This window comes from Arthrobacter bambusae, assembly GCF_030812595.1.
GTDB classification, from domain to species: Bacteria; Actinomycetota; Actinomycetes; order Actinomycetales; family Micrococcaceae; genus Arthrobacter; species Arthrobacter bambusae_B.
The window spans coordinates 1-51,212 of record NZ_JAUSSZ010000019.1 but is presented as its reverse complement, the minus strand read 5'-3'; the positions used below and the strand labels follow the sequence as shown (position 1 = coordinate 51,212).

47 protein-coding genes, 1 tRNA gene and 1 other RNA gene are annotated in these 51,212 nt (G+C 64.7%); 35 read left to right on the top strand and 14 right to left on the bottom strand.

Annotated features, from left to right (window positions below; genetic code table 11):
• Positions 1–124 precede the first annotated feature (124 nt).
• Positions 125–1,507 carry an MFS transporter gene (locus tag J2S96_RS18625; protein ID WP_306866849.1) on the bottom strand — a complete coding sequence of 461 codons (1,383 nt, stop codon included), beginning with the start codon at positions 1,505–1,507 and terminating at the stop codon, positions 125–127.
• Between the two features lie 305 nt (positions 1,508–1,812).
• Here J2S96_RS18625 and J2S96_RS18620 point away from each other — a divergent pair, with 305 nt between their 5' ends.
• From J2S96_RS18620 to J2S96_RS18595, 6 genes are read left to right on the top strand one after another with little or no spacing between them, the layout of a single operon-like run.
• Positions 1,813–2,481, top strand: a complete 669-nt coding sequence (locus J2S96_RS18620; RefSeq protein ID WP_306866846.1) for a response regulator transcription factor — start codon at positions 1,813–1,815, stop codon at positions 2,479–2,481.
• A complete protein-coding gene (locus J2S96_RS18615; RefSeq protein ID WP_306866842.1) occupies positions 2,478–3,902 on the top strand; it encodes a sensor histidine kinase in 1,425 nt (474 codons plus the stop codon). The genes J2S96_RS18620 and J2S96_RS18615 overlap by 4 nt, the downstream gene beginning before the upstream one ends.
• Positions 3,895–4,920: a TAXI family TRAP transporter solute-binding subunit gene (locus J2S96_RS18610; protein ID WP_306866839.1), complete on the top strand. Its 1,026-nt coding sequence runs from the start codon at positions 3,895–3,897 to the stop codon at positions 4,918–4,920. Before J2S96_RS18615 ends, J2S96_RS18610 begins: the two co-directional genes overlap by 8 nt.
• A 59-nt stretch (positions 4,921–4,979) precedes the next feature.
• A complete protein-coding gene (locus J2S96_RS18605) occupies positions 4,980–5,105 on the top strand; it encodes a hypothetical protein (RefSeq protein ID WP_306866837.1) in 126 nt (41 codons plus the stop codon).
• Positions 5,106–5,136: 31 nt separating this feature from the next.
• Positions 5,137–5,670 (top strand): DUF6036 family nucleotidyltransferase, encoded by a 534-nt coding sequence (locus J2S96_RS18600; RefSeq protein ID WP_306866835.1) that lies wholly within the window; start codon positions 5,137–5,139, stop codon positions 5,668–5,670.
• 47 nt (positions 5,671–5,717) lie between these two features.
• Entirely contained in the window at positions 5,718–6,311 is a 594-nt protein-coding gene (locus tag J2S96_RS18595; protein ID WP_306866834.1) for a dihydrofolate reductase family protein, read from the top strand.
• 30 nt (positions 6,312–6,341) lie between these two features.
• Here the strand turns inward: J2S96_RS18595 and J2S96_RS18590 are convergent, their stop codons facing one another.
• Positions 6,342–7,853 (bottom strand): XRE family transcriptional regulator, encoded by a 1,512-nt coding sequence (locus J2S96_RS18590; RefSeq protein WP_306866831.1) that lies wholly within the window; start codon positions 7,851–7,853, stop codon positions 6,342–6,344.
• A gap of 156 nt (positions 7,854–8,009) precedes the next feature.
• Here J2S96_RS18590 and aceA point away from each other — a divergent pair, with 156 nt between their 5' ends.
• Both aceA and aceB read left to right on the top strand, forming a co-directional pair.
• Positions 8,010–9,329: an isocitrate lyase gene (gene aceA / locus J2S96_RS18585; protein ID WP_306866828.1), complete on the top strand. Its 1,320-nt coding sequence runs from the start codon at positions 8,010–8,012 to the stop codon at positions 9,327–9,329.
• Between the two features lie 457 nt (positions 9,330–9,786).
• Positions 9,787–11,439, top strand: coding sequence for a malate synthase A (aceB, locus tag J2S96_RS18580; protein ID WP_306866827.1), 1,653 nt, complete (start codon positions 9,787–9,789; stop codon positions 11,437–11,439).
• 94 nt (positions 11,440–11,533) lie between these two features.
• Here the strand turns inward: aceB and J2S96_RS18575 are convergent, their stop codons facing one another.
• Both J2S96_RS18575 and J2S96_RS18570 read right to left on the bottom strand, forming a co-directional pair.
• On the bottom strand, positions 11,534–12,730 hold the full coding sequence (locus tag J2S96_RS18575) for an MFS transporter (RefSeq protein ID WP_306866824.1): 1,197 nt from the start codon (positions 12,728–12,730) through the stop codon (positions 11,534–11,536).
• Positions 12,731–12,813: 83 nt separating this feature from the next.
• On the bottom strand, positions 12,814–14,034 hold the full coding sequence (locus tag J2S96_RS18570; protein WP_306866821.1) for an ROK family transcriptional regulator: 1,221 nt from the start codon (positions 14,032–14,034) through the stop codon (positions 12,814–12,816).
• 178 nt (positions 14,035–14,212) lie between these two features.
• Here J2S96_RS18570 and J2S96_RS18565 point away from each other — a divergent pair, with 178 nt between their 5' ends.
• From J2S96_RS18565 to J2S96_RS18505, 13 genes are all read left to right on the top strand, one after another.
• Positions 14,213–15,349, top strand: coding sequence for a Gfo/Idh/MocA family protein (locus J2S96_RS18565; RefSeq protein WP_306866819.1), 1,137 nt, complete (start codon positions 14,213–14,215; stop codon positions 15,347–15,349).
• Positions 15,346–16,146 (top strand): hypothetical protein, encoded by an 801-nt coding sequence (locus tag J2S96_RS18560; protein WP_306866816.1) that lies wholly within the window; start codon positions 15,346–15,348, stop codon positions 16,144–16,146. The genes J2S96_RS18565 and J2S96_RS18560 overlap by 4 nt, the downstream gene beginning before the upstream one ends.
• Before the next feature lie 107 nt (positions 16,147–16,253).
• Entirely contained in the window at positions 16,254–17,570 is a 1,317-nt protein-coding gene (locus J2S96_RS18555; protein ID WP_306866814.1) for an ABC transporter substrate-binding protein, read from the top strand.
• 12 nt (positions 17,571–17,582) lie between these two features.
• Positions 17,583–18,563, top strand: coding sequence for a carbohydrate ABC transporter permease (locus J2S96_RS18550; RefSeq protein WP_306866810.1), 981 nt, complete (start codon positions 17,583–17,585; stop codon positions 18,561–18,563).
• Positions 18,563–19,456, top strand: coding sequence for a carbohydrate ABC transporter permease (locus J2S96_RS18545; protein WP_306866807.1), 894 nt, complete (start codon positions 18,563–18,565; stop codon positions 19,454–19,456). Before J2S96_RS18550 ends, J2S96_RS18545 begins: the two co-directional genes overlap by 1 nt.
• 51 nt (positions 19,457–19,507) lie before the next feature.
• Positions 19,508–20,251, top strand: coding sequence for a sugar phosphate isomerase/epimerase family protein (locus tag J2S96_RS18540; RefSeq protein ID WP_306866804.1), 744 nt, complete (start codon positions 19,508–19,510; stop codon positions 20,249–20,251).
• Positions 20,248–21,384: a Gfo/Idh/MocA family protein gene (locus J2S96_RS18535; RefSeq protein WP_306866801.1), complete on the top strand. Its 1,137-nt coding sequence runs from the start codon at positions 20,248–20,250 to the stop codon at positions 21,382–21,384. Before J2S96_RS18540 ends, J2S96_RS18535 begins: the two co-directional genes overlap by 4 nt.
• A 9-nt stretch (positions 21,385–21,393) precedes the next feature.
• Positions 21,394–22,593, top strand: a complete 1,200-nt coding sequence (locus J2S96_RS18530) for a Gfo/Idh/MocA family protein (RefSeq protein ID WP_306866797.1) — start codon at positions 21,394–21,396, stop codon at positions 22,591–22,593.
• 50 nt (positions 22,594–22,643) lie between these two features.
• Positions 22,644–23,642 (top strand): sugar phosphate isomerase/epimerase family protein, encoded by a 999-nt coding sequence (locus J2S96_RS18525; protein WP_306866794.1) that lies wholly within the window; start codon positions 22,644–22,646, stop codon positions 23,640–23,642.
• A 62-nt stretch (positions 23,643–23,704) separates the two neighbouring features.
• Positions 23,705–24,235, top strand: a complete 531-nt coding sequence (locus J2S96_RS18520) for a GNAT family N-acetyltransferase (protein WP_306866791.1) — start codon at positions 23,705–23,707, stop codon at positions 24,233–24,235.
• A gap of 179 nt (positions 24,236–24,414) precedes the next feature.
• Positions 24,415–25,113, top strand: a complete 699-nt coding sequence (locus J2S96_RS18515) for a DsbA family oxidoreductase (RefSeq protein ID WP_306866788.1) — start codon at positions 24,415–24,417, stop codon at positions 25,111–25,113.
• Between the two features lie 95 nt (positions 25,114–25,208).
• Complete coding sequence (locus J2S96_RS18510; protein ID WP_306866786.1) at positions 25,209–25,823, top strand: DUF2510 domain-containing protein; 615 nt, start codon at positions 25,209–25,211, stop codon at positions 25,821–25,823.
• Between the two features lie 71 nt (positions 25,824–25,894).
• Positions 25,895–26,527 (top strand): TetR/AcrR family transcriptional regulator, encoded by a 633-nt coding sequence (locus J2S96_RS18505; RefSeq protein ID WP_306866784.1) that lies wholly within the window; start codon positions 25,895–25,897, stop codon positions 26,525–26,527.
• A 64-nt stretch (positions 26,528–26,591) separates the two neighbouring features.
• Here J2S96_RS18505 and J2S96_RS18500 read toward each other — a convergent pair whose 3' ends face one another.
• Together J2S96_RS18500 and J2S96_RS18495 are read right to left on the bottom strand one after the other, a co-directional pair.
• Complete coding sequence (locus tag J2S96_RS18500) at positions 26,592–27,326, bottom strand: LytR C-terminal domain-containing protein (protein WP_306866781.1); 735 nt, start codon at positions 27,324–27,326, stop codon at positions 26,592–26,594.
• Positions 27,319–27,618 (bottom strand): type II toxin-antitoxin system VapB family antitoxin, encoded by a 300-nt coding sequence (locus tag J2S96_RS18495; protein ID WP_059388531.1) that lies wholly within the window; start codon positions 27,616–27,618, stop codon positions 27,319–27,321. The genes J2S96_RS18500 and J2S96_RS18495 overlap by 8 nt, the downstream gene beginning before the upstream one ends.
• 170 nt (positions 27,619–27,788) lie before the next feature.
• Between J2S96_RS18495 and J2S96_RS18490 the strand changes: the two genes are divergently transcribed.
• Both J2S96_RS18490 and J2S96_RS18485 read left to right on the top strand, forming a co-directional pair.
• Entirely contained in the window at positions 27,789–28,697 is a 909-nt protein-coding gene (locus J2S96_RS18490) for a hypothetical protein (RefSeq protein WP_306866776.1), read from the top strand.
• 53 nt (positions 28,698–28,750) lie between these two features.
• A complete protein-coding gene (locus J2S96_RS18485) occupies positions 28,751–30,334 on the top strand; it encodes a stealth family protein (RefSeq protein ID WP_306866774.1) in 1,584 nt (527 codons plus the stop codon).
• Between the two features lie 4 nt (positions 30,335–30,338).
• Here J2S96_RS18485 and J2S96_RS18480 read toward each other — a convergent pair whose 3' ends face one another.
• From J2S96_RS18480 to J2S96_RS18465, 4 genes are all read right to left on the bottom strand, one after another.
• Positions 30,339–31,280, bottom strand: a complete 942-nt coding sequence (locus J2S96_RS18480; RefSeq protein ID WP_306866770.1) for a metallophosphoesterase — start codon at positions 31,278–31,280, stop codon at positions 30,339–30,341.
• Between the two features lie 176 nt (positions 31,281–31,456).
• Entirely contained in the window at positions 31,457–31,942 is a 486-nt protein-coding gene (locus tag J2S96_RS18475) for a glutathione peroxidase (protein ID WP_306866768.1), read from the bottom strand.
• A gap of 96 nt (positions 31,943–32,038) precedes the next feature.
• Positions 32,039–33,484, bottom strand: coding sequence for a peptidoglycan DD-metalloendopeptidase family protein (locus J2S96_RS18470; RefSeq protein WP_306866765.1), 1,446 nt, complete (start codon positions 33,482–33,484; stop codon positions 32,039–32,041).
• Between the two features lie 132 nt (positions 33,485–33,616).
• Entirely contained in the window at positions 33,617–33,997 is a 381-nt protein-coding gene (locus J2S96_RS18465; RefSeq protein WP_306866762.1) for a MarR family winged helix-turn-helix transcriptional regulator, read from the bottom strand.
• A gap of 97 nt (positions 33,998–34,094) precedes the next feature.
• Here J2S96_RS18465 and J2S96_RS18460 point away from each other — a divergent pair, with 97 nt between their 5' ends.
• Positions 34,095–35,561 (top strand): MFS transporter, encoded by a 1,467-nt coding sequence (locus J2S96_RS18460; RefSeq protein ID WP_306866760.1) that lies wholly within the window; start codon positions 34,095–34,097, stop codon positions 35,559–35,561.
• A gap of 104 nt (positions 35,562–35,665) precedes the next feature.
• The gene (locus tag J2S96_RS18455) at positions 35,666–36,577 is read left to right on the top strand and encodes an oxygenase MpaB family protein (protein ID WP_306866852.1); all 912 of its coding nucleotides are present in this window, start codon (positions 35,666–35,668) and stop codon (positions 36,575–36,577) included.
• Positions 36,578–36,662: 85 nt separating this feature from the next.
• Here the strand turns inward: J2S96_RS18455 and J2S96_RS18450 are convergent, their stop codons facing one another.
• Positions 36,663–40,148 (bottom strand): bifunctional proline dehydrogenase/L-glutamate gamma-semialdehyde dehydrogenase, encoded by a 3,486-nt coding sequence (locus J2S96_RS18450; RefSeq protein ID WP_306866757.1) that lies wholly within the window; start codon positions 40,146–40,148, stop codon positions 36,663–36,665.
• 124 nt (positions 40,149–40,272) lie between these two features.
• On the opposite strand from J2S96_RS18450, the gene J2S96_RS18445 reads away from it, so the two are divergent.
• The gene (locus J2S96_RS18445; RefSeq protein ID WP_306866756.1) at positions 40,273–41,172 is read left to right on the top strand and encodes a LysR substrate-binding domain-containing protein; all 900 of its coding nucleotides are present in this window, start codon (positions 40,273–40,275) and stop codon (positions 41,170–41,172) included.
• A gap of 102 nt (positions 41,173–41,274) precedes the next feature.
• On the opposite strand, the gene J2S96_RS18440 is transcribed toward J2S96_RS18445, so the two are convergent.
• Positions 41,275–41,359: transfer RNA gene (locus tag J2S96_RS18440), tRNA-Ser, on the bottom strand.
• 311 nt (positions 41,360–41,670) lie between these two features.
• Here J2S96_RS18440 and J2S96_RS18435 point away from each other — a divergent pair.
• From J2S96_RS18435 to J2S96_RS18415, 5 genes are all read left to right on the top strand, one after another.
• Positions 41,671–41,994 (top strand): hypothetical protein, encoded by a 324-nt coding sequence (locus tag J2S96_RS18435; protein ID WP_306866753.1) that lies wholly within the window; start codon positions 41,671–41,673, stop codon positions 41,992–41,994.
• 189 nt (positions 41,995–42,183) lie between these two features.
• Positions 42,184–42,280: signal recognition particle sRNA small type (gene ffs, locus J2S96_RS18430), an RNA gene on the top strand.
• 33 nt (positions 42,281–42,313) lie between these two features.
• Positions 42,314–45,589, top strand: a complete 3,276-nt coding sequence (locus J2S96_RS18425) for a DNA polymerase III subunit gamma and tau (RefSeq protein WP_306866751.1) — start codon at positions 42,314–42,316, stop codon at positions 45,587–45,589.
• A gap of 163 nt (positions 45,590–45,752) precedes the next feature.
• Positions 45,753–46,352: a recombination mediator RecR gene (gene recR, locus J2S96_RS18420; protein WP_306866748.1), complete on the top strand. Its 600-nt coding sequence runs from the start codon at positions 45,753–45,755 to the stop codon at positions 46,350–46,352.
• A gap of 182 nt (positions 46,353–46,534) precedes the next feature.
• On the top strand, positions 46,535–47,881 hold the full coding sequence (locus J2S96_RS18415) for an aspartate kinase (RefSeq protein WP_306866745.1): 1,347 nt from the start codon (positions 46,535–46,537) through the stop codon (positions 47,879–47,881).
• Between the two features lie 111 nt (positions 47,882–47,992).
• Here J2S96_RS18415 and J2S96_RS18410 read toward each other — a convergent pair whose 3' ends face one another.
• Positions 47,993–48,172 (bottom strand): hypothetical protein, encoded by a 180-nt coding sequence (locus J2S96_RS18410; protein ID WP_306866744.1) that lies wholly within the window; start codon positions 48,170–48,172, stop codon positions 47,993–47,995.
• Positions 48,173–48,326: 154 nt separating this feature from the next.
• Entirely contained in the window at positions 48,327–48,536 is a 210-nt protein-coding gene (locus J2S96_RS18405; RefSeq protein ID WP_306866742.1) for a hypothetical protein, read from the bottom strand.
• Between the two features lie 124 nt (positions 48,537–48,660).
• Between J2S96_RS18405 and J2S96_RS18400 the strand changes: the two genes are divergently transcribed.
• Genes J2S96_RS18400 through J2S96_RS18385 form a run of 4 tightly spaced genes read left to right on the top strand, consistent with a single transcriptional unit; the run spans position 48,661 to position 51,054 of the window.
• Positions 48,661–49,164: a MarR family winged helix-turn-helix transcriptional regulator gene (locus J2S96_RS18400; RefSeq protein ID WP_306866740.1), complete on the top strand. Its 504-nt coding sequence runs from the start codon at positions 48,661–48,663 to the stop codon at positions 49,162–49,164.
• A 15-nt stretch (positions 49,165–49,179) separates the two neighbouring features.
• The gene (locus J2S96_RS18395) at positions 49,180–49,746 is read left to right on the top strand and encodes a serine protease inhibitor (protein ID WP_306866737.1); all 567 of its coding nucleotides are present in this window, start codon (positions 49,180–49,182) and stop codon (positions 49,744–49,746) included.
• Entirely contained in the window at positions 49,733–50,686 is a 954-nt protein-coding gene (locus tag J2S96_RS18390) for a 3-methyladenine DNA glycosylase (RefSeq protein WP_306866735.1), read from the top strand. The genes J2S96_RS18395 and J2S96_RS18390 overlap by 14 nt, the downstream gene beginning before the upstream one ends.
• Complete coding sequence (locus J2S96_RS18385) at positions 50,683–51,054, top strand: serine protease inhibitor (protein WP_306866734.1); 372 nt, start codon at positions 50,683–50,685, stop codon at positions 51,052–51,054. Before J2S96_RS18390 ends, J2S96_RS18385 begins: the two co-directional genes overlap by 4 nt.
• The last annotated feature ends 158 nt before the right edge of the window (positions 51,055–51,212 follow it).

Sequence of the window (51,212 nt, the reverse complement as noted above, 5' to 3'; positions counted from 1 at the left end):
GGGAAAACCCGCCACACCTGACCGGGCGTCCCGGGAAAACCCGCCATACCCGACCGGGCGTCCCGGGAAAACCCGCCACACCTGACCGGGCGTCCGACAGGGCACGATGGCGGGCACCCCGGTTTTACGCCCTCACGGAGTCCTTGTCCACGAGCGGAGAGCCGAAGGCGCTGCCTTGCTCGTCGTCGAGATGGGTAGGCTTCTTGTTCTTCAGGGCGAAGATGTACACCAAGAGCGAGATCCCGATGGCCACGCTCACATAGGTGAAGAAGACCTCCACTTGCCCGGCTTTCTGGAACGCGGCTCCCACCAGCGGAACGGTGCCACCGAACAGCGAGTTGGCCACCGCATAGCCCAGGCCGACGCCGAGCGCCCGGATGGATGAGGGGAAGAGCTCGGCCTTCACCAGGGCATTGATGGACGTGTAACCGCCCACGATCAAGAGCCCGCCCATCATGAGCAGGAAGGCCACGAACGGATCCTTGGTCGCGCTCAAGGCGGACAGCAGCGGCCACGTGCAGAGCACGCCCAGAATCCCGAACCACAGGAGCAAGGGCTTGCGGCCTACACGGTCCGAAACCATGCCATAGACCGGCTGCAGGCACATGAAGATCAACAGCGCCCAGAAGTTGATCTGGCTGCTGCTTTCCTTCGCTATGCCGCTGGTGTTCTGCATGAAGGACAGGATGAAGTTGGTGTACGTGTAGAACGCCACGGTCCCGCCGAGCGTTACCCCGATACAGATGAGCAGGGCCCGCCAATGCCTGGTGAGCAGCAGCTTCAGTGTGCCCGGCTGGGCTTCGCCCGCCGCGGGAGCATGCGCGGCTGCGGCGGTCTGTTCGGCGGAAATGGTCTCTTCCATGGAGCGGCGAAGCCACAGAACCACCAAGGCCGCCACACCGCCAATGAGGAACGGGATGCGCCAACCCCATTCACCCAGTGCCGTCTTGCCAAGCAGCTGCTCGAGGATCACCAGGACCAGCAATGCCAGCATCTGTCCGCCGATCAGCGTGACGTACTGGAAGGAGGAGAAGAAGCCGCGCCGCTTGGACGTCGCCGCCTCGGACATGTAGGTGGCGCTTGTTCCGTACTCGCCGCCAACGGAGAACCCCTGGATCAGCCGGATCAGGATCAGCAGTAACAGCGCCCATACCCCGATGACCTCTTTGGTGGGCAGGATCGCGATGGCGAAGGAACCGGCAGACATCATGGTCACGCTCAAGGTCAGTGCGGCTTTGCGGCCTTTGCGGTCTGCGAAGCGGCCGAAGAACCAGCTGCCAATCGGGCGCATCAGGAATGTCACGGCGAAGACCGCCATGGCCTCCAGGTTGCTTTGCAACGGGTCCTTGGAACTGAAGAAGTGGGATGCGAAATAGGCTGAGAACGCCGTGTAGATGTACACGTCGTACCACTCCACGAGGTTGCCCGCAGAGCCTTTCAAGATATTGCCTACTGCCTTGCGGGTCTGCGCGGCCTCGCTCCGGGGCGCTGCTTGTTGGGTGCTCATCAATGAACCTTCCTGGACGACGCCGCAATCGGCAGCCGTGACTGATGTGAGTCCTGCGCGTGGAGTCCCAGCCTGTGAAGTCCCTGCCATGGCGTCCTCGCTCATGGCCTTTCATTCGGGGCCGGCTGGGTCCTTTTGGTGCGAAGGACACAAGCCAAACTATTCGTGAGCCACGGCACATCCAAGGTGGACGGGCAATTCCTAACACTTCCTTAGGTTTTGGCAGGCATGGTAATGGGGGTACGCTCCAGAACGGGGCGCAACTGCCGGAAACTGCCGCCCCAAACACTGAAAAGGACTATGCAATGCGGGTGCTCATCGTCGAAGACGACGACTCCATGGCAGCTGCCCTCGGCGCGGCAGTAGTCTCCGCCGGCCACCAATCGAGCAGGGTCTCGCGCGGCTCGGACGCCTTGCTGGTCCATCGCGATTTCGAGGTTGTCCTGCTGGACCTGGGGCTCCCGGACCTGGACGGGCTGGAGGTCCTGCGGAAGCTTCGCCAGGTAACGCACGTTCCAATCCTGATCCTCACTGCCCGGGACGATGAGCGAAGCGTGGTCCTCGGCCTGCGGTCCGGGGCGGACGACTACCTCGTCAAACCCGTGAAATTAGTGGAATTGCTCGCGCGAATCGAAGCTGTCACCAGGCGCTCGGCCCGCCCCGGCGCGGGCAAGCCGCACAGCATCACCTTGGGAGATCTCGACGTCGACCTCGACCGTCGGGTGGCAGCCGTGGGTTCCCGTGTGCTCCCCCTGACGGCCACCGAGTTCGAGTTGCTCGCGCTCCTCGCACGGCATGCGGGTTCGGTGGTCACCCGGGAACAAATCCTGGATGCGCTATGGGGTGATGCCTTCCTCGCGTCGTCCCGGTCCCTTGACGTGCACCTGACGGGGCTGAGGGCAAAACTTAAGCTGCCTGGCTTCATCATCAATGTCCGGGGTATCGGCTACCGGGTTGAGGCTGATCCGGCGTGAAATTGCGCGTCCTGGGTGTCTTGAGCATGCTGGCCATCTTCATCGTGATCGGAGTTTCCTCGATCATCTTGGCGTCGGCCAGCAGGGAGCTCACCCAGGAGGTCCAAATCAACCGGGTCGCAGCCCTGAACCGGTTTGCGCAGGTGGCTTACGACGCGGCCCTGGACAACGACTCCACGCAATTGCAGCGGGAAATGGACGGGTACTCCGCCCTGTACGGCGAAGGCATCCTGGTTCGCCTACAGCAGGGCACACTGCGCTCCGGCGGCCTGGGCGAGGACCGGGCGGACGTCCAGGACGCCCTGTCCAAGGCAAGCCTGAACCTCAGCGACACCACGATCCCCGCCCTTCAACCGTTCGGAACCGATTCCAAGGTGATCGCCAAGTCCTTCGGTACCGGGAGCCAAGTGCTCGGCGAAGCCGTCCTGGAAGTCGACCTGAACGCGGCGCGACAGAAACTGCGGGACCGCTGGCTCGTGGTCGGGCTTGCGGCATTCGCGCTCGGGGCCCTGCTGATCCTGGCCGCCGAACGCGTGACCGGCTGGGTTTTGCGTCCGGTGCACCGGCTGAACGCAGCGGTCATGGAACTCGAAGCCACAGGCAGGACCAGCCAGCTCCCGGAAGACGGCCCACCCGAGCTACGGCAACTAAGCCGTTCCTTCAGCGCCATGGCGCAGACGGTCAGCGAAAGCATGGACTCCCAACGCCAACTCATCGCGGACACGTCGCACGAGTTGCGAAATCCCGTTGGTGCGCTGCGCTTGCGGATCGACTTGCTGCAGTTGGAGCTTCAAACCGGCGCGGAGAAAGCGGCGGCCGCGGGCGTCGTGGCCGAGCTGGAGCGCGTGGAACAGATCCTGGAAGGAGTGTTGAAGCTGGCGTCGGCAGAGCACAAGGCTTTCGAAGGCTCAGCCCGCGGAACGGGTGGGCCTGCCCCCGCCGCACTGGAGCTTATCGACCCATTCCCGGTGCTCCATGGAGAGGTAGAGCGTGCCGGACCCGCTGCGCTGCGCACGGGAGCATCGCTGATCTTGGATGCGCCGCCGGATCCCCCGGCGCAACTCGCCTGCAACGCCGACGAATTGGCCCACATGATGGGCGAACTCCTCACCAATGCGGTCAAGTACGCCCCCGGCGCCCACATCGAGGTTGCCATCCGGTCCGGCGCGGGCACCGTGGCGATCAAGGTGTCCGACGACGGTCCCGGACTTTCGGCCGACGAAAGGGCTTCATCCACAACCAGGTTCTGGAGGGCTCCCCAACACAAGCACATTCGCGGCAACGGCCTGGGCATGACCATCGTGGATCGGCTTGCGGAGGCCAACGGAGCACGGCTGGTGCTTGAGGAACGTTCACCCCACGGGCTAGTGGCCAGCATCGTCTTTCCGTCTCCGGCCGGAGGGGAGGCCACGCATGGCTGATGCTCCAAACGTTCCAGCCCTCCCAAGCGCCGTACGCAAAGGCTGGACATGTCCCCCGCGGCGATCAGTGATGAAGGCCGGGTTGGCGATGGGATTGGCCGGCCTCTTCCTGCCGCTCACCTCCTGCATGGCCTACGAACGTCCGAGTTCCCTGACGGTGGCCGGCGGCGAGTCCGGCGGCTTCTACCTGGAGTTCTCGACCCTCCTCGCGGACCTGCTCCAGCACGAAGGAATAGCCGAGAAGGCGCAGCCCCTGACAACTGGCGGCAGCCTCGACAATATCCGGCGGCTCCTCGACGGTGAGGCGAGTTTCGCCGTCGCACTTGCCGATACGGCGGCACAGCAGGCGTCCACGAACGCCGGCAGGATTGTGGCCCTGGGGAAGGTGTACGAAAACTATGTCCACTGCATCGTCCGGCAGGACAGCGGCATCCGCAGTTTCGGCGAGCTCGCCGGAAAGACCGCGGCCGTCGGGGAAGCCGGCTCCGGGACATCGCTGACCGCCCACCGCATCATCGCGGCCGCGGGGCTCTCCGCGGACGCCCCAACGTCCGCGGGACAAACGCTCAAGGAAGTGAACCTGGGCCTGAACCAGGGACTCGCAGCCCTCCGTGGCGGATCCGTGGACGCGCTGTTCTGGTCTGGTGGCGTCCCGACGTCCGCCGTCACGGCCATGAACAAAGACGCCAGGCTCAGCTTGATCGATCTTTCCGGCCAGATCCCGGCGACGCGGTCACGTTTCGGCGCCTTCTACGATCGCGTCCTGGTTCCGCGGAACAGCTACCAAGACATTCCAGCCGTGTGGACGGTCGGGGTCGCCAACCTGCTCCTCTGCCGGGACGACCTGCCCGGTCCTGTCGTAAAGAAGACCGTGGAGTTGTTGGTGGGCCATGCCCAGGACCTCATTCCCAAAACCAGCATGGGCGTCCAGTTCCTCAGCCCGGAGACGCTTATCAGCACGGTAGGCGTGCCGCTGCATCCGGCCGCCGCGGCGGCCTACCGTGAGTTGCACGGCTAGGTACGCTGAGAGCACGACGACGGCGGGCCGGGGCCGCCGAGTCTGGAAGGGGCGGGCGCATGCCAGGGCACTTTGACACCGCGAATGACTACATCGCGTCGCAACCCGGCGAGGTGAAGGAGATCCTGCGGAAGCTCCGCCGTCGGGCTCTGGCTGAGCGTGAGCGGCGGCGGGGCGGCTACTGACAATCGGCCTGTCCGGGGGTACGGTACAGCCATGCGCCGCGATGAGCTTGAGCACGCCATCCGGGCCGCTACGGACATCATCCACGGCGACCGCGTGATCATAATCGGCAGCCAGTCAATTCTGGGATCATTCACGGAGGACCAACTACCGGCGGCGATCACCACGTCCGACGCGGTCGACATTGCCCCGTTTTCCGACGACGACGCCGGCACGCTTGCGGACAGCATCGATTCCGCTCTCGGTGAGTGGTCACCGTTCCACAAAGAGTTCGGGTTCTATGTCCAGGCGGCCGAAAGGGAGACCGCGGTGCTCCCGGAGGACTGGGAGTACCGCCTCGTCGGCGTACGGAGTGAGCGGACCCGGAACAGCACGGGGCTTTGCCTGGATCCTTACGATCTCTGCGCGGCGAAGCTCATTGCGGCACGACCCAAGGACCATGCGTTCGTTCTGGCGCTCATCGAGTCATCCCTCATCGAGCGCGTGCGGCTCGTGGATAGAATCCGGCTGATAGACCCGTCCGAGCCCCGCCGCGGTGCCGCTTTGTCTTGGGCAATGTCCGTTTGACCTGGCCCCGGCCGGCCAAACCGGGCCGAAACTGAAGGAGCAAGGTAATGACCAAGGTAGTTGCACTCATGTCGATGTCCCTCGACGGCTACGTGGCGGATCTCGAGGACGGGGTCGACGAAGTCTTCGACTGGTACTTTTCAGGCGACGTCGACGTCCCGACATCCGATCCTAACTTCACGTTCCACGTTTCCCCGGCGAGCGCCGAGTACCTTCGCGCTTTGAAGAACGACGTCGGCGCGATGCTCACGGGGCGTCGCACCTCGGATCGAGCCGGAGCGTGGGGCGGGCACCATCCGTTCGGTGGGCCGGCCTTTGTTCTGACCCACGAGGAACCCGAGGTGCCACTTCCCGCCGATTCCACGGTGTATTTCGTCACCGACGGGCTGGAAAGCGCGGTCGCGCAGGCAAAGGCAGCCGCGGGAGACAAGTTCGTGGGCATGCACGGGGCGGACACCATTCGGCAGTGCCTCGAAGCCGGGCTGCTCGACGAGATCCGCGTTGACCTGGTTCCGCTACTGCTCGGATCCGGTATCCGGCTATTTGATCGCCTTGAGAGCGCGCCGCTCACTTTAGGCAACCCGACCGTCGTCGAGGGTGTGGGCGTCACCCACTTGAGCTACCCGGTCCTCAAGGGGTAGTCCGGCGCCCCTGAGCAACACCCAAGCAAGCTACCGCGAGTGCGCCTCCAGGAACGCGTACACCTCGGTCTCGTCGACGCCGGGGAAGGCGCCCGGCGGCATGGCGGCCAGGACGTGCGAGTGGGCGCGGGCGGACGGCCAGGCGTTGCCTGCCCAGGAAGAAGCCAACGACGCCGGCGGGCGCTTGCAGCAGTTCGGGTCCGGACAGCTCGAGGTAGCCCGCGCCGTCGTTTCCCGCCCGCGGAACCACTTCACGTGCTGGTACGGCACCCCGATGCTGAGCGAGAACTCCCCCGCCGCTGAGCGCTCGGTTCGGGCCGTGCACCAGTAGGTTCCGGAGACAGTGTCGGTGTATTGGCTGTAGGCGCTGAACTTGTCCGGAACGTCGAACACGGCACGCGAAGTCCACGCTTTGCATGCCGGCTGGCCCTCGATGGCGCCGGTGTGGTCCTGGGGGAAGGCAATGCCGTCGTTTTCGTAGGCCTTGTAGATGATGCCGCTCTGGTGGGTCTTCTGGAAGTGGGTGGTGATGCCAAGGTGCTTCGTCGCCAGGTTGGTGAAGCGGTGCGCCGCGGTTTCGTAGGAAACGGCAAAGGCGTCCCGGATATCCTCCACCGCGATCTCCTTGGCGGCTTTCGCCTTCTGCAGGAATTCCAGGGTGGCCTGTTCGGGCAACAGGAGCGCCGCGGCGAAATAGTTCGTGGCGACGCGTTGCGCCAGGAAATCCCCGTAGCTGCGGGGCGTCTCGTGGCCAAGAACGTAGTGTCCGAGTGCTTGGAGAAGGACCGAACGCGGATCATGGTCCTGCCGCTGGCTCTGCGTGAGATAAATTCGGTGATTCTTCAGATCGGTCACCGAACGGGTGGAATGGGGCAGGTCGCCCACGTGGTGCAGCGTGAAACCGAGGTGGTCCGCGATATCCGCAATGACGTGCTGGCTCAAGGGACCGGCCGTGTACCCGACGCCCTTGAGCACCTTCTGCGCCTCGGCCTCGTACTCCGGAAAATAGTTGCCGCGCTCGCGCATCATGGCACGCAGCTCGCCGTTCGCGCGGCGGGCTTCTTCCGGCGTCGCGACCTGCTCGTTGAGCTTTCGTTCAAGCTCCTGCAGGAGGCCCACTTGCGACTCGAGGACATCGAGCGGAAGCCGCGAGCTGACACGGATTTTCGGCAGGTTCAGCGACTCGTACAGGGGTCCGCGCTGGTACCGTTCCAGCTCGATTTCCAGGGCCGCGCGGCGGCTGGGCGGTTCCGCACCGAGCAGCTGCTCGATACCCACGTCCAGGGCCGCCGCGAGCTGCTTGAGCAGGCCCAGCTTGGGTTCCCGCTTGCCGTTCTCAATGAGGCTCAGCTGGCTGGGGGCGGTCCCGACGGCGGAACTCAGGTCGTCGAGGGTCAGCCCGGCTTGCTTGCGCAGGTACCGCACGCGGCGGCCCAGGCTGATGACGTCCAGTTCGGCGGAAGAAGCAGACGACGACGGCGGCGGTACTTCGCGGTTCCAGCTCACAGGTGACATTTCTTGAGAATACGCGAAGAAGTGCACTTCTTTCCATGGTTTCTATCTAGAAAGCCGTTTGGAAGTGCTGAAAAGTAATAACTACAGAAGCCCCGGCCGATCGGAAATGCAAAGGCGCAGCGAAGACCGGCCGGGGCGACATTTTCAGCAACACGCCAAAGTAGCGTCAAAGGAGACAGAACAATGACCGCAGCATTTGAACCAGGGCAGCCCACCTCAGCACAGCAGCAGGCCGCCGCACTGGAACTCGAATGGGCTGCCAACCCGCGATGGGAAGGCGTCACCCGCGATTACTCGGCCACCGACGTCGTCCGCCTCCGCGGCCGCGTCTCCGAAGAACACACCCTCGCCAAGCGCGGTTCCGAGAAGCTGTGGAAGCAGCTCACCGAAGAAGCGACCACAGGCGGATACACCAACGCCCTTGGCGCGCTGACCGGCAACCAGGCCGTGCAGCAGGTCAAGGCCGGCCTGCGGGCCATCTATCTTTCCGGCTGGCAGGTCGCCGCGGATGCGAACAACTCCGGCCACACCTACCCGGACCAGTCCCTGTACCCGGCCAACTCGGTTCCCACGGTGGTCCGCCGGATCAACAACGCGCTGCTCCGGGCCGACCAGATCGAATACTCCGAGGGCGTGCAGAGCGTTGAGGACTGGCTGGTCCCGATCGTCGCCGACGCCGAGGCCGGTTTCGGTGGCCCACTGAACGCCTACGAGCTTATGAAATCCATGATCCAGGCCGGCGCCTCGGGCGTGCACTGGGAAGACCAGCTCGCCTCGGAGAAGAAGTGCGGGCACCTCGGCGGCAAGGTCCTGATCCCCACCCAGCAGCACATCCGCACCCTGAACGCCGCCCGCCTGGCAGCCGACGTCGCCGGCGCCCCGACCGTCGTCATCGCCCGCACCGACGCCGAAGCGGCAACCCTGATCACCTCCGACGTGGACGAGCGCGACCAGCAGTTCATCACCGGCGAACGCACCGCCGAGGGTTTCTACAAGGTCCGCAACGGCATCGAACCCTGCATCGCCCGCGCCAAGGCCTACGCCCCGTACTCAGACCTGATCTGGATGGAAACCGGCACCCCGGACCTCGAGCTGGCCCGCAAGTTCGCCGAAGCCGTCAAGTCCGAATTCCCGGACCAGATGCTCTCCTACAACTGCTCGCCGTCGTTCAACTGGAAGAAGCACCTCGACGACGCCACTATCGCGAAGTTCCAGCGCGAACTCGGCGCCATGGGCTTCACGTTCCAGTTCATCACCCTGGCCGGCTTCCACGCCCTGAACTACTCGATGTTCGACCTCGCCCACGGCTACGCCCGCGAAGGCATGAGCGCCTACGTCGAACTCCAGGAAAAGGAATTCGCCTCCGAGTCCCGCGGCTACACCGCAACCAAGCACCAGCGCGAAGTCGGCACCGGCTACTTCGACGACATTGCGACTGCGCTCAACCCGAACGCATCCACCCTGGCCCTGGTGGGATCCACCGAAGAAGGCCAGTTCCACTAACCAACTCCCGTCGACGGTGGGCTCGCCTCACCACCGGCCTGCGGACCGGCAATGCGATCGCGCTGGTTGTGTGCCAGCCAGTGGTCACCACCGGCCTACGGACCGGCAATGCGATCGCGCTGGTTGGGTGCCGGGCAAGGCAATCCTCCGCGTGCTATCCCCATCCCCGTCCAAGGGCCTCGCAAAGCTCGTCCGAGGACGGGGACAGGGCCCCTTTACGCACGCTTCCGGATCACCTTGCCCGGCTGCCTTCCGGCACCTTGGGCACAAGGCCGAAGGAGCCGGTGTCGCGGCAGCCTGCGTAAAAGGGGTCCTGCGTCCCGGTCCGTCCTCGCTCAGCGAGGTCGAAACCGGGACGTGGGGAATAGCAGGCAGAGCGATGCCGGTCCGAAGGCCGAACCCAACCACAGCCGCCCAGCCCGCCGTCGAACTTCCTTCTTGCTTTAGGAGTTTTCAAATGAACAGCTTCACCGACAATTACACCCTCAACGGGATCACCCTGACCGCGCAGCCCATTGCCCGGCAAAACGAGGTTCTTACTCCGGATGCTTTGGAGTTCGTTGCGAAGCTGCAGCGTGCGACGGCGGAGCGGCGCCAGGAACTCATGCAGGCCCGCCACGGACGCCGCAACCAGATCGCGGGTGGCCAGGACCCGCGGTTCCTCCCGGAGACCGCGGACATCCGCAACGACCCGAACTGGCGCGTCGCTCCCCCAGCCCCCGGGCTGGAGGACCGCCGCGTCGAAATCACCGGACCCGTGGACCGCAAGATGACCATCAACGCCCTGAACTCCGGCGCCAAAGTGTGGTTGGCGGACATGGAAGACTCCTCCACCCCGACCTGGCGCAACGTCATCCAAGGCCAGCTCAACCTCACCGATGCGCTGGAACGCAGGATCGACTTCACCACTCCCGAAGGTAAGGAGTACAAGCTCCGTGCTGCCGAGGAACTGCCCACCATCGTGGTCCGGCCCCGAGGCTGGCACCTGCCGGAGAAGCACATGCTCATCGATGGCAAGCCCGTTGCCGGCGGCGTGGTGGACTTCGGCCTGTATTTCTTCCACAATGCCCGCCGCTTGCTGGCGCAGGGCAAGGGCCCGTACTTCTACCTGCCCAAGATAGAGAACCACCTCGAGGCCCGCCTCTGGAATGACATCTTCGTCCTGGCCCAGGACTTGCTGGGCATTCCCCAGGGCACGATCCGCGCCACGGTGTTGATCGAGACCATCACCGCGGCGTTCGAAATGGAAGAAATCCTCTATGAGCTGCGCGATCACGCCTCGGGCCTGAACGCCGGCCGCTGGGACTACATCTTCTCCGTCATCAAGAACTTCCGCACCCGCGGCCCGCGGTTCGTTTTGCCGGACCGCGCCCAGGTGTCCATGACCCAGCCGTTCATGCGCTCCTACACCGAGCAACTGGTCCGGGCGTGCCACCGCCGTGGGGCTATGGCGATCGGCGGCATGGCCGCGGCCGTTCCCAACCGCAAGGATGAGGCCGCAAACACCGCAGCGTTCGAGAAGGTCCGCGCGGACAAGACCCGCGAAGCGGGCGACGGTTTCGACGGTTCCTGGGTTGCGCACCCGGATCTGGTTCGGGTGTGCCGCGAAGTGTTCGACGGCGTACTCGGCGATCGTCCGAACCAACTGGACCGCTCCCGCGAGGATGTCATTCCGGACGACCGTGCGCTCATCGACGTCGCTTCCACCGAGGGGACGATCACCGAGACCGGCATCCGGAACAACATCGAGGTGGGCATCCGCTACATCGAGTCCTGGTTGCGCGGAAACGGTGCCGTGGCCATCCACAACCTCATGGAGGACGCGGCAACGGCGGAGATCTCCCGTTCGCAGCTTTGGCAGTGGATCTACTCCCGCGCCATCACGGACACCGGTGAAGTGGTCACCCGAGAATGGATCAACGACCTGCTGGATGAGGAGTTCGCACGCCTCGAACGTTTCGACGACGACCGCTTCAACGATGCCCGCAGCATCTTCGAAGAGGTAACCCTCGCCGAGGAATTCCCCACCTTCCTGACCATCCCGGCCTACGCCCGCTACCTCACGGAAGCCCGCGAGGAAGCCACGAAGGAAGAACTCGTAGCCGCGTAAAGGGCTGCCTGCTTTGCACGCGAACTGGCAGCAGATGACCGCAAAACTGTGCGGAATGGGCATCTGCTGCCAGTTCGCCGCTGTTAAAGGGACCCTACCGTTGCCGGGCCACCCAGCGCACGGAAAGGGTGGTGCAGACGCAGAACGCGGCGACCGAGCCAAGGAGCACCAGCAGCGGCACGGTCCAGCTGCCGGAAACGCCGTGTACATAGCCGATGATGGTGGGGGCCAAGGCCGCGAAACAGTAGCCAACCCCTTGCACGATGGCGGACATCTTGCCCGCCGAGGCCTGGTCGCGGGCGAACTTGATGATGGCGATGAAGATGACTGTGATGCCACCGCCCTGCGCGACTCCACCCAGGGAAGACCACAGCCACCACCAGCCCGGGGCCAGCAACAAGCCCAAGGGCACCGTGAGCCACAAGGCACTCAAGGTGGCCGCCACCGCCGTCGTACTGGCGAAACGGGCGAGCAGCGGCACGCCGAGGCCGCCCGCAATAGCGAAAATCTGGAAGAGCGATGACCCCGCGCCTGCCTGGGCAGTGCCCATGCCCAGCTCGTCGGCCAGGAAGCTCGGGAGCCACGCGGTCACGCCGTAGTAGGAGAATGCCTGGCCGCCGAACCCGAGCGTCAGCCCAACGGTCAGCCAGCCAACGCCGGTGGGCTTGCCGGCCCGCGATCCCTCGGCGGCGGGCACCGGAGCCGGAACGAACGCGCTGCGGGCACCGACGGTGGGGATCCAGAACAGGATGGCCGCCAGGGCCAGCAGGGCGCTCGCCGCGAGGGCAAGGCGCCAGCCCACAAGTTCTGCGAGCGGTGCCGTGGCTACGGAGGTCAGGAAGGATCCGATGTTCAGCGCCGCCGTGTACACACCCATCGCGGTCGCCTGGCGGCGCGGCGCGAAGTCGCGGCGGATGATGAGTGGCACTGCGATGTTCCCGATGGTGATGGCGAGGCCAATGATGACCGTACCCACCATGACCGGAACACCGCCGCCGCTGGAGCGAATCACGACGCCGGCAAGTACCCCCGCAAGCGTCAGCATCACTGCGAATTCGGCGCCGAACCTGCGCCCGGCCATTGAGGCCAACGGCGCGGCGAGCGAGAAGCAGAGCACGGGTATGCCCGTCAGCAGCCCGAGTTCCACGGGTGAGAATCCAAGATCCCGTTTCAGGGAATCCACCACCGGCGCCACCGCGACGAAGGGGCCCCGCATGTTGAGGGCGATGAGGCCGATGCATGCCAGGATCAGCCAGCCGCGTGGGACCTTGGCGAGGAATTGGCCGCTCATGCGGCGCACGGAGGGGCGGGGACAGTAGGCATCACCTTCATTGCTATCACGGCATGCCGCGGCGGGCCGCTATAAGTCGCCGCTCACCCCGCTGCTTGGAGCGTGGCTTCAATCACTGCCGGAGACAAAACGTGCTGGGTGACCATCTGGCTCGCACCGAGGATCGCGGCTTGGTCGCCCGCCATCGAGATGCCGATGCGCAGATCCGACGTAGCCAACGGAAGCGAGCGCCGATAGACAACTTCGCGGATGCCGGCCACCAGGTGCTCACCGGCATCCCCCATACTGCCGCCGATGACGATCATGGAGGGATTCAGCAGATTGACGACGGTTGCCAGGACATCGCCCACATCGCGTCCGGCTTGCCTGAGGGCCTGAATGGCTTGGAGGTTTCCGTCCGCTGCGAGATGCAGCACGTCGCCGCCGTTGGTGGCCGCGATTCCTTGGGCCTGCAACTGGCGGGCGACGGCGGGTCCCGAAGCGAGCGCCTCGAGGCAGCCGTGGTTTCCGCAACGGCAGAGGACGTCGTCGCCGCGGGGGACGCGGACGTGGCCGAGGTCCCCGGCCGTACCGTTGGCGCCACGCTGCAGCTCGCCGCTGCTGATGATGCCGGCGCCGATGCCCGTGGCGATTTTGATGAAGAGCAGATTGTCGTGGTCGGGCCAATATGCTGTGCGTTCGCCCAAGGCCATGATGTTGACATCGTTGTCCACCAGGACGGGAACCGGCAGCGAGCGCTGCATATAACGGACCACGTCGAACCCGTCCCACCCTGGCATGATCGGTGGTTTGATCGGCCTGCCGGTCTTGTGTTCCACGGGGCCGGGCAGCCCGATGCCGACCCCGGCAAGGTCTTCCAGGGAGCGCCCGGCTTCGGCCAAGAGTTCCCGCCCTGCCGCCACCACCTTGTCGAGGACCGCGTCGGGACCGTCAGCGACTTCCTGCGCGAGCCGGCGCTCGGCGACGACTGTTCCGCCGAGGTCGGTGACAGCGACGATCACGTGCGTCGCTCCGACGTCGACCGCCAAAACGACGCGGGCTGCCGGGTTGAAGGCAAAGCGCGACGGCGGCCTGCCGCCACTGGAGCTCGCCTCTCCGGCGGGGCCCACGAGTCCTGAGTTCATGAGGGCATCGATCCGCGAGGCGACCGTGGAGCGGGCCAGTCCGGTAGTGAGGGCGAGTTCGGCCCGGGTTCGCGCCTGGCCATCGCGAAGAAGCTGAAACAGATCTCCTGCACGCGAAAGGCTTCCGGCGTCCTGTGCGGGGGCGTCCCTGCCGGGCTCTTTCCCGGGTGCTGAGGTCATGGATCAGTGATAGCACGTTTGCTTATAGGTGTCACGCAGCAAAAGGTTGTCGATTTTATTTCGACTTTTGCTTGCTCATCGTCAAAAGTCGTCGTAGCTTGTGTTGTGAGAAGGATCACGTAGCCCACGAAGCAGCGCTGAAACTCCCGAGACTCCGTTTACGAAGAGGTAACTGATCTTGTCCAGCCCCTCGAAGGCAGCACCGTTAGGATCCCCACAGCCCCTCGGCGTCGGCATCCTTGGCGCCGGCCCGGTCACCCAAGCAATCCATCTGCCTTCCCTCGCCCGGCTCCGGAACATCCTGGAAGTCCGCCACATCATGGACGTCGACGCCGCGATCGCCGAATCGGTCGCGGCCCGCGTCGGCGCGAACCACAGCACCAGCGTGGACGCCCTCCTGGGTGATCCCGACGTCGACATAGTCGCCATCTGCAGCCCGCACCAATTCCACGCGGACCAAGTCATCGCGGCTTGCCGTGCGGGAAAGAAAGCCGTTCTCTGTGAAAAGCCGTTCGCCATGAGTGGCGAGGAAGCGGCCCGGATTTCGACGGTCAGCGAGGAAACCGGCGTTCCGATCATTGTGGGGGCAATGCACACCTTCGATCCCGGTTGGCTCGCAGCAGAGGCCAATTGGGGCGATCTCCCGGAGAACGTCCACACCATCCGCTCCTCCATCATCCTCCCGCCGAACGCCCGGTTCGAAGACTTCGCTTCCGAAATCATCACCCGGCCGGCCAGCGGCACTCCCGATTACAGCAACGTCGAGGTCATCAAGGACGCCCTCCGGGGCGGCATCATGGGACTGGCCATCCACGACCTCCCGCTCGTCCGCCGCTTCACCCCGGATTTCGAAGACCTCGAAGTGCTCCAGGCACGTCATGTCCGCCCCTTCGGTTACGTGATATCCCTTCGTTCCGGAAAACAGGGCCCACGTGAGCGGATCATCGAACTCAGGGCCGCCATGAACAAGACCTGGAAGCCGGAATGGGTCTTCGAAGCGATCTCGGACGATGCAGCCCTTCGCGTGGATTTCACCCCTTCCTACGTTCAGGCGGGCTCGGCAATCGCGACCATCACCCGCCGTGCAGGCAACCAAAATACCGGGAGCACCACTTTCGGACCGTTCGAGCACAACGGCTATGAGGGCGAATGGCGCGAACTGGCCCAATTGGCCCTCGGAACCAAGCAACCGCCGTCTGCTGAAAGCCTCATCAACGACCTCACCTTCGCGATTGCCATTGCCGATGCCACAGTGGATGAGGCCGCAGCCGAGCACGCCCAGCACTCAAACAGCCATGCAGGAGCCCGCTCATGAGCGCCCAGTACACGGTCAGCGCGACCGCCCAAGCCGAAGACAGCGGATCTGTAGCACTTGCGGTCGCTTCGCTTCCGGCGAGCTTCGGGCCCGTCGCGGCAGGAGAGCCCGCGCGGGTCTGCGCCCTCGACGGCGCCCCGGGCTGGACCAACGAGGCAATCAAAGCGATCGACGGCGGAGCCTTGGGCATCGTCGTCGTCAACCCGGTCCCGGAAAACACCGCCACCCTCTCCGACGCCGCTGAAGCAGGCCGGGTCGCGGTGGTCCTGGACCAGCGCTGGGCGTCCAACGCGGGCCTCGTTCCGGCCGAAGACGCCGTCCGTTCCGTAGCCGGTCGTGCTGCAATGCTTGACACCGTTGCCACAGCCGCGGCAGGCACGGACCCGGAACGCCTGCTCACCGAACACCTAGCCGCCGTCGTCCGCGTTACAGGAGAACTGAACGCCCTCCGCGCGGTGCGCCGCGGGCCGCACGGCTACACCCTATGCGCCCGGCTCGCGAACGGCGCCCCGGTTTCGCTCCAGGGTGTGCTGAGCGATGCCCGGCCTGCCGGCGTCGACTTCCGTCTCTACACCGACGACGGCGGCGTTAGCATCGCCGTTCCCGAACCGCTTGCCGCCTGGCCGGCAGAAATCCGGGCAACAGGGCCGCAAGGAGAACTCCTCCTGCCCACACTGTACGAATCAGCCCACCGCACCACGTGGCGTCGACTCAAGGAACACCTCGACGCCGGCACGTTTCCCTCCGATCTGGCCGGTTTTGCGCGGCTGACGGAATCCATCGCGCACCTCTCCTGAACCCGCACCTCTCCTCAACCCGCACCAATGCAGTCATTCACCTTCTCGACGACGAGCCGGACCGCAGAAACCGCGCAGCCAGCGCAGCGGTCCCGAAAGGAACCATCATGAATGTTCAGTCCGAAACCAGCCGTCACTTCTCCCGCCGCGGCTTCCTGGGCCTCACGGCGGCGGCCGCGGCTGTCCCCCTGCTCGCAGCTTGTGGCGGCGGTTCCGCCTCAAGCTCTGGCAGCAGTGGCACCATCAAGTTCTGGGACATGCCGTGGGGAACTCCGGCATACAACGATGCCGCGAAGAAGCTCGTGGAGGGCTTCTCGGGCGCCAACAGCAAGGCCAGCTACCAGATCATCCAGTGGAACAACTTCTACCAGACGTTCTCCTCGGCCATCGCGTCCAAGACCGGTCCTGCAGTCTCCACGGGTGGTGGTTTCCAGGCGTTCCAGTTCGAGCAGCAAGGCCAGATCGCCTATGCGGACAAGGTCATCGACGCGCTGAAGAAGAACGGCCAGTTCGACGACTTCCTGCCGGGTGTGCTGGACCCGTTCAAGTCGGACAAGGGCTACGTGGCTGTGCCGTGGCAGCTGGACATGCGCCCGCTGTGGTACCGCAAGTCCCTCTTCGACAAGGCGGGCGCCTCTGTCCCCACGGACTGGCCGAGCTTGCTCGAGGCAGGCAAGAAGCTCAAGAGCATCGGGGCCGTTGGCTTCGCAACGGGTTCCGGTGCGGGCAACAACATCGGCAACCACTTGATGATCATGATGATGATCAACAACGGTGGCGGCGTGTGGACCAAGGACGGCCAGCTCGATGTCATGAACGACCGCAACGTCGAAGCCGTTGAGTTCCTGCTGGAGCTGGTGTCGAACGGCGTCATTGACCCCGCCGCGGTCAGCTACACAACGGACAACCTCGACGCCCAGTGGAAGAAGGACGGGAAGGCGGCTTTCGGCATGTACGTCCTCGGCCTCGACAAGCGGGTCGGCGACACGTCCGGAGACCTCCTCGTGGCGAGCCCGATGGCTGGCCCGCACGGCGACAAGGCAACCCTCGTGTTCCCGAACAACATCATGATGTACAAGAACACTCCGTCCCAGGACGCTTCCGAGGCATTCCTGACCTATTACATGGGCCAGATCAAGGAGCTGTGGCGCCAGAAGCTCATGAACGGGCTGCCGGTCTTCAAGTCCATCACCGAACTGCCCGAGTTCGCCGGCGATCCCAACAACGTCAAGATCGTCAAGGAATACCAGCCGATCGCGAAGACCTTCGCCGCGCAGGGCACCTCCCTGAACGCCAACCTCGCAGTGCTCGACGGCGGCCAGGCCCTGAACCAGTTCACGCAAACAATCCTCACAGGGAAGACCGACGCCAAGACGGCGCTCGCGGCCTTCCAGTCCGGGCTCCAGTCCGTCATCAAGAAGTAAGCGGTCCCAGCCATGTCATCAACCACCGCGCAATCGGGCTTGGCCCGAGCCCGCCGGGGGCTTGCTCCGGGCGGCTCCGGGGGCGGTCACCGCATCCCGAACGATGGCCTGAACCGTAAGAGCAAGCTGTCGGGGCAGACCAAGCGGACGTTCTTCTGGCTCTTGCTGCCCTCGATCGTCCTGCTGATCCTGATCAACGGCTACCCGCTGATCTACGCCGGCGTGCAGGCCACCCACGACGGCTCACTCATCGACACCGGCAACTTTGTAGGCGTCGACAACTTCGCCACCGTCCTCTCCTCGGCCGCCTTCTGGAAGGCCGCACAGTTCACCCTGTGGTTCACTATCGTGGGTGTCTTCGGCTCCTGGCTGGTCGGCCTCGGCCTGGCCCTGCTCCTGCGCACCAAGATCCCGGCGGGCGGCACCTTCAAGGTCCTCCTCCTGCTGCCCTGGGTGGTGCCGATTGTGGTGTCCTCCACCGCGTGGAACTGGCTCGTCGCCACCCCGGACAGCCTCATCCCCTCCATCTTCCGCAACCTGGGACTCGGCACGCCGCTGTTCCTGGCCGACCCCCACCTCGCCGCCGTCATGGTCATGGTCTTCAAGGTCTGGGTCAGCTTCCCCTTCATGATGATGATGATCTCCGCCGCCCTGGCCTCCGTGGACACCACTGTCTACGAAGCGGCCAGCATGGACGGGGCCAGCAAGTGGCAGCAGTTCACCCAGATCACCCTGCCGATGATCGCCCGCTCCACCTACATCAGCTGGATCCTGATGACGATCTTCTGCGTCAATGACTTCCCCACCATCTACCTGCTCACCGGCGGCGGCCCTGTCGACGCCACCACTTCCCTCGTGGTGCTGGCCTACCGCAGCGTCTTCCAGGACTTCCAGACCGGTCCCGGCGTCGCTATCGCCTTCCTCATGACCGTCACCCTCGTCGTCGTGTCGGTCTTCCTGTACCGACAGATCCGAAAGTCGAGCGTCGAATAATGAGCGCAGTACTCCACGCCCACCCCGAATCCGGACCGGCGCTCGGCGTCGCGGGACCCAAGAAGACCCACCGGGTACTCTCCGAAGCCGGCCTACGCGGACGCTGGTGGCGGTTCGTCCTGATCCTTGCCATCACCGCGATCGTCCTGGTTCCGATCATGGTCACGGTGGTCCTGGCCCTCACCCCGGGTCCGAACAGCACCGCCACCGGCCTGACCCTGGAAAACATCACCGGCGTCTTCTCCAAGACCCTCGCCGGCACCTGGTTGACAAACAGCCTCATCACCACTCTTTCCACCGTGATCGTCTCGGTCGCCGTGGCCGCACCCGCCGGCTACGTTCTGTCCCGCGGCCGCTCAAAAGCGGTCTCCGGCTACTCCCTGCTGCTGTTCGTCATGCAGTCCCTGCCCATCATCACTTCGGTGGTGCCCCTGTTCATCCTTTTTGCGGGGATGGGGCTCGTGGACAACCTGCTCGGCCTGATCATCATCTACGTCGGCTCGACAATGACCGTGGCCACGTGGATGATGGCGGCATACTTCGATTCCATTCCGGTCAGCCTTGAGGAGGCCTCGTGGATCGACGGATGCTCCGTGTTCGGGTCCTTCACGAAGGTGGTGCTGCGCAATTCCCTGCCCGGCATCCTCTCCACGGCCATCTTCGCCTTCCTGCTGGCTTGGAACGACTACCTCGTCGCCATCGTGTTCCTGCGCTCCAACGAGATCTTCACCCTGCCGGTGGGCGTGCAGTCCTTCTTCCAGCAAAACCTCACCGACTGGTCCGGCGTCATGGCCCTCGCCGTCGTCATGATGCTTCCGCCCATCATCGTCTTCGCCACCCTGAACAAGTATTTCAGCGTCGGTGGCATCGGCGGATCCCTCGCCGGCCGCTAGCGGCCGCTATACGCCTCGTATCCCACGCAACTGACAACGCAAAGGAAAACCATGCCTTATTCCATCCAGCTTTACACCCTGCGCAACGCCATGCAGGAAGACCTGCCGGGCACCATCAGACGCGTTGCCGAGATCGGTTTCACGCAGGTCGAACCCTATAATTTCGTCGCCACAGCCAAGGAGCTGGGCGCTGCGCTGAAGGAGAACGGGCTCAGCGCACCGTCCGGGCACGCGCCGCTGCTGAGCCAGGACCAGGATGAGATTTTCGCCGCTGCGAAGGAACTGGGCATTGCCACGGTCATCGACCCGTACCTGCCGGCAGAGCACTGGCAGAACGCCGAGGACATCCAGGCCACAGCGGCCAAGCTCAACGCCGCGGCCAAGAAGGGTGCCGACTACGGAGTCCGCGTGGGCTACCACAACCACGCCTGGGAGCTTGAGTCCAGCATCGAGGGCAAGACCGCCCTGGAGTACTTCGAAGGCCTCCTCGACCCGGAACTGGTCCTGGAAGTGGACACGTACTGGGCAGCGGTCGGCGGCCAGAACCCGGTGGACCTGCTCGCCCGCCTGGGTGACCGGGTGAAGTTCATCCACATCAAGGACGGCCCCGGCACCACGGACACGAAAGCCCAGGTGCCGGCGGGCCAGGGCATCATCCCGGTGCTCGACGTCGTTGCTGCCGCCAAGTCCCTGGAAGTGGGCGTCGTGGAGTTCGACGACTACGCCGGAGACATCTTCGAAGGCATTGCCCAGAGCCTCGCATTCCTCCACTCAGCACAGGATGTGAACGCATGAGCACCGCAACCCACCAGAACACGCCGTCCGAGCGCCGCGGACCGGTTGGCGTCGCCGTCATTGGCGCCGGCAACATCAGCAAGCAGTACCTGGACAACCTCACGGTCTTCCCGGACCTGAAGGTCCATGTCATCGCGGACTTGTTCGAGGAAGCCGCGGAAGCGCGTGCCAAGGAGTACGGCATTGAAAAGTGGGGCGGCCCGGAACTGGCACTGAACCACCCCGACGTCGAGATCATCGTCAACCTGACCATCCCGGCAGCGCACGTCGAGGTCGCTACCGCGGCCGTGAACGCGGGCAAGCATGTCTGGACCGAGAAGCCGTTCTCCCTGGACCGCGAATCGGGCCTGGCGCTGTTGAAGACGGCCGACGCCGCGGGCATCCGCCTGGGCTGCGCCCCCGACACCTTCCTGGGCGCGGGCCTGCAGACCGCCCGCCGGGTCATCGAACGCGGAGACATCGGCACCCCGCTGACCGCCCTGACGATGTTCCAGACCCCCGGTCCGGAGTCCTGGCACCCGAACCCGGCGTTCCTCTTCGCCCGCGGTGCAGGTCCGCTTTTCGACATGGGCCCGTACTACGTGACAGCCCTGGTCCAGGCCTTCGGCTCGGTCCGCCGGGTTGCCGCCGTCGGTTCCAAAGCCAAGGATGTCCGCGTGGTAGGTTCAGGTCCCAAGGCCGGCGAGGAATTCCCTGTGGAGGTTCCCACCCACGTGTCCGCCATGCTGCAGTTCGAGTCCGGCGCGTCCTCGCACAGCGTCTACAGCTTCGAATCCCCGCGCCTTCGCATGGGCTTCGTGGAAATCTCGGGCACCGAAGGCATGCTCGAAGTGCCGGATCCGAACTACTTCGACGGCGACCTCAAGCTTTGGCGACCAGGCGCCACGGAAGCGGAAATCATCCCCGCCACCGGCCCGGCGAACGGCCGCGGCATGGGCGTGCTGGACATGGCCCGCTCGCTGCGGGCCGGTGTTCCGCACCGCGCCCAGGGCGCCCTCGCGTACCACGTTGTGGACACCCTGGTCTCCATCGCCGAGTCCGCCGAAACCGGCACCTTCGTTGGCGTCGACAGCTCCGCCGTCGTTTCCCCCGCCCTCCCCGAGGACTGGGACCCGATGGCCGCCACCCTCTAGGAATCACTCATGACTAGCTCCTCCCCTAGCCCCCAGTTTCGGGACGTCACCAGCCCGAAGGGTACCAACGCTGGGAACACGCCCCTCGGTGTCGCCGCCATCGGTTACGCATTCATGGGCAAGGCCCATTCGAACGCGTGGCGGAATGTGGCCAGCTTCTTCGATGTTCCGGCCTTCGAGCAGAAAGTGCTCGTGGGCCGGGACGCGGAACAGGTTGCCGAGGCAGCGGTTAAGTACGGGTGGAGTGAGTCCGCCACGGACTGGCGTACCGTCCTGGAGCGCGATGACATCCACATCGTGGATATCTGCGCCCCGGGATGGATGCACGCCGAAATCGCCACTGCGGCGCTGGAAGCGGGCAAGCACGTCCTCGTGGAGAAGCCCCTTGCCAATACCCTGGCAGAGGCCGAAGCCATGGCGGATGCCGCGCGTGCCGCCCGCGCGCGCGGCGTCCAGTCCATGATCGGATTCAACTATCGCCGCGTCCCCGCCCTCGCCCTCGCAAAGGAACTCATCGCCGAGGGACGGCTGGGCACAGTCCGGCACGTCCGTGCCGCCTACCTCCAGGACTGGCTCGTGGACGCCGACTCGCCCATGACATGGCGGCTCAACAAGGAAACCGCCGGGTCCGGGGCACTGGGCGACATCGCCTCCCACACCATCGACCAGGTGCTCTTCCTGCTCGGGGACACGGTCACTGAGGTCTCCGGCCGGCTGCACACCTTCGTGGACAGCCGCCCCGGCGCGGACGGCCCGGAAAGAGTAACGGTCGACGACGCCGCCTGGGCCACGCTGATCCTGGCCTCCGGAGCGGTCGCCTCGGTGGAAGTCTCCCGCATGGCAACCGGGCAAAAGAACTCCCTGAAAATGGAGATCTACGGCGACAAGGGTTCCATCCTCTTCGATCTGGAGTCCATCAACGAGCTGGGCTTCCTGGACGCCACGGCACCCGTCCGGGAGCAAGGATTCCGCCGGATCCTGGTCAACGAACCCGAGCACCCCTATATGGACGCCTGGTGGCCGCAGGGCCACGTGATCGGCTGGGAGCACACCTTCACCCACGAAATCCGCGACTTCCTCAGGGCCATCGACGCCGGGACCCCGCCGTCGCCCTCGTTCGAGGACGGGCTCGCCGTCCAGCGGGTCCTGGCCGCGATCGAAGAATCCTCCGACGCCAAGTCCGCCATCATCCAGGTGTCCACTCGCTGAGAACCCGGACTTCCGGCCTTCCACCCCCGAACCTCTTGCAAGGAGAACCCATGCCCCGCCCGTATACCCTGTTCACCGGCCAGTGGGCCGACCTGCCCTTCGAAGAAGTCGCCAAGCTCGCCTCCGGCTGGGGCTACGACGGCCTGGAAATCGCCGTGTCCGGCGACCACCTGGACGCCTGGCGCTGGGACGAACCCGGCTACGTCGACTCCAAACTCGCCGTCCTGGACAAGTACAACCTCAAGGTCTGGGCCATCTCCAACCACCTCAAGGGCCAGGCCGTGTGCGATGACCCCATCGACTTCCGCCACGAAGCCATCGTCGGCGCCAAGGTCTGGGGCGACGGGGACCCCGAAGGCGTCCGGGAACGCGCCGCCGAGGAAATGAAACACACCGCCCGCCTCGCCCGCGCCCTGGGCGTGGACACCGTCGTCGGATTCACCGGCTCCTCCATCTGGCAATACGTGGCCATGTTCCCGCCCGTCCCCGAAAAGGTCATCGACGCCGGCTACCAGGACTTCGCCGACCGCTGGAACCCCATCCTGGACGTTTTCGACGAAAACGGGGTCCGCTTCGCCCACGAAGTCCACCCCTCCGAAATCGCGTACGACTACTGGACCACCGTCAGGGCCCTGGAAGCGATCGGACACCGCGAAGCGTTCGGCCTGAACTGGGACCCCTCCCACTTCATGTGGCAAGGCATCGACCCCGTCTCCTTCATCTGGGACTTCAAAGACCGGATCTACCACGTGGACTGCAAAGACACCAAGCTGCGCCCCACCGGCCGCAACACCGTCCTGGGCTCCCACCTGCCCTGGGGCGACCCCCGCCGCGGCTGGGACTTCGTCTCCGCCGGACGCGGCGACGTGCCCTGGGAATCCTCCTTCCGCGCCCTCACCGCGATCGGCTACACCGGGCCCATCTCGATCGAATGGGAAGACGCCGGCATGGACCGCCTCCACGGCGCCCCCGAAGCCCTCGCCAACCTCAAAAAATACGACTTCCCCGCCTCCCAAACCAGCTTCGACGCCGCCTTCAGCCAGGACTAGGAAAGGGCCCTTAAGATCAATCTTGAGGGCCGGTTGTGCGCCCGATTGCCAGAGAGGACCGTATGAGCCAGACAATCCGTGAAGCAACAGCGGACGACGCCGGACGGCTGGCCGAGTTGGCGGCCGTCACCTTTCCGCTCGCCTGCCCGCCGGGATCCTCGCCTGAGGACATTGCGGCGCACCTGCGCAGGACGCTCAGCGCGGAGAAGTTCACCCAGTACCTTGCCGATCCGGCCATCACCATCCTGGCCATCGACGCCGCCGGGGAACTCCGCGGCTACAGCATGCTCGTTGCCCGTCCCACGACTGATGCCGACGTCGCTTCGGCCTTGGCGCTCAACCCCTCCACCGAACTGAGCAAGTGCTATGTGCATCCGGAACACCATGGCCTGGGTGCTGCCGCGGAGCTCATGAAGGCCACCTTGGACCGCGCTGCCGGCTCGGGGGCCGCCGGCGTGTGGCTGGGGGTCAACAGCCAGAATGCCAAGGCCATCCGGTTCTATGAGAAGAGCGGGTTCAGGAAGGTCGGCACCAAGTCGTTCCGCCTCGGCGAAACTGTGGAGCACGATTTCGTGATGGAACGGGCGCTCTAGGAACGCCGGGGATGCGTCAGTGACGCGCAAATGGACGGGCGACGCGCAAAGAGACCCATGCGGCTGGTATACGCGTAGCGTCAGCCCGTTTGCGCGTCGAAAACCGCTCTGCGTGTCATGTGACCAGTCCAACAGGCCATTGTGGGAATGCCCGGGCCCGGCTTCCCGTTGTCGCCGTCATGAAGATTGAGATCTGGTCAGACGTCGCTTGCCCGTGGTGCTACATCGGAAAGCGCAGGTTCGAAAAGGCCCTCGCCGAATTCCCGCACCGCGATACGGTCGAGATCCAGTGGCGCAGCTACCAGTTGGATCCGAGCATCCCGGAACACTACGACGGCACGGAACTCGATTACCTGAGCAAGCGCAAGGGCATGGACCCGGCCCAAGTCAGCCAGATGTTCGAGCACGTGGCATTGCAGGCGATGGGCGAGGGCCTCAACTACCGCTTTGACGACGTCGTGGTGGCCAACAGCTTCACGGCACACCGACTCATCCACCTGGCTGCGGCCCACGGCAAGCAGGACGAAGCCAAGGAACTGCTCCTGAGCGGCCATTTTGAACACGGCCGAGACATCGGCAACCCCGAATACCTGTCCAAGCTGGGCACTGAGTTGGGCCTGCCGGAAGCCGAAATCGCGGAGTTGTTCAGCACCGACAAGTACGCAGGGGACGTCCGCAGCGACATCTCCGAAGCCCGGATGCTTGGCGTTACCGGCGTTCCGTTCTTTGTCATCGACCGCAAGTACGGACTCTCCGGTGCGCAGCCGTCCGAGGTCTTCACCCAGGCCCTGACGCAGGCATGGCAGGAAGCGAACCCGTTGGTCGCCGTCGGGAGTTCCGACGCAGAAGCCTGCGGCCCGGACGGCTGCGCGATCTAGGACGTGCGCACGCGCGTGCGTCGGAAACAGCCCACAGTGGGGTATACAGAAGGGAGTCCCGGAGGGGCTCGACTTCCACCCACATGAGGAGCACGATGACAGAGCGCCCGATGGACCAATCACGTCCTGCACCCGGCTGGTATCCGGACCCGGCCGGATCAGGCAGGTCCCTGTGGTGGGACGGCACCGCTTGGTCGGGGTATCTGCCGGCAGCGCAGCCTGTGGCTGCTCCCGGCAGGTGGCGCCCTTTGATCAGCCCGCAGACCCCCGTCTACAACGCCCTCATTTGGCTCATCGTCGCCGCCCCTCTCGTGGTCGTTGTGCTGCAGGCCGCCGTGTGGAACCCCGTTCCACGCTTTGTCTACGTGCGGGGCGTCAGGACACTTGACCCATCCTCGATCATTACGCCCGGGTACTTCGTGGTCGCCGCAGCCGGCGTCCTCGCATACGCGGCGACGATCGTCGCGGCCTATTTCGACTGGAAAGGGCTTCGCCGGGCCGGCGTCGTGCGGCCCTTTCACTGGGCGTGGGCGTTCCTCAACCTCGCGGTCTACGTGATCGGCAGGTCCGTGGTGGTGCGGAAGGTCGCGCCCGGCAGGGGGTTGGCGCCGATATGGGCCTTCATCGGCGTGTATGTGGTGACCATCGTGATCAGCCTCGCCCATGCCTCGTCCATGATCCACCTCTTCTCCGGCCCGTACGGGTACTAGTTTCGGGCCTGTCTCCCCAGAGTCAGCTCCCCACACGCAATTTTGCTGACAGATCCCTGTAAAGTGTCTGTATGCCTAGGATTACGGCCGCCAGCAATGCGGCGCAACGCGCTGAAACACGACGCCGGGTCCTGACGGCTTTCGGCGAACTGCTTTTCACCCATGGCCTGCCCGGTCTGACGATGACCGACGTCGCGCGGCACGCCGGGGTCGGCCGGACCGCGGTGTACAACTACTACGCCGACATGGAACAGCTCCTCATCGCGTACGCCCTGGACGAGACCGAACGGTTCCTGGGCGACCTGCGCGAGTCCCTTACGGCACTGCAGAACCCGGTGGACCGTTTGGCCCTTTACGTGCGCGCCCAAGTGGAAGACCTGAGCCGCCGGCACCTCCCGCCGGGGCCTGCCATGGCGGCGGTCCTCTCGCCCGCCTCGTTCTCGAAATTGGCAGATCACGTGGGCGAACTCAACCTGCTGCTCCAGGACATCCTGAGTGACGGCATCGCCTCCGGTTACCTCCCGGCCACCGACGTCGGCCAGCTCGCCAGGCTCATCCACGGAACGCTTTCCTCGAGCGCGGCACGCGGCAACGCGGCGAACGGATCGGAGCTTGAGGAGCGCCTCGTCCAGACCGTGCGGTTCATCCAGTTGGGCGCGGGAGCAAGGTTCGACGACGACGGGCGGCCCGCGCGCTTGGCATGACCCGCGCGCTTGGCATGACCCGGCTGCGGGGCCAGGGCCGGCCGGGGGGGCCAGGGCCGCGGGGCTAAGGCGTCGGAAGCAGCGGCAGCTTCGCGTTGTCCGCGATCCGCTGCTCCAGGCGGGGACAACTGAGCTTGCCGGGGGTATTGTCCACGAGTTCCGGTGGTACCAATGCCGAGAAGCCGGAGGCCAGGATGAGGTCCACTGAAGCGTCCGTGCGTTGGTCCTGGAAGTAGTCGGTGCCCGCGATGTTCCTCTGGATGTTGAACGCCGCTGCTTGGCCGCTGGATCCCGAAACTACCATTGCCGTGCCGGTGTAGCTGGTGGTGGTGTTGTCGACTGTGCCAACCTTGTATCCGCGGGCCTTCAACTGGTCCGCTACGCCCTTGGCAAGGCCGGCCCTGCCAGCGGCGTTGTAGACGTTTACGCTGATTTTGTTATTCGGCATGTAGTCGAAAACAGCGGTGGGACACACGACTGCCGGAGCCGGGCTTGCGGCGGCGGAGGGAAAGCGGATCACGCCGTTCATGACCGCCCAGGCGCCCACGAGTCCGGCAACCACCACACCGACGAGCAGCGCGAGGACGATCCCGTGCAAGAGCCGCCGGCTGAACCATCCGGCATGGCTCTCAGGCCCGGGAGTATCGGCAAAAGTCGCACGGAGTTCCGGACCGGTGACAACCCGATGCCCGTGCAGGATCGTCGGGTCCTTCTGACGACCGGGACGCTTGCGGTTCTTCCTCGGATCCGCGTTCTCGGGCACTGCTACCTGCTCTTCCGGGATTGTTTCGTTAACCATCTATCACGAGCACCCGGGCGTGGATGGCCGTTCGCTGGTGGAGGGCGGTGCGGACAGCACGGTGGAGGCCGTCTTCGAGATAGAGCAGTCCTTGGTACTGCACAACGTGCGGGAAAAGGTCGCCGAAGAAGGTAGAGTCCTCGGCCAAAAGAGCTTCAAGGTCAAGGGTGCGCTTGGTGGTGACAAGCTCGTCGAGCCGGACAGGACGGGGCGGGAGCGAGGCCCAGTCCTTGGGCGTGGAGAAACCATGGTCAGGGTACGGGCGTCCCTCGCCCACGGCTTTGAAGATCACCTTGCAAGCCTAAAGAAGTAAGGCGCCCAAGGGAACTTGTGAGAAGTCGGCCACCAAGGTTGTGGCCAAAAGGTAATCGTTGACGGACCAAACGGGCTGAACGGGCGCCGCCTCCCGCCGTCGGCCGTCACACCGCTGCCGCCATCACGCCGGACTGACAGAATGGGTTCATGACTGCTTCAATGCCAGGCACACACCCGGCTGCTCCCGCCCTCGCACTCCTCCTCGACGTCGATGGCCCCGTCGCGAGTCCCGTGACGCGCGACGTGAAGCCCGGAATCATTGCTGACCTTGTGGGCCTGGCATCCGCAGGGATCCCCGTCATTTTCAACACCGGCCGTTCGGACGCTTTCATCCGCGAGCAGGTCATGGCACCCATGATCGCCGCCGGAATGCCCGAGGGAACCGTGGTCCACGCGATCTGCGAAAAGGGTGCGGTGTGGTTCAGCTACACCGCTGGCGGCGCGGGACCCATCCACGTGGACCATGATCTGGCCGTTCCGAAGGCCTACGGCGACGACGTGCGCCGCATGGTGGCAGAGGACTACGCCACCCACATGTTCTTCGATGAGACAAAGCGCGCCATGGTGTCTGTCGAGCAGCACCTGGACGTTTCAAGCGATGACTACCTGGCCGAGCAGAAGCTCTTCGACGCCGATGCCTTGGAGCTCATGGGCAGGCACGGGCTCTCCGCAGCGCTCTTGGATCACCACGCGCCGGAATCCGACGACACCGCTGACTACCGGCTTGATCCCACCATCATCTCCACGGACATCGAGTCCGTCCGGCTCGGCAAGGATCTCGGCGCGAGCCGCGCCGTGGAGCTCCTCGCCGCCCAGGGAATCACCCCGCAGGCCTGGCGGACAGTGGGCGATTCGCGCACGGACTACGCCATGGCGGACTGGCTCCACCACAATGACCACAGCGTCAAACACGTCGATGTCCGGCCGGCGGACGGCGTCCCCAACAAGCCCTACGATGTTCTTACGGCCACGGATCTCGGCCTGGGCGAGGACGTCATCCACGACGACGCCGGAGGCGCATTCCTGCGCAGTTGGCGTGAAGCCTTCGGGAGCTAAGGCCACCAAGTCCGCCTCAACCACAACCTTTTCGGAGAAAAGCCATCACAGACATGGACCAGCAAGCAATCTACTTCGGTAGCCCCGCATCCGACGACGATGCGGTCGTTCCCGAACCGACGTCGCCCGCAGTCGACGCGCGCCTGAAGCACCGCGCCGACGTCGTTCGCCAACGCGGCCGTTATAGCTTGCTGAACCAGAACCGCACTCCGCAGCAGGCGATGGTCGAAGACCTTCTCGTCATCCGGGCTGCACTGGAGTCGGCCGGGCTGGATTTCATCCTGGTCCGCGGCAACGACCACCGGCCCGTGATCGCCGTCGACTGGAAACTCCGGAAGAAACTGCGCCAGGCTTTGGTCTCCGCTTTCCGGAACGAGCCGTTCTATTCCATGACCGTGGATGCCAGGAAGAAATCCACCTTGCTGGTGGCCGACGGCGAGCTGTCCAACAACCGGAAGGCCCGGATCTTCCGGCTCTTCCGTCCGCGCGTCGAACCCGGAGGCGGGCTGACATACGGCCCCTCGCTCGGCGTTCAACTGGAGTTGTGGGAGTTCGCCGGTGACCAGCTCGTCTTGCCGGTTGAAAACTCCTTGACCCGGCGAACCATGCTGCGCCAGGACGCTGTCCGGGGCACGGTGGAACGCCACGGGCTAAGTTGGCCGACCATCGAGAACATGTTCGCGGATCACGCGAGCGACATCTCGTTCGACGTCGACATCGTCTTTTCATGGGTGGACGGCAATGACCCCGCCTACATTGCGGCGCGTCGGGAGCAGATGAAAGACGCAGTCGTTGGCGAGGGCGACGCCCACGAGGCCCGCTTCCGGCAAATCAACGAGCTCAAATATGCCCTGCGCTCCGTCTACATGTATGCACCCTGGATACGCCGGATCTATATCGCCACGGACTCTCCCGCGCCGGAATGGCTTGCCGAGCACCCGAGCGTCAAGATCGTACGCAGCGAGGAGTTCTTCAAGGACCCCACAGTGCTGCCCACCCACAATTCCCAAGCCGTGGAATCCCAGCTGCACCACATTGAGGGTCTTTCCGAGCACTTCCTGTATTCCAATGACGACATGTTCTTCGGCCGGCCCGTAGCACCGGACATGTTCTTCACTCCCGGCGGAATCACGAAGTTCATCGAAGCCTCCACCCGGATCGGGCTGGGAGAGAACGACGCCGAGCGCAGCGGCTTCGAAAACGCGGCCCGCGTCAACAGGAAGCTCCTCCGGGAGCGCTTCGGGCGGATCACCACACGCCATCTGGAGCACACCGCCGCGCCTCTTCGACGCAGCGTGATCGCAGAGATGGAGCGCGAGTTTCCGAACGAGTTCGCCAAGACGGCGGCCAGCAGGTTCCGTGCGGCGGACAACATCTCCGTGACCAACTCGTTCTACCACTATTACTCATTGCTCACCGGGCGGGCAGTGACGCAGACGTCGGCAAAAGTCAGGTATGTGGATACCACCCTGTGGTCCGGGCTCCACTATCTGCCCACGTTGCTCGCCAAACGCAACGTGGACTTCTTCTGCCTCAACGACGGCAGCTTCCCCGAAGTGGCGGCCGATGAACGGGCCGGACTCGTGACGGACTTCATGGAGAAGTACTTCCCCGTCAAGGCCCCGTGGGAGAAGTAGTCCGCTAGCGGCGGGTCATTTCCGGGTGCTTGGCGTCGGCCCTGGAACCGCGTTCGTGCGTAGGACGCTGCGGAATCCTGATGCCGGCTTCGGCCAGCCGACGCCGGGTTGCTTCCGGGCTGACGTACTCGCCGACAGTCGGCGACTTGCCCAACGGCACCACCGAATGCACGATCGTCTGCTCGTAGACGTGCACCAGGTTGAATGCCTGGGCGCCATCCCGGCCGCGGGTGCCGCCCTGCGGAACGTTGAGGTCCTGCGTGTAGCAGCTCGCGGAAGCCACCGACACCGGAACACCCGCGAACATGGCTGTGGTGGAGTAGTGCAGGTGACCGCCCAGGATCGTACGGACGTCCGAGTTGCGCACGACGTCGGCCAGGGCCGCTTGGCCGCGAAGCTCCACGAGGATGGAGAGATCCAGGACGCTCGGGACCGGTGGGTGGTGAAGTGCAAGGATGGTGCCGTCCGGGGCAGGTGTTGCGAGCTCCGATCCCAACCAGTCCAGCTGGCTCTGGCTCAGCTCACCATGATGGAAGCCAGGCACGGAGGTATCCAGCGTGATGATCCGCAGCCCGTTGACGAAGTAGCTGTGATCCACCGGGGCGTCATTGTCGCTCTGGTCGAACAGGCCTGCACGGAAATTGGCACGGTCATCATGGTTTCCCATCGCCCAGATCACCCGTGCGCCCATCTCGCGACAGGCAGGCTCGACGATTGAGCGGAGTTTGGCGTAGGCACCGGGCTCACCCTGATCGGCGAGGTCGCCCGTGAAAATCACGGCGTCGGGCCGGACCTTCGACGCGTGCACTTCCGAAAAGAGCTGCCGAAGGTGGGCTTCGCTGTCGACCGAACCGTAAAGGGGTTCCGACCCTCCCAACAAATGGGAGTCGCTAAGGTGCAGAAGTATGTGTCCTGGCCGCGGGTGCTCGGCCTCGATGAGCTCCATTACTACCTTCGGGTCGGTAGGAGACGGCGCCTCCAGTTTCAGTCCCAATAAAGCCAATCCAACCAGACAAAAGGCTAACGTAGGGTAACTTACCGTCGGAATGTTGGAAAATTACTCGTACTCCCCCGTGATCCCCGCCCACAGGATCGAGCACCTCGGGGCGCACTCCTGCTGGCTTAGGCGAGCGCTTCTTCGAGTGCCTCGATGAGCTTTTCGGAATCGGGCTCGACGGCGGACGGGAACCGGGCGAGCACCTCGCCTTCGCGGCTCACCAGGAACTTTTCGAAGTTCCACTTCACCTTCTGCGGTTTGGAGCCGTCGGCCGTACGGGTCAGCTCGGCATACAGGGGATGCTGTTGCTTGCCCCGGACCTTGGTCTTGCTCGCGAGCGGGAACGAGACTCCGAAGTTGCGCTGGCAGAACTCCGCGATCTCGGCATCGGAACCCCTTTCCTGGCCGGCAAACTGGTTGCATGGCACACCAAGGATCTCGAATCCCCGGTCACGGTATCTGCGGTAGAGCTCTTCCAGTCCCGAGTACTGGCGCGTGAAACCACACTTCGAAGCCACGTTGACAACCAGTACGGCTTTGCCCTCGAAACGCCCAAAGTCGGCCTGGGAGCCGTCATTGAACGTCAAGGGGATGTTGTAGAGGGGGGACATTGAATTGCTTCCTTACGATGCGGAACCTCGGCAAACCGCCGCATTCGAGTCTACGCTCGGCGGGCGGTTGGGCGGGTTCCAAAGGAATGCGACGGCTTAAGGCTTGGGAACGGTCGGTTTGGTGGTGGACGTGGCCGACGGCGTGGCGCTGGTGGGCGCGGACGGCGTAGGTCCGGCGGGAGCGGGCGTCCCGGGCGGGACTGACTGGGTGTGAGTCCCGGTCGGAACTGGAGCGGGAAGGCCCGACGTCGGCGCCGCCGTGGGCGGTGCGGTCACCACCGGCGCCTGGGTCACGACGGGAGCCTGCGTCACGACCGGAGCCTGGGTCACCACCGGCGCTCGCGTCGGAGGTTGGCTCGGGGTGCTGCTCTGGGTCTTGCTTGGGGTCGGCGACGGCGTGTGCGTCCCAGTAGGCGTAGGCGTCGGGGTCCCGGCCGGCGTTCCTGTCCCGGGCTTCGTACCTGTCGGTGTCGGAGTGGATGTCGGGGTCGGGGTCGGAGTAGGCGTCCGTGTCGGCGACGGCGTCGCCGTCGGGCTGGGGGTCTTCGGACTACCGGTGGGTGCCGTCGTCGGCGTCTGCATGGACGCAGCGGACGGGCTCGGCGCCACGACCTTGGTTTCCTGCACCCCGCCGGTCACTGCCTGTCCGGAGGGCACGGCACCCGGGTCAGTCGGCACCGCTCCGGGGATGGACCAGACAGACCCTGCCGAGGTCGCTGTGGCTGAGCCCGGCTGGTAGCTGACCATCGGGATATCTCCAAGGGGATCCACCTGCTTGGTGAGCAGGAACGTCCATTTCATCGGGTCGGTGTAGACGCCGTTGAGAATCGTCTCGAAGTGCAAGTGGCAACCAGTCGAGGAACCCGTGGTTCCCACCCTGGCGATGACCTCGCCCACCCGCACCGATTGTCCCTTGACGACGGCGATTCCCTGCAGGTGGTTGTACGTGGTGACCAGGCCATTGCCGTGATCAATTTCCACGCGGTTTCCGCCGCCCCACGGGTGCCATCCCACGGCCCGGACGACGCCCGAGTCGGCTGCGTAGACGAGGGTGCCGCAAGCCGCCGCGAAGTCCTGGCCCCAGTGGAATTCGTCCGGCAATCCGGTGATGGGATCGATCCTCAACCCGAAGGGAGAGCTCGGAACCAGAACTTCCAGCGGCGCGTACAGTTTCCCGGCGGGGGGACGGTCGAGGGAACTCGACGCGACATTCAGAGTGCCCACGCCGTTCTTGTCGAGGGTTTGGACCGGGGATCGTTCAAAAGACACCACGGCTCTGTCCCCTGCCGCGACCGGGGCCGATGACGGGCCCCGCGGCACGATCCCCTGCGCGCTGGCTGCGGCACCGTCCGTGGGTAGCATGCCAGGCTCAACCTGGCCCGCGGCAGACGATCCGTCGCTTGCCGGTTCAGCCACGCGCGGGCCCTGGAAACCAAAGGCCAGCATCACCACGACAGCAAGGAAGCAAGCCGAGAGGACCCGGCCGAATTTTCTTGTGAGTACCAGATCGACAATCTGGCCAGACTCATGATGCTTTCCCACAGCGGCTCCTGAGACAGGCGCTCATCCCCAAGTACGGGCGCGCTTGTCCCATTGTGGCCGCTATGAAATCGAATGGGAACACTCGACTTTTTACTTGGCCCGCCCGCTAACCACTCATCGGAAAGAGGCGGGCTACTCGCCCAGGTTCTCTTTCAGCAGCGCACGGTGCTCGACGGCGGCATCCGAATGCAGCGCGCGGCCGGCGTCGGTCAGCTCGAGGTACAGCGATCGGCGGTCGTCCGCGCAGGTCATGCGGGATACGAGCCCGGCTTTCTCCAGGCGGTCAACCACCTTGGAGACGGCGCTCTGGGTCATGGGTGTCCGCTCCCCGAGGGCCTTCATGCGGCAGGCGGAGTCAACGCTTTCGGCAACGAGATCGAGGATTTCGAATTCATTCAAGCCGATGTCGAACTTGGCTTCCAGTGCGCGGTCAATGGCCGCCGCGGTGCGGAAGTACGAGTTCTGGATGCTGCGCCATTGCTCAACCAGCTGGCGATCCTGCGTTGTTGCCATTCCCAGATTCTAGTCGAAACCGTAAATAAAGTCCACGTCATAAAATTCCCCATCATATTCCTTGTCATTGAATGACGCGTCATATAGATTGATTTGCATGACTTCACCAAGCACCCTCGTCAGACCCGCCGAGCAGCTCCATGCACCCGTGAGCTGGACCCGCGCCCAATGGCTGCTCCTCATGGTGGTGTGCACAGTCCTGGCCCTCGACGGCCTCGATGTGTCCATGGTTGGAGTAGCCCTTCCCTCCATCGGCCATGAACTCCACCTCGGAACCGATTCCCTGCAGTGGATCGTTTCCGCCTATGTCCTGGGCTACGGGAGCCTGCTGCTCCTTGGCGGCCGGCTCGCGGACCTGCTGGGCCGGCGTCGGATCTTCCTGATCGCTTTGACCGTGTTCGCCGCGGCGTCGCTCCTCGGCGGCCTCGTGAACGATCCCACCCTGTTGATCGCCACGCGCTTCATCAAAGGCCTGGCGGCGGCGTTCACGGCCCCTACCGGGTTCTCCATCATCACTACCAACTTCGCTGAAGGCCGCGAGCGCAACAAGGCGCTGTCCATCTTCACCACTTTCGGCGCGAGCGGCTTTTCGCTGGGACTGGTTGTCGGCGGGCTCATGACCAGCTTGAGCTGGCGCTGGACCTTCCTGGTATCGGTACCGATCGCCGTCGCCGTCGTGCTTCTCGGCATGCTGTTCATTCCCAAGGACAAGCCGTCCACGGAAGAAAGCGGCCACGACGTTTGGGGAGCAGTCACCCTCGCGCTCGGCATGCTCGGCCTCGTGTACACCTTGGTTTCAGCTCCGGAGAAGGGCTGGGGATCTGTGGCAACAATCGCCGGATTCGCCATCTCTGCTGCCGTCCTGGCAACCTTCGCCGTCATTGAAAACCGCGTCAAGCACCCCCTCATCCGCTTTGGCATCCTTCGCGAAGGCTGGGTCGCCCGCGCCAACCTGAGTGCTATCGGATTGTTCGGTTCCTACCTGAGCTTCCAGTTCATCCTCACCATGTACTTGCAGTCGGTGCTCGGCTGGTCTCCCCTGGGCATGGCTCTTGCCTTGCTTCCCACAGGGCTTCTGGTGGCAACGAGCGCGCCCTTCGCGGACAGGTTCATCGAGAAATTCGGCGCCCCGAAGCTTATCCTCACCGGCTTGACCGCCATGGGGCTGGGCTACCTCTTGTTCCTCCGGGTGGGAACCTCACCCAACTACGCGCTGGACATCCTTCCCTCGGTCATCCTGCTGGGTATCGGATTTGCGTTGGCTTTCCCGTCCATCAATGTCCAGGCCACCGCCGGGATCCGGGATTCGGAGCAGGGGCTGGCCGCCGGACTCATCCAGACAAGCACGCAGGTTGGCGCCGCTTTGGTCCTCGCCGTGACCACTGCCCTGGTCAGCGGCCACGGACAAGGCGACGGCACAAGCAGCACCGCCAGCGCTGCAGCCATGCTCGATCAGTACAGGCCCGGTTTGGTCCTGAGCGCTGCCGTGGCAATCGCGGCCCTGCTGGTGGCGGCGTCCCCGGCCCGCCGCCATCGGGCTCTCGCCGAGCAACACGCAGGCTAAGCGGATTCGCGTGAAAGGTGCCGGCCCGCTGTCCCGCAGCGGACCGGCACCTGAGTAAGCAAGGCCGCGGCTTGCGCCAAGCAAAAGCTGCGCAACAATGGACCATGGTCAACTTCCTGAAGAAGTGGCAATCGGAACTGCGGATGACTTTTACGGGCCATCCGCAGTCCACTCCTGACTGGGTGTTGCGGCTTGCTGACGGAAACGACCCCGGATACCACCTCCCCGGCTCGGCCGTCTGGGCCGTCCACGGATCAATGTCCACGATCGTCGCCGGAATCCGGGTGCTGCTCATGCAGTCCCTGCACCCCGGTGCCTTGGCCGGGGTGTACGACCATTCAGGCTTCAAAAGGGATCCCCTCGGGCGGCTAGCAAACACGATCCGGTGGATATTCACGGTGAGCTACGGCTCCATGGACGCCGCCCAGACGGCAACCCATTTCGTGCGAAGGGTCCACGACTCCGTCAAGGGCAGCTACGTCGACGCCCAGGGACAGACCCGCCAGTATTCAGCCAATGATCCCGAGCTTCTCCGCTGGGTCCACGTTGCGTACGCGGATTCCTTCGTGGCGGCGCACCGGATCTGGGGTGGGGCGGTCCCCGGCGGCGCCGACGCCTACGTCCGCGAGTGGGCCCAAGCGGGCCGCCTGATGGGTGTCGAGGACCCTCCCCTGAGCCTCGCCGAAGTGGCGTCGGAAATGGACCAGTGGTACGCCTCCGGCCATCTCCGCGCGGACGAGCGGCTCATGGAAACCATCGATTTCATCCGGCATCCCCCGTTGAAAGCGTCGCTGCAACCCGGTTACCGGATTTTGTTCGCCGCAGCCGTGGCCAGCCTGGAGCCCCGGTATCGGAAACTGCTGGGGCTGGAAAAGGCCCGTTTTGGACCCATCCCGCTGCCGTCGATTCTCGCCGCGCGGGTGGTCCTCGCCATCGTGCGACTGACTTTGGGCCGCAGCGGCCCAAGCGAGCAGGCCGCCCGGCAACGGCTGCGCCGCCTGGGGTACCAGGCATAGGCGCAAAGAAGCCCGGCGAAACGGCTTGTGGCCGTTCCGCCGGGCTTCTCGGCAGAATGCTGGGTTCGGCGGATTCGGCGGATCGCTAGATCAGCGCGTCCGACAGGTGGTTCGGAGTGCCGAAGCGGTGCGCGGTGATGCTGATGGCCTGCTCGTGCAGGAACGGCAGCATCTCGATGCGTCCGGCCGGGGTGACCGTGCCGTGGTAGATCGCGACGTCGGGACGGCCACCGGTCGCTGCGCTCAACGCGCTGCTGTCGCCGCCGATCAGGCGGATGCGGCCACCGTTGATGCCGGCCGCAGAAGCCAGCCATTCGGCGTCGTTCTGGATGCGGGTGCTCACGCTGAGGCCAGCGAACGCAGCGACGACAGCTTCGGGAAGCTCGACGGCGGAGGACACCGTGAGTGCCGAACCCGCCACTGCCCCCGCTGCCACGACGCGAAGCAAGTCCACGAGCTTCCCGCCCTCGGACAGGCGGATCGTCACAGGGACTGCCCTGTACCGGAACACGTTGCGCTCGGCGCTCAGGCCGGAAACGTCCTTGCGGGTGCCGAACTCCGTGGCCCATGCCTCGGCGTCGCTGAAGAGCGCCTTCTGCAGGGCCTCCGCGTCGCTCGAGTCAACGCCCGAAGCGTTCGCTGCCGCGAGGATCGATGCGGCAGCACCCTTGAGCGTGGCACCGCGCTTGGCGCCGGGCTCGGCCGGGAGCCAGCTGCCCAGTCCGACCAGGTAGTTGGGTCCACCGGCCTTGGTGCCCGCGCCCACGGCCGATTTCTTCCAGCCGCCGAACGGCTGCCGCTGGACGATGGCGCCCGTGATGCCGCGGTTCACGTAAAGGTTGCCGGCTTGGATGGTCTCCAGCCAGACGCCCATTTCATCGGAATCGAGCGAGTGCAGTCCGGCAGTGAGGCCGTATTCGATCTCGTTCTGGATGGCGATGGCTTCTTCCAAGGTGGACGCGGTCATAACACCGAGGACCGGGCCGAAGAACTCGGTCAGGTGGAAGTAGGAGCCGCGCTTGACGCCGAACCGGATGCCCGGGGACCACAAGCGGCCGGTCTCGTCCAGCTTCTCCGGCTTCACGGCCCAGCTCTCACCGTCGCCGAGGGTCGTCAACGCGTTGAGGAGCTTGCCGTTGGCCGGTTCGATGATCGGACCCATCTGGGTGGTGGCCTCTTCCGGGTAGCCCACCTTGAGCGAGCGGGCTGCATCCACGAGTTGGTTGTGGAAGCGCTCGGAGGTGGCAACGGAACCGACCAGGATCACCAGAGAAGCGGCTGAGCACTTCTGTCCGGCGTGCCCGAAGGCCGAGTACACAACGTCCTTGGCGGCAAGATCGAGGTCCGCATGCGGGGTGACGATGATGGCGTTCTTGCCCGAGGTCTCCGCAAGAAGCGGGAGGTCCTGCCGGAAGGAGCGGAAGAGCTCAGCGGTCTCGTAACCGCCTGTGAGGATCACGCGGTCCACGCTGGGGTGCGAAACGAGCTGGGTGCCCAGCTCGCGTTCTTCGAGCTGCACAAGCGCCAGCACTTCGCGCGGCACGCCGGCTTCCCACAGTGCGTCCACCATGACGGAACCGGAGCGGCGGGCCTGCTTTGCCGGCTTGATCACGACGGCGGATCCAGCCGCGAGTGCCGCCAGCGTAGAGCCCGCGGGGATTGCCACCGGGAAGTTCCACGGCGGGGTCACCACGGTGAGGTTGGCCGGGACGAACGTGGCGCCGTCGACCTTTTCCAGGTCCTTGGCGCGTTCGGCGTAGTAGTGCGCGAAGTCGATTGCTTCGCTGACCTCGGGGTCGCCCTGTTCGATCGTCTTGCCGGTCTCGGAGGCCATGACCTCAAGGAGTTCGGCGCGGCGGGATTCCAGGATGTCGCCTGCGCGGTGCAGGATGGCTGCGCGCTCGGCCGCGGGAAGGGCGCCCCAGGCTTTGCCGTGTTCGACGGCGGCGGCAATGATGCGTTCCAGTTCCTGGGGGTCGCTGACCTTGCTGTCTTCTACGATGTCGTTGCCGGCGGTGGAGCCCGGCACGCGGTCCAGGATGGCGCGGCCCCAGGCACGGTTGGCGGGGAGTGCGGGGTCCGTGTCAGGAGTGTTGGCGAAATGGTCCGTCGGCGCCGGCGCCGCTGGCTTATTGCGGTCCTGCGTGCGGTTGGGAAGCGGAACGGAGTCATCCAAGGCTGCGAGGGATGCCAGGAAGCGGTTCTTCTCGCGCTCGAAGAGCCCTTCGTTATCGCTGAGCTCGAACACAGCAGACATGAAGTTGTCCTGGCTGGCGCCTTCTTCGAGGCGGCGGATCAGGTAGGCGATGGCGACGTCGAACTCGCCTGGGTGCACTACCGGCGTGTACAACAGGAGGCTGCCGACATCCTTGCGGACGGCCGTGGCCTGGCCCGTTGCCATGCCAAGGAGCATCTCGAACTCGATGGCCTTCGTGACGTTCCGTTCCTTGGCCAGGAGCCACGCGAAGGCAACGTCGAAGAGGTTGTGGCCGGCGACGCCGATACGGACAGCATCGGTGCGCTCGGGGGTGAGGGCATAGTTCAGGACGCGCTTGTAGTTGGTGTCCGAATCCTGCTTGGTGCCCCACGTGGCGAGCGGCCAGCCCTGGATGGAGGCCTGGACCTGTTCCATGGGCAGGTTGGCGCCCTTGACGACGCGCACCTTGATGGGAGCGCCGCCGTTTGCCCGGCGGGCCGCAGCCCACTCCTGCAGGTCCTGCATTGCCGAGAGCGCGTCCGGGAGGTAGGCCTGCAGCACGATGCCGGCCTCGAGGTTCTTGAATTCCGGCTTGTCCAGGATGCGCTTGAACACGGCCATGGTGAGGCTGAGGTCCTTGTATTCCTCCATGTCCAGGTTGATGAACTTGGGCTTGGGGAAGGACGCGGCAAGCCGGTAGAGCGGCATGAGCTTTTCGACGACGTGGTCCACGGCTTCGTCGAAGGCCCACAGGGAATGCGGGGCCACGGTGGAGGATTCCTTGATGGAGACGTAGTCGACGTCGTCACGGGCCAGGAGCTTGAGGGTTCCCTCGAGGCGGCGGCTGGCTTCGCGTTCACCAAGGACGGCCTCGCCCAGCAGGTTCACGTTCAGGTGGACGCCGTTCTGCTTGATCTTGGCGATGGCCGGCCCGAGCTTTGCATCCGTGGCGTCCACGATCAGGTGGCCCACCATGTCGCGGAGGACTTTGCGGGCGATCGGGATGACCACCTGCGGCAGGACCGTGGCCATGACGCCTCCAGTGCGTACGGCCGCGCGCATGTACCAGGGCAGGAAGGCCGGGACCTTCGGGGCAAGCTTGGCCAGGTTGCGGCCCGCGACGGTCAGGTCCTCGGGGCGGATGACGCCGTCGACGAATCCCACCGTGAAGTCCAGGCCATTCGGGTCCTTAAGGACGCCGGCGAGGCGTTGCGCGGAAACGTCAACGGGCACCTTTGCGGCTTCGGTGAGCCAGTGTCGAACCAGTCGGATGGCCTCGTGGGCCAACTCTTCGTGGGGAAGTTCCTGATGCTCGGAGTCCGGGGTGGACGGTGTCCTGGCTTCGATGCTCGGATCCCGGGTTGGTGTGCTCATGCGCTTCGTTCCTTTGGTGCGGAGAGTGCTTTGTTTCCATCAGTATGGATCTACAATCAGATTAGGAAAAGCGATCTTTTCTGAAGAATATTCATTAGCTTTCACGACCCTTTTGGAGAGCCGAATGCTGGATGTCCGCAGGCTGCGCTTGCTGCACGAATTAAAGATCCGCGGAACGCTCGCAGAGGTGGCTGACGCGATGAAGTACAGTCCGTCGTCGGTGTCCCAACAGCTGACTTTGCTGGAGAAAGAAGCCGGCGTGAAACTGTTGAGAAAATCCGGCCGACGGGTACAGCTCACACCGCAGGCCGAGATCCTTGTGGAGCACGCGGCGTCCTTGCTGGCAACCCTCGAGCGGGCGGAGACGGATCTAGCCGCGTCGCTCTCCACCGTGACCGGCACGGTCCGGCTGGCCGTGTTCCAAACCGCCGCCTTGGCGCTCATGCCGGACTTCCTCACCATCATGAAGGGCGAGTATCCCGAAGTGCGCGTCGAAATGATCCAACGCGAACCCGAAACTGCGCTCTATGAAACCTGGGCCCGCGACTTCGACATCGTGGTGGCTGAGCAATACCCGGGGCACGCGGCCCCACACCATCCCGGCCTGGACCGGGCCACCCTGACCAGCGATGCCATCAGGCTGGCCACTCCCCCGATTGGCTTGGGGGGCGAATCGATTTCCTCACTCGCGGACACCGCTGCACTGCCGTGGGTCATGGAACCGCGCGGTGCGGCGTCCCGCCACTGGGCGGAGCAAGCATGCCGTTCCGCCGGCTTCGAGCCCGACGTCCGTTACGAAACCGCCGACCTCCAAGCACAAATCCGGCTTATCGAGTCGGGCAATGCCGTGGCCCTCATGCCGGACCTCGTCTGGACCGGGAGGACCACGCCAGTCCAACTACTGGACCTTCCCGGGCATGCCAAGCGGACGGTCTTCACCTCGACGCGAACCGCGGGCCGGATCCACCCGGCGATCCTTGCGTGCCGGGAAGTTCTGGAACGCGTGGCCGCGGAACGGGCGTAGGGGTTGCGGGGTTGTGGGGTTGCGGGGTGGCCGAGCTGCCGAGGGTCAGCACACTATCCGGGAACGCAAAAGGCCCCGGTCAAAGGGACCGGGGCCAAAACGCGGAGAATGGGGGATTTGAACCCCCGAGGGCGTTAACCCAACACGCGTTCCAGGCGTGCGCCATAGGCCGCTAGGCGAATTCTCCATTGCTTCTGAATCAAAAGCAGACTCCACTGTACCCGAGAATTTCGGCATCGCCCAATCGGGGCCGTCATGGTGCCAAGGGGGCCGCCCGTGCGCTTAAACGTAAAAATGGACGCCCCCAATGCGTCCATTCCTCCGGCACACCGTTGAGCTGCTGGGTCCAGCCCCTGAAACCAGGCCCTGCACCTCACAACCTTGAGATTGCCCCAATCGGTGTACATACCCATAGTCCGCCGCGTTCAGCCGTTTGGCAATGGAGATTAAAAACCGTCCCTTGACCTGTTTCTAAGCGACCACTGGGACGATGGTGCCATGAGCCAACTCAACGCCCTTGTTGTCTACGTCCCGGCATCCCACAGTAAAAGCTTGCTGGCTGCGATCGGCGATGCCGGGGCTGGCAGAATCGGCGACTATTCGCACTGCTCCTTCACCACTCCGGGCACCGGGCGATTCACCCCGTTGCCCGGAGCGCAGCCGTTTATCGGAACGGTGGGGCAAGGCGAAACAGTGGCGGAAATACGGGTCGAGTGCGTGGTTGAGGCGCACGTGCTCGATGCCGTAGTGCAAGCTCTGCGCTCGGCCCACCCTTATGAGGAGCCTGCATTCATGACCTGGCCCGTCAACGGCTGGCGATAGCCCCTCACTGGACATGCCCTCCCCTGCCCGCGAGCACTGGACATAATCCTGATATGTCCAGTCCTTGGCCCTCACAGGGGACATGTCCCTTGGGACGCTGCACCGCAAAAGGGACATGCCCATTTTTTGGGTCTCGCGGGGCGCATGTCCCCAAATTCGGAGGGCTCGATAACTTCGGGTAAGCTTATCGACGGCCCCTCATGTGGCGTCATCCTGTTGAACTCCCCCAGGACCGGAAGGTAGCAAGGGTAGATGGGCTCTGGCGGGTGCATGAGGGGTCTCTTATTTAAATGTCAGTCCCTATAGGTAGGTTTCCCCTGTGACTGTTACTACTGCTCTTTACCGCAGATATCGCCCCGATTCTTTCGCGGACGTTATCGGGCAGGAACACGTCACCGAGCCGCTCATGACGGCCTTGCGGAAAAACCGGGTCAACCACGCATACCTCTTTTCAGGCCCCCGCGGCTGCGGAAAAACCACGTCCGCCCGCATCCTCGCCCGCTGCCTCAATTGCGCCGAAGGCCCCACGGACACTCCTTGCGGCAAATGCAATAGCTGCGTTGAACTGGCTCGCGGCGGCTCCGGCTCCCTCGACGTCATCGAGATCGACGCCGCCAGCCACGGTGGCGTGGACGACGCCCGCGATCTGCGCGAACGCGCTACCTTCGCCCCGGTCCGGGACCGCTACAAGATCTTCATCATTGACGAAGCCCACATGGTCACCTCTGCCGGTTTCAACGCGCTGCTCAAAATCGTCGAAGAACCGCCGGAACACATCAAATTCATCTTCGCCACCACAGAGCCGGACAAGGTCATCGGCACCATCCGCTCCCGCACGCACCACTACCCATTCCGGCTGGTGCCACCCGAGCCCCTGATGCAGTACCTCGAGCTTCTCTGCCAACAGGAAAACGTGCCGGTCGCTCCCGGCGTACTCTCCCTCGTCATCCGGGCCGGCGGCGGTTCCGTGCGCGATTCCCTCTCCGTACTTGACCAGCTCATGGCCGGCGCCGGACCCAACGGCCTGGACTACGAACTCGCAGTCGCGCTGCTCGGATACACCCACGCTTCATTGCTGGACGACGTCGTGGAAGCAATCGCCGCGTCCGACTCGGCCACCGTCTTTCGGGCTGTTGACCGCGTCATCCAAACGGGGCACGATCCCCGCCGCTTCGTCGAGGACTTGCTGGAGCGCTTCCGCGACCTCATCATCGTGCAAGCCATGCCGGAAAGCGCCCAGGCCATCCTCCGCGGCATGCCTGCGGACCAGATCACCCGCATGCGTAGCCAAGCCAACAACCTCGGTGCCGCCGAGCTCTCCCGCGCGGCCGATGTCACCAACACCGCACTCACTGAAATGACCGGCGCCACCTCGCCCCGGCTGCATCTTGAGCTGCTCTGCGCCCGGATACTGCTGCCCAGTTCCGAGCAGACAGAGCGGGGCATCGCGGCCCGCATCGACCGCGTCGAGCGCCGCCTCAACTACGGGGGAGCACTTCCTTCCGCCGAAGCCCATACGTCCCCGGCGGCTGCCGCAGCCCCTTCCACTTCCGCCATGCCAACCGGCCGTCCGTCGGATCAACCAACGGAACGCCCGACGGCGGCCGCCAGTCCCGTTCCCGTCTCGCCGGCACCCGGCGCACCCATGTCCGACTCGCCCATGACCGGCGCAGCCGCGTCCAGGCCGGCGGAGGTGGCGAAGGCTTCGGCTCCGACCCAACCGGTTGCTTCCGTGGAACCGCCCAGGGAACAACTGACGCCGCCGCGGGTGTCCACTACTGATTGGCCCGTGGACGAAACCAGGCAACAAACCAGCCGCCCGGCTCCGGAACAAGCTGCACCGGCGCCTACCCAAGCTCCTGTGGCGCCACTAGCTGCCCAGGCGCCGTCAGCCCAAGCAGCGGGAAATCAGGACCGGCCCCAGCCCGCGGCCGCACCAGCTCAAACGCCTGCGGCGCACCAAACAGCCGGGCCAGTCCCGGCGCCGGCCCCAGCGCCCGCTCAAACGCCAGCGCAAGCAGGACCGCCTGCGCAAGCAGGACCGCCTGCGCCCGCAGGGCCGCCAACGCAGGGCTCCCGTCCCGCTACCGGCGGGGCCGATGTGGAGGTGATCCGGCGGGCTTGGCCCGAGATCCTCCAGACCCTGACCAAGATCAAACGCAGCAGCTGGGCACTGGTCGGAGCGAACGCGCAAGTGGCGCAGTTCGACGGCCAAATTCTGACTCTGGCATTCAGCACTGACGGCCTTGCGAGCGCGTTCAGCCGTGCGGACCATGCAGAGAACCTTCGCCAGGCCATCCACCAGACGATCGGCATGGACTGCCAAATCACTTCGGTCGTCGGCGGCAACAGCGCAGGTAGCTCTGAGCCAAACCCAAAAGCACCGGCTGACCCGACGCCCTCCGAAAGGGGTGGCACCTCACCGGCTGTGCCGTCAGATGTAGATAGCGAATGGGGACTTGGCGCTGCGGCACAACGACCTGCCGCCACGGGGACAGGCAACGCCAATACGGCACCAGCACCAACCACACCCGCAACAGGAACCGCAGCCGCACCAGCAGCAGCCGTACCTGCGGCACCTGCATCCGAGGCAGCACGCGCCCGGCCCGATTCCGCAACGCAGGCTCCGGCCCCGGCAGCCGCCCCGGCATCGTCAACCTCAACGGCTCCATCGCCCGCGATGGCCCCGCCGGCCCCGGCCGCCGACTATTCATACTCGGATGATGATTGGGGTCCCCCGCGGGACGAAGACGCTCCCCCTCTGGACGAAGAGCCGCCCATGGACTGGGCACCCGCAGCTCCTTCGGGCTTCACCGCCATGCCCACTGCCGGTTCCGCCGCCCGGGCAGTCGCGCCGTCGTCCGCCGCTTTGACACCAGCTGATTCCGCGGCGAACGGTGCGAGCGTCGCCAGCTCTGCGCCCATGAGAAATAGCTCCTCCCAGGCGCCTTTGGAGAAGAAGCCCGAGGCCTCTGATGATCCGTGGTCCAGGGCTGTTGAGCACGCGCCGGGCTCGTGGGTGGTCGGCACCGAGTCCAACGTTGGCTCCGCGGCCTCGGGCACCCCTGCCGACCGTGCCGGTCAGGCCACTTCATCGGGGTCAGCGACGCCAAGTCCCGTCTATGAACCTGCCGCAGCGCAGATGCCAAGCCAGCCGCAGGCTTCAGAGCCGGCCCCGGCGCCAGCAGCCGATTGGTCGACGACGTGGTCGGCGCCCCAAGCCACAGGCCCACAAGCCGCAGCCTCCATCCCGGGTGCACCGGCAGCGGGAGCACCGGCAGCGGGCTCGACGCCCGGAGGCGAACCCGCGCGTTCGGCCGTGGCACTCGAGCCTGCCCCTGCAACAGTGTCGGCGCCTTCGGGTACCGGAAAGCAGAGCCTCTACCAACGGCTTTCGAATAGTCCCGAAGCGATGGCTGGGCGCGAGAAAGCACCCGCACGGGCTGCCGTCGCTCCGGGCAGTGTAGTGGAAGACATCCCTAGTGCCGACGACGAAACGATCGAGGAGTCAGGAGTCTTTGGACGGGCTGCCGTCGAGCGTATTCTGGGCGGAAAGCTACTGGAAGAACGGTCGCTGGACGGGATGCGCCGCTAACAACCGGACGCTGTAACAGCACCCTGCACGGGCCCGCACGGTGTTCGGCGGGGAAACCTCAAGAAAGCACTTTTGCGAGCCCTCCGGTGCCCGCAAAAGGGTTCCACCAAACCGCGACGCCGCCGAACAGCAACGGCGTCCACACCAAACGAACGAGGACATTGTGTACGAAGGCGCAGTACAAGAGCTGATCGACGAGCTCGGCCGGCTCCCCGGCGTCGGGCCGAAGTCGGCGCAGCGCCTGGCCTTCCACATCCTTGAGGCCGATCCCGAGGACATGAAGCGCCTGGTCGCGGCCATCACCACGGTAAAGGAACGGGTGAAGTTCTGCACCGTGTGCGGCAATGTCACCGAGCAGGAACTGTGCAACATCTGCCGCGACCCGCGCCGCGACCCCTCCGTGATCTGCGTGGTCGAAGAATCCAAGGATGTCCTGGCTGTGGAACGCACGCGTTCGTTCCGCGGCCGTTACCACGTCCTCGGCGGCGCCATCAATCCCATCGCCGGAATGGGACCCGAGCAGCTCCGGATCCGGGAGCTCCTGACCCGGCTCAATGACGGTGCCATCCAGGAAATCATCATCGCCACCGACCCCAACCTTGAAGGCGAAGCGACCGCCACCTACCTGGCCCGCATGCTGAAGTCGATCGGCATCACCGTAACCAGGCTCGCGTCCGGCCTCCCTGTCGGCGGAGATCTCGAGTACGCCGACGAAGTTACCCTCGGAAGGGCCTTCGAGGGGCGCCGCAACGCCCTCATGTAGGCAGCACGCTTCCAAAAAACCCCGACGCCGTTGCGCACCATCATGCGCCGGAAGGCCGAGATTTGGTCACAATTCCCCCGGCCGACGTGCCCGGCGATAAACTGGCCACATAAGCCACGTAGCCGTGCCGTTACCTGGCCACGCAACGTATGATCCCCAATTGATGCAGTGAGGGTGCGCGCATGAGTTTGCCCACTACCGATGTGAAAACCGAAGACCTGATCGCGCAGGCTGCCAAAACCAAGCAGTTGATCGTGCAGAAGTTCGGTGGCTCCTCGGTGTCCGATGCAGAAGGCATCAAGCGTGTCGCCCGCCGCGTGGTTGACGCACAAAAGGCCGGCAACGAGGTGGTCGTGGTGGTTTCTGCCATGGGCGACACTACGGACGAACTCCTGGATCTCGCCGCTCAAGTCACCGATTCCGCTCCCGCCCGTGAAATGGACATGCTCCTCTCCGCGGGCGAGCGCATCTCCATGGCCCTGCTCGCCATGGCCATCAACAAGTTCGGCGCCTCTGCCCAGTCGTTCACCGGCTCGCAGGCCGGAATGATCACGGACGGCATCCACGGCAAGGCGCGCATTATCGACGTCGACCCCCACCGCATCCGTACAGCATTGGACAAGGGACACATCGCTATCGTGGCCGGCTTCCAAGGCATGACCCGGAGCACCAGGGAAATCACCACCCTTGGCCGCGGCGGATCCGATACAACCGCCGTGGCCCTCGCCGCAGCGCTCGAAGCGGACGTTTGCGAAATCTATACGGACGTCGATGGGATCTACACGGCGGACCCGCGCGTGGTCTCCACTGCCACGAAGATCGACCGTATCTCCAGCGAGGAAATGCTGGAATTGGCAGCTTCCGGGGCCAAGATCCTGCACTTGCGTTGCGTGGAATACGCTCGCCGATTTGGCGTGCCCCTGCACGTCCGGTCCTCATTCAGCCAAAACGAAGGCACCTGGGTCATGCCCAGCGCCGATGACAAGATCACGATTCAAGAGGGAGTTGCCTTGGAGCAGCCAATCATCTCCGGTGTTGCACACGACCGTTCAGAAGCCAAGGTCACCGTAGTCGGCGTCCCGGACATCCCCGGCAAGGCCGCCGCAATTTTCCAGGTCATCGCCAAGGCACACTCGAACATTGACATGATCGTTCAGAACGTGTCAACGCACGGGACCGGCCGCACTGATATTTCCTTCACCCTGCCCATCGTCGAAGGCGCCGATGCCCTCACCGCCCTCCGTGCGGCGCAGCCCGAAATCGGCTTCGAAAACATCGAATACAACGAGAACGTCGGCAAGCTTTCCTTGATCGGTGCCGGCATGCGCTCGCACCCGGGCGTCTCCGCCACCTTCTTCAAGGCACTCTCCGACGCCGGCATCAACATCAACATGATTTCCACCTCGGAGATCCGCATCTCCGTGGTTACGCACGCCGATCTGCTGGATGACGCCGTGCGCGCCATCCACAAGGCGTTCGACCTCGACGGCGACGCCGAGGCGACCGTCTATGGCGGCACGGGCCGCTAGGCGACCTCCGCCGTCGGGAACGAGCCGTCGGGATCTGAGTAATTAAACGTGAAGAACCGGAGCTCGCGCTCCGGTTCTTTGCTTTCCTGCGGCTTTGGAGCCGCAAAGGCCTCAGGCGGTTTCCTTGCGGACTCCGTAGTGGTGGCCTTGGTCGTCTGTTTCGATGACGAAATGCCCCAGGTCTTCTTCCGACGCCGTCTCGAAGTCGTCATGCCTGTGGACTACGGGGGCATCGATGTCGCCCCGTGCCGCCGGGCCGAACCAGAAGCGCAGTCGATCGGTGACCTTCATGAAACTATCGAGTGCATGTCCCACAATTCCCACCTCCTTCCCCGCTGCGAGGTCCAGCCGTGCGGTTGGAACTGAGTGGTTCAGTGAGGCCAATTTTACGCCCGCAAGCCGTAAAAGGCCCGGGCTGACGCCATCGAGGCGGGGCGTGAGTAAATTAGCGAAGGGACCTGTCGGCAGGGTTCTTTGGCACCACGTAGGTGGTGCCGTCGGGCCTGCGGATGGTCTCCCACTGTTGCGCTTCGGCTTGGCGCCGCGCGAGGAGGCGCTTGTTCTCCTCGGTCATTTCATGATCCAGGGAACTGCTGTGCGCTGGCCCGAAAATGATCCGCAGCCTGCCGGTTGCACGCATGAATCTCTGGGTCATGGTCTCTTTGGCCACCGGGTCTACCCTCTCTCAAAAGGATGATGTGAGTTAAGAGTACACTAATAATTAGTGCACTAACTATTGATCGGCACCGCCCGGTCGCCCACATGGAACGGAGTAAGCCATGGCTGCCGCAGGCACACCCAGCGCCCCTGAAACCACCGCCCCGGCGGAAGACGACCTTCTGCTCGAGCGCCAATTGTGCTTCGCCCTGACGGTGGCGTCGCGAAGCGTGGTTGGCGTCTACAAACCGGTGCTTGAGAAAATGGGGCTGACCCATCCGCAGTACCTCGTGATGCTTGCCCTATGGGAACGCAGCCCGCGCACACTCAAGGAGATCAGCGACGCCCTCCTGCACGAGCCAGCCACCCTTTCACCGATCCTGCGCCGGCTCGAAGAAGCCGGATTCGTGACCCGCAACCGCGTCCACGGGAATGAAAGGGCCTTGGCCATCACCTTGACGGAGGCAGGCGCCGCGCTCAGGCAACAGGCCACGGCCGTTCCGGGAACCATCATGGAGCGGCTCCAGCTGACCCGGGCCGAAGTAGCTGAACTGCACCGGGCAATGACCGGGCTCATCGCGGCCACGCAGCAACCGATTACCGGCACGGGCGATAAACTGGCATAAATCAAGGAGAAACCCATGCGCCTGCGAATAGTCCGGTCCGTGCTGGCCGTCCTCGCCGTCGCTGGGCTTGCCGCCTGCACGGGCCCCGGAGGCAGCTCGCCCAGCACTTCGGCGACCGGTAGCAGCACCTCCTCGTCGCCGTCGAGCAGCCCCACCGGACTTTTGCCCGACGAAACGGCCTCTCCCAGCGGCAAACCGACCCCGTCGTTCTCCCCCACCGCGCCCAGCTCCCCCAGCCGCGGAGACGCCGAGCTTTCCATCATCGTCAAGCTCTCCCCCACGGCAGCCCCTGAAAGCTACACGCTCGTCTGCACCGGCGGCGTCCCCGCCGCGGAAAGCCACCACCCCACCGCAGCCGCTTCGTGTGCAGCACTCAAGAACAACCCCGCCCTCCTCACACGCGCGCCGCGCCCCAGCGACCAGGTCTGCGACCAGCGTTACGGCGGACCCCAGACGGCAATAGTCACCGGGGCTGTCGATGGCGTGGGCGTCGAGTCCTCCTACAAACTGACTGACGGCTGCGAAATTTCCGCATGGGCCGCCGTCGCCGACATCCTTGGTTCCAGCGGTGCCGGAGCCTAAGTACAAGCACCTCCCGCAAGAGAAATGGCTCGCGCTGGAGGCTGCCCACCACGCCCGCGTCGAGCGTTACGCCAAGCCGTACTTGGCCCGTCGCTCCGCAGGCCGGAAACATCCGGTCGAGGACTTCCTCTTCACCTACTACACCCAGAAGCCCGGCCAGCTGCTGCGCTGGCACCCGGGTGACGGCGTCGTCCTCTCCGGCCCCAAAGCCGCCGAGCGGGCAGCGTGGAAGTATTACCGAATGCTCGACGACGGCGCGCTGGCGGCCGTCGGACTGCCCGCCGGCACCGTTGCGGTGACCTTCGATCGCCGCCGGTTCCTGTCCGACCGCACCGAGGCCGTCCGCTTCGCGGGCATCATCCTCCGGGGAACCGTTGCGCGGGCGGCCCAATTTGGTTGCTTCGGACTGCACGAGTGGGCCATGGTCTACCGCCAGGACAAGTTCGATCTCCGCCATGAGTACCTCAAGCTGCGGCTCGGTTCCGAAGGCACAGACACCGTGGTGGAAAACAACCGGATCCGCTGTTCACACTTCGACGCCTTCCGTTTCTACACTCCGGACGCCATCCCGCTCAACGAGCTCACCCCCACGCGGGACAACCAACGCATCATGGAGCAGCCCGGCTGCCTGCACGCCAACATGGACCTGTATAAATGGGCGTACAAATTGACGCCGGCTCTGCCGAGCGAACTCGTGATGGACTGCTTCGAACTGTCGTGGCGGATCCGGACCATGGACATGCAGGCCTCGCCCTACGATCTTGAAGAGTGGGGATATCCGGCCATCAGGATCGAGACACCGCAAGGCAAGGCCGAGTACGTTGAGTATCAGCGGGCATTCGCCGCCGAAGCCCAAGCGCTCCGCGGGCGCGTCCTCGAAACCGTGCAGCCGCTTCTGGATCTCCTGGTACAAACACAGCCTCACGAAGGACAGCAATGACTTCAAGCACAGGAAAGTACGACGTCGAGCTCACCGTCACCCTGACGGAGTCACCAGGTGCCGTGGACCATGAGTTCGTCCTGCTCGGCTCAGGCGGGGAAGTCTCCGAGGGCTCAACCCTTCCGGACCCCCGCGCGGCGCTTGCGGCCGTCGAACAATTCGGCGAAGAGATCTTCTTTCCGATTCCCCGGCCGGACCGGATTTGTACCCAGCAATACGGCGGCCCGCAGGTGGCCCTGGTGACGGGCCGGTTCCACGGGCGCGAGGTCAGCAGCCGCTTCAGCCGGACGGACGGCTGCGAGATCGCCCGATGGCGAACCATGGCCGCGCTCCTCGGCGGCACGTCGGGATCCACGGGAAACATCTAACCCGACGCCCGCTCACATCTGACCCTCCCCGGCCCGACGCCGGCTCACATCTGACCCTCCCCGGCCCGGCGGATTCAAGTGGTGGTTGCAACGCGTCCTTTATGCTGCTGATTCTTCCAGTATTTGTTCGAGGGCTTGCGCGGGTGTTTTCCAGCCGA

Excerpts from the sequence above, each read along its gene's own strand:
- J2S96_RS18625 (WP_306866849.1), bottom strand. The coding sequence starts at position 1,507 with ATGAGCACCCAACAAGCAGCGCCCCGGAGCGAGGCCGCGCAGACCCGC.
- J2S96_RS18620 (WP_306866846.1), top strand. The coding sequence starts at position 1,813 with ATGCGGGTGCTCATCGTCGAAGACGACGACTCCATGGCAGCTGCCCTC.
- J2S96_RS18610 (WP_306866839.1), top strand. The coding sequence starts at position 3,895 with ATGGCTGATGCTCCAAACGTTCCAGCCCTCCCAAGCGCCGTACGCAAA.
- J2S96_RS18605 (WP_306866837.1), top strand. The coding sequence starts at position 4,980 with ATGCCAGGGCACTTTGACACCGCGAATGACTACATCGCGTCGCAACCC.
- J2S96_RS18600 (WP_306866835.1), top strand. The coding sequence starts at position 5,137 with ATGCGCCGCGATGAGCTTGAGCACGCCATCCGGGCCGCTACGGACATC.
- J2S96_RS18595 (WP_306866834.1), top strand. The coding sequence starts at position 5,718 with ATGACCAAGGTAGTTGCACTCATGTCGATGTCCCTCGACGGCTACGTG.
- aceA (WP_306866828.1), top strand. The coding sequence starts at position 8,010 with ATGACCGCAGCATTTGAACCAGGGCAGCCCACCTCAGCACAGCAGCAG.
- aceB (WP_306866827.1), top strand. The coding sequence starts at position 9,787 with ATGAACAGCTTCACCGACAATTACACCCTCAACGGGATCACCCTGACC.
- J2S96_RS18575 (WP_306866824.1), bottom strand. The coding sequence starts at position 12,730 with ATGAGCGGCCAATTCCTCGCCAAGGTCCCACGCGGCTGGCTGATCCTG.
- J2S96_RS18570 (WP_306866821.1), bottom strand. The coding sequence starts at position 14,034 with ATGACCTCAGCACCCGGGAAAGAGCCCGGCAGGGACGCCCCCGCACAG.
- J2S96_RS18560 (WP_306866816.1), top strand. The coding sequence starts at position 15,346 with ATGAGCGCCCAGTACACGGTCAGCGCGACCGCCCAAGCCGAAGACAGC.
- J2S96_RS18555 (WP_306866814.1), top strand. The coding sequence starts at position 16,254 with ATGAATGTTCAGTCCGAAACCAGCCGTCACTTCTCCCGCCGCGGCTTC.
- J2S96_RS18550 (WP_306866810.1), top strand. The coding sequence starts at position 17,583 with ATGTCATCAACCACCGCGCAATCGGGCTTGGCCCGAGCCCGCCGGGGG.
- J2S96_RS18545 (WP_306866807.1), top strand. The coding sequence starts at position 18,563 with ATGAGCGCAGTACTCCACGCCCACCCCGAATCCGGACCGGCGCTCGGC.
- J2S96_RS18540 (WP_306866804.1), top strand. The coding sequence starts at position 19,508 with ATGCCTTATTCCATCCAGCTTTACACCCTGCGCAACGCCATGCAGGAA.
- J2S96_RS18535 (WP_306866801.1), top strand. The coding sequence starts at position 20,248 with ATGAGCACCGCAACCCACCAGAACACGCCGTCCGAGCGCCGCGGACCG.
- J2S96_RS18530 (WP_306866797.1), top strand. The coding sequence starts at position 21,394 with ATGACTAGCTCCTCCCCTAGCCCCCAGTTTCGGGACGTCACCAGCCCG.
- J2S96_RS18525 (WP_306866794.1), top strand. The coding sequence starts at position 22,644 with ATGCCCCGCCCGTATACCCTGTTCACCGGCCAGTGGGCCGACCTGCCC.
- J2S96_RS18520 (WP_306866791.1), top strand. The coding sequence starts at position 23,705 with ATGAGCCAGACAATCCGTGAAGCAACAGCGGACGACGCCGGACGGCTG.
- J2S96_RS18515 (WP_306866788.1), top strand. The coding sequence starts at position 24,415 with ATGAAGATTGAGATCTGGTCAGACGTCGCTTGCCCGTGGTGCTACATC.
- J2S96_RS18510 (WP_306866786.1), top strand. The coding sequence starts at position 25,209 with ATGACAGAGCGCCCGATGGACCAATCACGTCCTGCACCCGGCTGGTAT.
- J2S96_RS18505 (WP_306866784.1), top strand. The coding sequence starts at position 25,895 with ATGCCTAGGATTACGGCCGCCAGCAATGCGGCGCAACGCGCTGAAACA.
- J2S96_RS18500 (WP_306866781.1), bottom strand. The coding sequence starts at position 27,326 with ATGGTTAACGAAACAATCCCGGAAGAGCAGGTAGCAGTGCCCGAGAAC.
- J2S96_RS18490 (WP_306866776.1), top strand. The coding sequence starts at position 27,789 with ATGACTGCTTCAATGCCAGGCACACACCCGGCTGCTCCCGCCCTCGCA.
- J2S96_RS18485 (WP_306866774.1), top strand. The coding sequence starts at position 28,751 with ATGGACCAGCAAGCAATCTACTTCGGTAGCCCCGCATCCGACGACGAT.
- J2S96_RS18480 (WP_306866770.1), bottom strand. The coding sequence starts at position 31,280 with ATGGAGCTCATCGAGGCCGAGCACCCGCGGCCAGGACACATACTTCTG.
- J2S96_RS18475 (WP_306866768.1), bottom strand. The coding sequence starts at position 31,942 with ATGTCCCCCCTCTACAACATCCCCTTGACGTTCAATGACGGCTCCCAG.
- J2S96_RS18465 (WP_306866762.1), bottom strand. The coding sequence starts at position 33,997 with ATGGCAACAACGCAGGATCGCCAGCTGGTTGAGCAATGGCGCAGCATC.
- J2S96_RS18460 (WP_306866760.1), top strand. The coding sequence starts at position 34,095 with ATGACTTCACCAAGCACCCTCGTCAGACCCGCCGAGCAGCTCCATGCA.
- J2S96_RS18455 (WP_306866852.1), top strand. The coding sequence starts at position 35,666 with ATGGTCAACTTCCTGAAGAAGTGGCAATCGGAACTGCGGATGACTTTT.
- J2S96_RS18450 (WP_306866757.1), bottom strand. The coding sequence starts at position 40,148 with ATGAGCACACCAACCCGGGATCCGAGCATCGAAGCCAGGACACCGTCC.
- J2S96_RS18445 (WP_306866756.1), top strand. The coding sequence starts at position 40,273 with ATGCTGGATGTCCGCAGGCTGCGCTTGCTGCACGAATTAAAGATCCGC.
- J2S96_RS18435 (WP_306866753.1), top strand. The coding sequence starts at position 41,671 with ATGAGCCAACTCAACGCCCTTGTTGTCTACGTCCCGGCATCCCACAGT.
- J2S96_RS18415 (WP_306866745.1), top strand. The coding sequence starts at position 46,535 with ATGAGTTTGCCCACTACCGATGTGAAAACCGAAGACCTGATCGCGCAG.
- J2S96_RS18410 (WP_306866744.1), bottom strand. The coding sequence starts at position 48,172 with ATGAAGGTCACCGATCGACTGCGCTTCTGGTTCGGCCCGGCGGCACGG.
- J2S96_RS18405 (WP_306866742.1), bottom strand. The coding sequence starts at position 48,536 with ATGACCCAGAGATTCATGCGTGCAACCGGCAGGCTGCGGATCATTTTC.
- J2S96_RS18400 (WP_306866740.1), top strand. The coding sequence starts at position 48,661 with ATGGCTGCCGCAGGCACACCCAGCGCCCCTGAAACCACCGCCCCGGCG.
- J2S96_RS18395 (WP_306866737.1), top strand. The coding sequence starts at position 49,180 with ATGCGCCTGCGAATAGTCCGGTCCGTGCTGGCCGTCCTCGCCGTCGCT.
- J2S96_RS18385 (WP_306866734.1), top strand. The coding sequence starts at position 50,683 with ATGACTTCAAGCACAGGAAAGTACGACGTCGAGCTCACCGTCACCCTG.